At 72.4% G+C, this 55734-nt stretch carries 49 protein-coding genes, 1 tRNA gene and 2 pseudogenes (2 of these 52 running past the window's edge); 34 read left to right on the top strand and 18 right to left on the bottom strand.

All coding sequences use genetic code 11. From position 1 onward, the window contains the following. The 4 genes and pseudogenes from gpmI to HGN31_RS04590 form a co-directional block, all read left to right on the top strand. Window positions 1-585 carry the 3' end of a 2,3-bisphosphoglycerate-independent phosphoglycerate mutase gene (gpmI, locus tag HGN31_RS04605; RefSeq protein ID WP_168782471.1) on the top strand. Its footprint begins 960 nt before the window's first position, so only the last 585 of its 1545 coding nucleotides appear in the window; the start codon falls outside the window, past its left edge; its stop codon occupies window positions 583-585. Further along, entirely contained in the window at window positions 582-1925 is a 1344-nt protein-coding gene (locus tag HGN31_RS04600; protein WP_244961136.1) for a murein hydrolase activator EnvC family protein, read from the top strand. The genes gpmI and HGN31_RS04600 overlap by 4 nt, the downstream gene beginning before the upstream one ends. After that, a pseudogene (locus HGN31_RS04595) lies at window positions 1922-3259 on the top strand (S41 family peptidase); the annotation flags it as partial. The gene HGN31_RS04600 and the pseudogene HGN31_RS04595, both read left to right, overlap by 4 nt. Window positions 3260-3591: 332 nt before the next feature. Beyond that, window positions 3592-4098 (top strand): RNA pyrophosphohydrolase, encoded by a 507-nt coding sequence (locus tag HGN31_RS04590; RefSeq protein ID WP_168782470.1) that lies wholly within the window; start codon window positions 3592-3594, stop codon window positions 4096-4098. 81 nt (window positions 4099-4179) lie between these two features. On the opposite strand, the gene HGN31_RS04585 is transcribed toward HGN31_RS04590, so the two are convergent. Continuing rightward, a complete protein-coding gene (locus HGN31_RS04585) occupies window positions 4180-5406 on the bottom strand; it encodes an NAD(P)/FAD-dependent oxidoreductase (protein WP_168782469.1) in 1227 nt (408 codons plus the stop codon). 72 nt (window positions 5407-5478) lie between these two features. Between HGN31_RS04585 and HGN31_RS04580 the strand changes: the two genes are divergently transcribed. Continuing rightward, on the top strand, window positions 5479-6204 hold the full coding sequence (locus HGN31_RS04580; protein WP_168782468.1) for a DUF421 domain-containing protein: 726 nt from the start codon (window positions 5479-5481) through the stop codon (window positions 6202-6204). On the opposite strand, the gene HGN31_RS04575 is transcribed toward HGN31_RS04580, so the two are convergent. Further along, entirely contained in the window at window positions 6194-6661 is a 468-nt protein-coding gene (locus HGN31_RS04575; protein WP_168782467.1) for a YbaK/EbsC family protein, read from the bottom strand. The two genes, HGN31_RS04580 and HGN31_RS04575, sit on opposite strands and share 11 nt — an antisense overlap. A gap of 49 nt (window positions 6662-6710) precedes the next feature. On the opposite strand from HGN31_RS04575, the gene HGN31_RS04570 reads away from it, so the two are divergent. Both HGN31_RS04570 and HGN31_RS04565 read left to right on the top strand, forming a co-directional pair. Beyond that, the gene (locus tag HGN31_RS04570) at window positions 6711-7040 is read left to right on the top strand and encodes a hypothetical protein (RefSeq protein ID WP_168782466.1); all 330 of its coding nucleotides are present in this window, start codon (window positions 6711-6713) and stop codon (window positions 7038-7040) included. A 119-nt stretch (window positions 7041-7159) separates the two neighbouring features. Then, on the top strand, window positions 7160-8413 hold the full coding sequence (locus HGN31_RS04565) for a lytic murein transglycosylase (RefSeq protein WP_211096334.1): 1254 nt from the start codon (window positions 7160-7162) through the stop codon (window positions 8411-8413). A gap of 111 nt (window positions 8414-8524) precedes the next feature. Here HGN31_RS04565 and HGN31_RS04560 read toward each other — a convergent pair whose 3' ends face one another. After that, complete coding sequence (locus HGN31_RS04560) at window positions 8525-8773, bottom strand: GlsB/YeaQ/YmgE family stress response membrane protein (RefSeq protein ID WP_036704184.1); 249 nt, start codon at window positions 8771-8773, stop codon at window positions 8525-8527. A gap of 152 nt (window positions 8774-8925) precedes the next feature. Here HGN31_RS04560 and HGN31_RS04555 point away from each other — a divergent pair, with 152 nt between their 5' ends. Beyond that, window positions 8926-9288 (top strand): TM2 domain-containing protein, encoded by a 363-nt coding sequence (locus HGN31_RS04555; RefSeq protein ID WP_036712702.1) that lies wholly within the window; start codon window positions 8926-8928, stop codon window positions 9286-9288. A gap of 35 nt (window positions 9289-9323) precedes the next feature. Here the strand turns inward: HGN31_RS04555 and dapD are convergent, their stop codons facing one another. After that, window positions 9324-10178 (bottom strand): 2,3,4,5-tetrahydropyridine-2,6-dicarboxylate N-succinyltransferase, encoded by an 855-nt coding sequence (gene dapD / locus HGN31_RS04550; protein WP_168782464.1) that lies wholly within the window; start codon window positions 10176-10178, stop codon window positions 9324-9326. A gap of 107 nt (window positions 10179-10285) precedes the next feature. On the opposite strand from dapD, the gene HGN31_RS04545 reads away from it, so the two are divergent. The 16 genes and pseudogenes from HGN31_RS04545 (at window position 10286) to HGN31_RS04475 (ending at window position 24904) form a co-directional block, all read left to right on the top strand. Then, the gene (locus HGN31_RS04545; protein ID WP_168782463.1) at window positions 10286-11119 is read left to right on the top strand and encodes an LOG family protein; all 834 of its coding nucleotides are present in this window, start codon (window positions 10286-10288) and stop codon (window positions 11117-11119) included. A 723-nt stretch (window positions 11120-11842) separates the two neighbouring features. Then, window positions 11843-14128, top strand: a complete 2286-nt coding sequence (locus tag HGN31_RS04540) for a bifunctional salicylyl-CoA 5-hydroxylase/oxidoreductase (protein WP_168783804.1) — start codon at window positions 11843-11845, stop codon at window positions 14126-14128. Next, window positions 14121-14873 carry an SDR family NAD(P)-dependent oxidoreductase gene (locus tag HGN31_RS04535; RefSeq protein ID WP_168782462.1) on the top strand — a complete coding sequence of 251 codons (753 nt, stop codon included), beginning with the start codon at window positions 14121-14123 and terminating at the stop codon, window positions 14871-14873. The genes HGN31_RS04540 and HGN31_RS04535 overlap by 8 nt, the downstream gene beginning before the upstream one ends. After that, on the top strand, window positions 14870-15337 hold the full coding sequence (locus HGN31_RS04530; RefSeq protein WP_168782461.1) for a MarR family winged helix-turn-helix transcriptional regulator: 468 nt from the start codon (window positions 14870-14872) through the stop codon (window positions 15335-15337). Before HGN31_RS04535 ends, HGN31_RS04530 begins: the two co-directional genes overlap by 4 nt. After that, window positions 15334-16161, top strand: a complete 828-nt coding sequence (locus HGN31_RS04525; RefSeq protein WP_168782460.1) for an enoyl-CoA hydratase family protein — start codon at window positions 15334-15336, stop codon at window positions 16159-16161. The genes HGN31_RS04530 and HGN31_RS04525 overlap by 4 nt, the downstream gene beginning before the upstream one ends. Window positions 16162-16166: 5 nt before the next feature. Continuing rightward, on the top strand, window positions 16167-17321 hold the full coding sequence (locus HGN31_RS04520; RefSeq protein ID WP_168782459.1) for an acyl-CoA dehydrogenase family protein: 1155 nt from the start codon (window positions 16167-16169) through the stop codon (window positions 17319-17321). After that, window positions 17318-17767, top strand: a complete 450-nt coding sequence (locus HGN31_RS04515) for a cupin domain-containing protein (RefSeq protein ID WP_168782458.1) — start codon at window positions 17318-17320, stop codon at window positions 17765-17767. The genes HGN31_RS04520 and HGN31_RS04515 overlap by 4 nt, the downstream gene beginning before the upstream one ends. Further along, entirely contained in the window at window positions 17764-18180 is a 417-nt protein-coding gene (locus HGN31_RS04510) for an acyl-CoA thioesterase (RefSeq protein WP_168782457.1), read from the top strand. Before HGN31_RS04515 ends, HGN31_RS04510 begins: the two co-directional genes overlap by 4 nt. Continuing rightward, on the top strand, window positions 18173-18613 hold the full coding sequence (locus HGN31_RS04505) for a RidA family protein (RefSeq protein ID WP_168782456.1): 441 nt from the start codon (window positions 18173-18175) through the stop codon (window positions 18611-18613). Before HGN31_RS04510 ends, HGN31_RS04505 begins: the two co-directional genes overlap by 8 nt. Next, window positions 18610-20241 carry an AMP-binding protein gene (locus HGN31_RS04500; protein WP_168782455.1) on the top strand — a complete coding sequence of 544 codons (1632 nt, stop codon included), beginning with the start codon at window positions 18610-18612 and terminating at the stop codon, window positions 20239-20241. The genes HGN31_RS04505 and HGN31_RS04500 overlap by 4 nt, the downstream gene beginning before the upstream one ends. Before the next feature lie 140 nt (window positions 20242-20381). After that, on the top strand, window positions 20382-21524 hold the full coding sequence (locus HGN31_RS04495) for an ABC transporter substrate-binding protein (protein WP_036734254.1): 1143 nt from the start codon (window positions 20382-20384) through the stop codon (window positions 21522-21524). Window positions 21525-21563: 39 nt separating this feature from the next. Continuing rightward, window positions 21564-22475: a branched-chain amino acid ABC transporter permease gene (locus HGN31_RS04490; protein WP_036704645.1), complete on the top strand. Its 912-nt coding sequence runs from the start codon at window positions 21564-21566 to the stop codon at window positions 22473-22475. Continuing rightward, window positions 22472-23446, top strand: a complete 975-nt coding sequence (locus HGN31_RS04485; protein WP_168782454.1) for a branched-chain amino acid ABC transporter permease — start codon at window positions 22472-22474, stop codon at window positions 23444-23446. The genes HGN31_RS04490 and HGN31_RS04485 overlap by 4 nt, the downstream gene beginning before the upstream one ends. A gap of 94 nt (window positions 23447-23540) precedes the next feature. Further along, window positions 23541-23939: pseudogene (locus HGN31_RS16750) on the top strand (ATP-binding cassette domain-containing protein); the annotation flags it as partial. Between the two features lie 9 nt (window positions 23940-23948). Next, window positions 23949-24218 (top strand): ABC transporter ATP-binding protein C-terminal domain-containing protein, encoded by a 270-nt coding sequence (locus HGN31_RS16745; protein WP_425325332.1) that lies wholly within the window; start codon window positions 23949-23951, stop codon window positions 24216-24218. Then, complete coding sequence (locus HGN31_RS04475; RefSeq protein WP_036734258.1) at window positions 24215-24904, top strand: ABC transporter ATP-binding protein; 690 nt, start codon at window positions 24215-24217, stop codon at window positions 24902-24904. The genes HGN31_RS16745 and HGN31_RS04475 overlap by 4 nt, the downstream gene beginning before the upstream one ends. An 85-nt stretch (window positions 24905-24989) precedes the next feature. Here HGN31_RS04475 and HGN31_RS04470 read toward each other — a convergent pair. Continuing rightward, window positions 24990-25064 (bottom strand) — tRNA-Gly (locus HGN31_RS04470). A gap of 336 nt (window positions 25065-25400) precedes the next feature. Between HGN31_RS04470 and HGN31_RS04465 the strand changes: the two genes are divergently transcribed. Together HGN31_RS04465 and HGN31_RS04460 are read left to right on the top strand one after the other, a co-directional pair. Beyond that, window positions 25401-26024: a DUF5671 domain-containing protein gene (locus HGN31_RS04465; protein ID WP_168782452.1), complete on the top strand. Its 624-nt coding sequence runs from the start codon at window positions 25401-25403 to the stop codon at window positions 26022-26024. After that, the gene (locus tag HGN31_RS04460; protein ID WP_168782451.1) at window positions 26014-26487 is read left to right on the top strand and encodes a hypothetical protein; all 474 of its coding nucleotides are present in this window, start codon (window positions 26014-26016) and stop codon (window positions 26485-26487) included. Before HGN31_RS04465 ends, HGN31_RS04460 begins: the two co-directional genes overlap by 11 nt. Window positions 26488-26559: 72 nt before the next feature. Here HGN31_RS04460 and HGN31_RS04455 read toward each other — a convergent pair whose 3' ends face one another. From HGN31_RS04455 to HGN31_RS04445, 3 genes are all read right to left on the bottom strand, one after another. Further along, a complete protein-coding gene (locus tag HGN31_RS04455) occupies window positions 26560-29988 on the bottom strand; it encodes a pyruvate carboxylase (protein WP_168782450.1) in 3429 nt (1142 codons plus the stop codon). Window positions 29989-30090: 102 nt separating this feature from the next. Then, on the bottom strand, window positions 30091-30414 hold the full coding sequence (locus HGN31_RS04450) for a hypothetical protein (protein ID WP_168782449.1): 324 nt from the start codon (window positions 30412-30414) through the stop codon (window positions 30091-30093). A 15-nt stretch (window positions 30415-30429) separates the two neighbouring features. Further along, window positions 30430-30876, bottom strand: coding sequence for a nucleoside deaminase (locus HGN31_RS04445; RefSeq protein ID WP_168782448.1), 447 nt, complete (start codon window positions 30874-30876; stop codon window positions 30430-30432). Window positions 30877-30984: 108 nt separating this feature from the next. Between HGN31_RS04445 and HGN31_RS16740 the strand changes: the two genes are divergently transcribed. Then, window positions 30985-33399 (top strand): pseudouridine synthase, encoded by a 2415-nt coding sequence (locus HGN31_RS16740; RefSeq protein WP_168782447.1) that lies wholly within the window; start codon window positions 30985-30987, stop codon window positions 33397-33399. 365 nt (window positions 33400-33764) lie between these two features. Continuing rightward, window positions 33765-33992, top strand: a complete 228-nt coding sequence (locus HGN31_RS04435) for a hypothetical protein (protein ID WP_036704148.1) — start codon at window positions 33765-33767, stop codon at window positions 33990-33992. Window positions 33993-34141: 149 nt separating this feature from the next. On the opposite strand, the gene HGN31_RS04430 is transcribed toward HGN31_RS04435, so the two are convergent. From HGN31_RS04430 to HGN31_RS04415, 4 genes are all read right to left on the bottom strand, one after another. Beyond that, complete coding sequence (locus tag HGN31_RS04430) at window positions 34142-34795, bottom strand: YjbF family lipoprotein (RefSeq protein WP_036704147.1); 654 nt, start codon at window positions 34793-34795, stop codon at window positions 34142-34144. Then, complete coding sequence (locus HGN31_RS04425) at window positions 34792-37065, bottom strand: YjbH domain-containing protein (RefSeq protein WP_168782446.1); 2274 nt, start codon at window positions 37063-37065, stop codon at window positions 34792-34794. Before HGN31_RS04425 ends, HGN31_RS04430 begins: the two co-directional genes overlap by 4 nt. A 185-nt stretch (window positions 37066-37250) precedes the next feature. Further along, the gene (locus tag HGN31_RS04420; protein ID WP_168782445.1) at window positions 37251-37802 is read right to left on the bottom strand and encodes a PQQ-binding-like beta-propeller repeat protein; all 552 of its coding nucleotides are present in this window, start codon (window positions 37800-37802) and stop codon (window positions 37251-37253) included. A gap of 162 nt (window positions 37803-37964) precedes the next feature. Next, window positions 37965-39347, bottom strand: coding sequence for an L-serine ammonia-lyase (locus HGN31_RS04415; RefSeq protein WP_168782444.1), 1383 nt, complete (start codon window positions 39345-39347; stop codon window positions 37965-37967). Between the two features lie 367 nt (window positions 39348-39714). Between HGN31_RS04415 and dusB the strand changes: the two genes are divergently transcribed. The 5 genes from dusB to ntrX all read left to right on the top strand — a co-directional run bounded on the left by dusB (window position 39715) and on the right by ntrX (window position 47240). Next, complete coding sequence (gene dusB / locus HGN31_RS04410) at window positions 39715-40788, top strand: tRNA dihydrouridine synthase DusB (protein ID WP_168782443.1); 1074 nt, start codon at window positions 39715-39717, stop codon at window positions 40786-40788. Then, window positions 40788-42041, top strand: a complete 1254-nt coding sequence (locus HGN31_RS04405; RefSeq protein ID WP_168782442.1) for a two-component system sensor histidine kinase NtrB — start codon at window positions 40788-40790, stop codon at window positions 42039-42041. The genes dusB and HGN31_RS04405 overlap by 1 nt, the downstream gene beginning before the upstream one ends. After that, window positions 42041-43471 carry a response regulator gene (locus HGN31_RS04400; protein ID WP_168782441.1) on the top strand — a complete coding sequence of 477 codons (1431 nt, stop codon included), beginning with the start codon at window positions 42041-42043 and terminating at the stop codon, window positions 43469-43471. The genes HGN31_RS04405 and HGN31_RS04400 overlap by 1 nt, the downstream gene beginning before the upstream one ends. A 206-nt stretch (window positions 43472-43677) precedes the next feature. Then, entirely contained in the window at window positions 43678-45855 is a 2178-nt protein-coding gene (locus HGN31_RS04395) for a sensor histidine kinase NtrY-like (RefSeq protein WP_244961134.1), read from the top strand. Continuing rightward, window positions 45852-47240 carry a nitrogen assimilation response regulator NtrX gene (gene ntrX / locus HGN31_RS04390; protein ID WP_168782439.1) on the top strand — a complete coding sequence of 463 codons (1389 nt, stop codon included), beginning with the start codon at window positions 45852-45854 and terminating at the stop codon, window positions 47238-47240. Before HGN31_RS04395 ends, ntrX begins: the two co-directional genes overlap by 4 nt. A gap of 159 nt (window positions 47241-47399) precedes the next feature. On the opposite strand, the gene hflX is transcribed toward ntrX, so the two are convergent. Further along, a complete protein-coding gene (gene hflX / locus HGN31_RS04385) occupies window positions 47400-48812 on the bottom strand; it encodes a GTPase HflX (RefSeq protein WP_168782438.1) in 1413 nt (470 codons plus the stop codon). Beyond that, a complete protein-coding gene (gene hfq, locus HGN31_RS04380) occupies window positions 48813-49046 on the bottom strand; it encodes an RNA chaperone Hfq (protein WP_020949330.1) in 234 nt (77 codons plus the stop codon). It abuts the gene before it with no gap. Window positions 49047-49235: 189 nt separating this feature from the next. Here hfq and HGN31_RS04375 point away from each other — a divergent pair, with 189 nt between their 5' ends. Beyond that, window positions 49236-49649, top strand: a complete 414-nt coding sequence (locus tag HGN31_RS04375; RefSeq protein ID WP_168782437.1) for a VOC family protein — start codon at window positions 49236-49238, stop codon at window positions 49647-49649. Between the two features lie 23 nt (window positions 49650-49672). On the opposite strand, the gene HGN31_RS04370 is transcribed toward HGN31_RS04375, so the two are convergent. The 4 genes from HGN31_RS04370 to HGN31_RS04355 form a co-directional block, all read right to left on the bottom strand. After that, the gene (locus HGN31_RS04370) at window positions 49673-51304 is read right to left on the bottom strand and encodes a TrkH family potassium uptake protein (RefSeq protein ID WP_168782436.1); all 1632 of its coding nucleotides are present in this window, start codon (window positions 51302-51304) and stop codon (window positions 49673-49675) included. Window positions 51305-51317: 13 nt separating this feature from the next. Further along, a complete protein-coding gene (trkA, locus tag HGN31_RS04365; RefSeq protein ID WP_043134092.1) occupies window positions 51318-52691 on the bottom strand; it encodes a Trk system potassium transporter TrkA in 1374 nt (457 codons plus the stop codon). A gap of 427 nt (window positions 52692-53118) precedes the next feature. Beyond that, the gene (locus HGN31_RS16430) at window positions 53119-54363 is read right to left on the bottom strand and encodes an HlyD family type I secretion periplasmic adaptor subunit (protein ID WP_244961196.1); all 1245 of its coding nucleotides are present in this window, start codon (window positions 54361-54363) and stop codon (window positions 53119-53121) included. 800 nt (window positions 54364-55163) lie between these two features. Then, window positions 55164-55734, bottom strand: the end of a protein-coding gene (locus tag HGN31_RS04355) for a type I secretion system permease/ATPase (RefSeq protein ID WP_168782434.1). Its footprint extends 1172 nt past the window's final position; the window shows 571 of its 1743 coding nt (coding positions 1173-1743); its start codon lies beyond the right edge, outside the window — the gene reads right to left on this strand; the stop codon is at window positions 55164-55166.

The raw sequence follows: 55734 nt of genomic DNA, 5'->3' as shown, positions 1-55734 counted from the left end.
GCGCAGGGCCTGCGGCAGTTCCGGCTGGCCGAGACCGAGAAATACCCGCACGTCACCTTCTTCCTCAACGGCGGGAAAGAGGCGCCCGAGGCGGGCGAGGACCGCTTCATGCCGCAAAGCCCCAAGGTGGCGACCTACGACCTCGCCCCCGAGATGGCGGCGGCCGAGGTGACCGAGCGGCTCGTCGCCGCCATCGGCGCGGGCTACGACCTGATCGTGGTCAACTTCGCCAACCCCGACATGGTCGGCCACACCGGCAGCCTGCCCGCCGCGATCCGCGCCTGCGAGGCGGTGGACCGGGGCGTGGGCGCCATGCTTTCGGCGCTCGACGCGGTGGGCGGCGCGGCGGTGATCATCGCCGACCACGGCAACTGCGAGACGATGGTGGACCCGGTGACCGGCGGCCCGCACACGGCGCACACGACGAACCCGGTGCCGGTGATCGTCTACGGCGGGCCCGAGGGGGCCACGCTGCGGCAGGGCGGGCGGCTGGCCGACGTGGCGCCGACGGTTCTCGACCTCATAGGCCTGCCGCTGCCGCCCGAGATGACCGGGCAGAGCCTGATCGAAAAGCCGGCCCCGTGACGCGGCACCCCGACACGCCCCTTCGCCTGACTGCCGCCCTCGCGCTCTGCCTTCTCGCGCTGCCCGCGGGGGCGCTGGCGCAGGCGGTGGTGACGGAAGGGGGGCAGAGCGCGGTCACCACGGCCAGCGGCGCCGACGCCGCCGCCCTGCCCGAGGGCGAGACCCCGGCCGAGGCCGCCGCCGCCGAGGCCGCCGCCGCGGCCGATGCGCTGAGGGCCGCCATCGGCACGCTCGACGGGGCGCTGACCGCCGACGACCAGGTGATCGCGCTGGGCCAGGTGATCCGCGCCTATGAGCAGGGGCAGGCCGCGCTCAGGGACAGCCTGCGCCGCGCCAGCCTGCGCGAGCGCCAGGTCCGGGCCGAGTTCGACGCCCGCCGCGACCGGCTGTCGCGCATCCTCGGGGTGATGACCGCCATGCAGCAATCGCCCGAGACGCTGATGCTGCTGCACCCCGCGGGCGCGACGGGCACGGCGCAGTCGGGGATGGTGATCTCGGCCATCACCCCGGCGCTCAGGGCCGAGGCCGACCGGCTCAAGTCCGGCCTCGACGAGATCGCAACCGTCCGCCGGATCGAGCAATCGGCCGCCGACACGCTCGCCCAGGGGCTCGGGCAGGTGCAGGAGGCGCGGCGGCTGCTCGCCTCGGCCGTCACCGACCGCTCGTCGGTCCCGACCCGCTTCGGCGAGGACCCGGCCGAGCTGACGGCGCTGGTCAAGTCGGCCGACACGCTCGATGCCTTCGCCCAGGGCATCTCCCAGATGGAACAGGACATCGGCGCCCCGATGGCCGATTTCGAGGCCGCCGAGGGCAGCCTGCCGCTGCCCGCGCTGGGTGAGCTGGCGCGCGGCTACCGCAAAGCGGACGCGCGGGGAATCGAGCGGCCGGGGATCACGCTGACCACCGCCCCCGCGGCGCTGGTCACCGCGCCCTGGCCCGCGACCATCCGCTATCGCGGCCCGCTGCTCGATTACGGCAATGTGATGATCGTCGAGCCGGCGCGCGGCTACCTGCTGGTACTGGCCGGCATGGCGCAGGTGTTCGGGGCCACCGGCGACGTGGTGGCGGCCGGCGAACCCTTGGGGATCATGGGCGGCAACGAGGGCCCGGCGGCCGAGTTCGGGGCCGGATTCGTCGAGGCCGCGACCGGCACCCATCCGCTGCCGGCGGCGCAATCGCTCTATATCGAGCTGCGGCAGGGCAAGGAAACGCTGGACCCGGCCGAATGGTTCGTGATGAATCCGGTCATAGCGGCGGCCCCGTCGGCCGCCGAGACGACACCCGACACGCCGCCCGCGGGCGCGCCCGGAACAGAACAGCAGGTCAGGACCACGGAATGAAAAACTATCTCATGGCCGGCATCGGCGGCGCGCTCGCCGGGCTCTTGCTGACCACCACGCTGGCGGGGCCGCTGCTCGCACAGGACGAGGCCAAGTCGTCCTCGGTCTACGAACAGCTCGACCTGTTCGGCAACGTGTTCGAGCGGGTGCAGCAGGACTACGTCGAAAGCGTGGACGCCAAGACCCTGATCGAGGCGGCGATCAACGGGATGCTGACCTCGCTCGACCCGCATTCCTCGTTCCTGGCCGCCAAGGACTATCAGGACATGCAGGAACAGACCCGCGGCAGCTTCGGCGGCCTCGGGATCGAGGTCGGGCAGGAGGACGGGCTCGTCAAGGTGATCTCGCCCATGGACGGCACGCCCGCGGCCGAGGCGGGGATCAAGCCCGGCGACTTCATCAGCCACGTGAACGGCGAATCGCTGATGGGGATGTCGCTCGACGAGGCGGTCGAGAAGATGCGCGGCCCGATCGGGTCCGAGGTCACCGTGACCATCCTGCGCAAGGACGAGAAAGAGCCGTTCGACGTCAAGATGACGCGCGAGACGATCAAGCTGACCGTGGTCCGCAGCCGGGTCGAGGGCCACGCCGTCGTCCTGCGCGTCGCCACCTTCAACGACGAGACCTATGACACGCTCAAGGCGGAACTTGAGAAGCAGGTCAAGGCGGCGGGGGGGATCGACAAGGTGACGGGCTTCGTCCTCGATCTGAGGAACAACCCGGGCGGGCTGCTCGACCAGGCGGTGCGGGTGTCGGACGCCTTCCTCGACAAGGGCGAGATCACCTCGACCCGCGGCCGCAACCCCGAGGACAACGAGCGCTGGAACGCCGAGCCGGGCGATCTGGCGCAGGGCAAGCCGATGGTGGCGCTGATCAACGGCGGCTCGGCCAGCGCCTCCGAGATCGTCACCGGCGCGCTGCAGGACCACCGCCGGGCGATCGTCGTCGGCACCAAGTCCTTCGGCAAGGGCTCGGTGCAGACGGTGGTGCCGGTGACCTCGGACAGCGCGATCCGGCTGACCACGGCGCGCTACTACACCCCCTCGGGGCGCTCGATCCAGGCGATGGGGATCAACCCCGACATCATCGTGGAACAGCCCCCCGCCCAGCCCAAGGACGAGGCCGGCGCGGAAGAGACGCCGCGCAGCGCCTCGCGCTTCACCACCTCGGAAAGCGACCTGCGGGGGGCGCTGAACAACGACGCGATCAGCGACGAGGAAAAGCGGCAGATCGAGGAGGAGGCCAAGCAGGTCGAGGCCACCGCCAAGCTGCGCGAGGAGGATTACCAGCTGGCCTACGCGGTCGACATCCTCAAGGGTCTCGCGGCGGTCGATTTCTCGGCCCGCGACGTGGCCGATGCGGCCAAGCCCGCGGTGACCGGGCAGGACGCGACCTCGAACGCCGCCCGCGAGGGGGCGGCTCCGAGCGGCGAGGGTGATCCGGCCGACGGCGAGCCCGCCGCGACCGACGCCGCCGCCCCCGATGCCGGGACCGACGCGGGGACCGACGCCGGGACGACCCCCGACGCCGCGACCGACGCGGCCCCCGAGGGCGCCACAGACGGCGCGACCGACGGCGCCACGGACACCCCCGACGCGACCGCGCCGGCCGACGCCCCCGTCGAGCGTCCGGCCGACCGTCCCACCGACGCCCCGGCGCCGCGGCCATGAGCAAGACGCCCGACGGCCCGCTCGGCCCCGCGGGGCTGCCCTATCGCCCCTGCGCGGGGGTGGTGCTGATCAACGAGGCCGGCCGGGTCTTCGCCGGCCACCGCATCGACAACGCCGCCGACGCCTGGCAGATGCCGCAGGGCGGGATCGACAAGGGCGAGGACCCGCGCGAGGCTGCCCTGCGCGAGCTGCGCGAAGAGACGGGGATCTCCGCCGATCTCTGCGACGTGGTGGCCGAGACCCCGGACTGGGTGCGCTACGACCTGCCGCCCGAGCTGGTTGGCAAAATCTGGAAGGGCCGCTATGGCGGTCAGGCCCAGAAGTGGTTCCTCGTCCGCTATCACGGCACCGACGATCAGGTGAACATCGCCACCGACCACCCCGAGTTCGACGCCTGGCAGTGGATGGCGCCCGAGGAAATCTCGAGCAAGATCGTGCCGTTCAAGCGCGCCGTCTACGACCGCGTGTTCGACGCGTTCCGCGAGCATCTCGCCAAGGGCTGACCGGCCCCTAGGCGGTCAGACTTCTTCCTTGCCGAAATATCCTCGGGGGTGCGGGGGCAGACAGCCCCCGCGCGCCGCCACTCAGCGGAACGCGAACAGCCCCGCGTCCGGGTCGGGCTTGCCGGCGATCGCGGCCGCCACGATCTGCGCCGCGATCATCGAGAAGGTGATCCCGTTGCCGCCGAACCCCATGACCGAGAACACCCGCTCGTGCCCCGGCACCCGGTCGATGATCGGCAGCCCGTCGGTGGTGTTACCGAACGGCGCCGACCAGACATAGGCGGGCGTCCCGATCTCGATCCCGGTCAGCGCCCGCAGCTTTTCGGCGATGACCGCGGCCTTGCGGTCGAGCAGCGCCGGGTCGTCGTTGCGGTCCGGGCTGTCCTCGTCCTCGCCGCCCACGATCAGCCGCCCCTGCGGCGTGGTGCGGAAGTAGAGATAGGGGTCCGACGCCTCCCACACGAGGAAGTCGTCGAGCCACGCCGGGTGCGCCACCCGCGGGCGCGAGGCAAGCGCCCAGGTCGAGGTGATCTCGTGGCTCGGGCTCTCCATGTTGGGCAGGAACTCGTAGCCGGTGCAGAACACCGCGTGGGCGGCGGTGATCACGCAGCCGTCGCGGGTGGCGAGCGCCACGCCGCCGGGCAGCTCGGCCATGTCGGTGACCTCGACCCCCTCGGCGATGACGGCGCCGCGGGCGACGGCGGCGGCGAGCATCCCGGCGGCCAGCTGCGCCGGGTTGGCGCTGGCCGACGCGTCCGAGACGATCGCCGCGGTCCGGTCGATGCCGAACCGCTCGCGCAGCGCGGCCCGCGACAGGTATTCGCAGGAAATCCCCGCCGCATGGCGCGCCTCGGCCTCGGTCTTGAGCCCGCGCCCGCCCATGTCGTCGCCAACGAGATAGAGCGCCCGCTTCGGCTGCATGTCGCAGTCGATCTTCAGCCGCCGGGTCAGCGCCACCAGGTCGCCCACCGCCCGGACCGAACGCAGCCACGCTCCCTCGGCCCGCGCCCGGCCGGTCTGCCGGATCAGGCGCGACAGCGGCACATCGATCTCGTGCTGGATCATCGCCGTCGAGGCGGGCGTCGAGCCGCGCACCGCCCGGCGTCGGTCGAGCACCAGCACCTTGCGGCCCGCCCGGCTCAGCGCCTCGGCCACCAGCGCGCCGCTGATCCCGGCCCCGACCACCACCGCATCCCACCCCGACCGCGCCGGCATCGGCCCGGCCGGCGGGGTGATGCGCGGGGTGTGCAACCAGAAGCTGTCGCCGGTTCTCAGGTCGTCCTTGCGGGTCTCGGCATCCTTGGTCATCACATCCTCACGCGGGTCGCACCCGCCGAAAGCCACGCCGCGTCAGGCGGTTCCCGTGACCCGAGGTGAAACATGGACGATCCCGTCGCGCCCTTCGAACTGGGGCGGATGTTCTTCGGGGAACACCCGCCGCTCTATTACGCCGAGATCGTCGTCCGCACCGTCATCATCTACGGCTATACCCTCGCGCTGATCCGCTGGATCGGCGGGCGCTCGGTGGCGCAGCTCTCGATGGTGGACCTGCTGCTGGTCATCGCGCTCGGCTCGGCGGTCGGCGACGCCACCTTCTACGACGACGTGCCGATGCTGCAGGCGATGACCGTGGTGACGGTGATCGTGGGGCTGAACAAGCTGATCGACTCGCTCATCGAGCGGTCCGAGCGCGTCAAGCACCTGATCGACGGCCGCCCGGTCGCGGTGCTGAGCGGGGGGCGGCTGCTGCCCGAAGGCATGGCGCACCGCGACCTGAGCGCGCTCGAGGTCAAGGCGATGCTGCGGATGGCCGGGGTGCAGAACCTGGGCGAGGTCGCGGGGGCCTATCTCGAGGCCGGGGGCGGCCTGTCGGTGGTCCGGCGCGAGCGGCCCGCCCCGGGCCTCGCCATCGTCCCGCCCCTGAACCTGCTGCCGTCGTCCGAGGCCAGCGATCCCCCGCCCGCCCGGGCGGGAGAGGCCGCCTGCTGCCTCAACTGCGGGGCCATCCACGCCTCCGCGTCCGCCGCCTGCCCGGACTGCGGGTGCAGCCGGTGGACCCGCCCGTCCGACCCGCCCGACAGCCCCGGTCCCGACGTCAGGCGGTGAAGTCGGCGACCCGCGCCCCGGCGGCGCGGCAGAGCGCCGCGGGCGGGGCGGCAAAGACGTGGCGGGGCGTGCCGGCGGCGGCCCAGACGGTGTCGAACTCGGACAGACGCGGGTCCCAGTAGGCCTCGACCGGGCCGAGGTGCCCGACCGGCGCCACCCCGCCGATCGCAAACCCCGTCTCGGCCCGGATCAGCGCGGCGTCGGCCTTGCCCAGCCGTTGCCCGGCGACGGCAGAGGCCTTGGCCGGATCGACCCGGTTGCCGCCTGCGGTGAGGAACAGCACGACATGGCCCGTGTCCTCGCCGCGGAAGATGATCGACTTCGCGATCTGGTCCACCGCGCAGCCGACGGCGGCCGCGGCCTCCTCGGCGGTGCGGCAGGCGCCGGCCTCGATCACCCGGACGGGCAGGTCGGCTGCCGCCAGCGCCGCCTCGACCCTTGCCAAACTTCGGCTCATGTCCCAACCCCGTTGCCATGACGGCGGGCAACATCGCAGGGGGCGCGGGATGGCACAACAGGTCTACACGCTGCTTGTCGAGGTCGGCCGCAAGGCGGGCGACGGCCTGCCCAAGGGCGCCACGGGTGCCGCGCTGATCTGCTATGCCGCCGGCCGCGACCAGGCCGAGGCGGTGCGCGAGACGGTGGCGATCCTCAAGCAGGCCGACCTCGCGCCGCTCGAGGTGCAGGGGTACGGCAGCCTCGAGGACCGGCTGAAGGGCGGCGACGAGATCCCCGACGAAGAGCGCGCGCTGATGGCCCGGGCGCTGGACGAGAACAGCGTGATCGTCGCCCAGATGGAGCCGCTGTATCCCGAGGACGACGCCCCGCGGGGATGAGCCGAACCGGCCCGCCGCAGGGCAGGGCGCGCGCGACGGGTTGCCAGCCGCGCGGGCGCGCGGTTAGGATTCGCCCAAGCAAAACCATAACACGGCGAGGGCAGCAGATGGTGATTTCGATGACGCGAGGGGTCGCGCGGGTGGCGATGTCGGCGGCGCTGGTGGCGGCGCTGGCGTCCTGCGGCGTGCGGGTCGCGCCGGGCAGCGGCGGCGGCGCCCAGACCGTCGCCCCGATCCCCGCGACCGACCCCGGCACCGAGGCCGGTTTCCGCAAGTGGGTCAACGACTTCCGCCCCCGCGCGCTGTCGCAGGGGATCACCCCCGCGACCTATGACCGGGCCATGTCCATCGCCCGCTACAACCCCGAGGTGATCCGGCTGGACCGCAAGCAGGCCGAGTTCTCGCGCCCGGTCTGGCTCTATCTCGACGGCGCGGTCTCGGACGTGCGGGTGGCGACGGGGCGGCAGATGCTGGCCCGCCACGCCGGCACGCTCGCCGCGATCGAGGGCCGCTACGGCGTCCCGCGCGAGATCGTGCTCGCGGTCTGGGGGATGGAGTCGAACTTCGGCTCGAACCGCGGCCGGATGCAGATCATCCCGTCGCTGGCGACGCTCGCCTTCGACGGCCGCCGCGCGGGGATGTTCCAGGAACAGCTGATCGCGGCGCTCAAGATCATCCAGGCCGGCGACACCGATCCGCAGCACATGCTGGGCTCGTGGGCGGGGGCGATGGGGCACACCCAGTTCATGCCGACCTCGTACCTGAGCTACGCGGTCGATTTCACCGGCGACGGGCGGCGCGACATCTGGTCGGACGACCCGACCGACAGCCTCGCCTCGACCGCGGCCTATCTGGCCCGCAACGGCTGGGTGCGTGGCCAGGCGTGGGGGACCGAGGTCGACCTGCCGCAGGGCTTCTCGGCCGTGGGCAAGGGCACCCGGCGGTCGTCGGCCCAGTGGGCGGCGGCGGGCGTACGGCGCAAGGGCGGCGGCGCGCTGCCGCAGGGCACCGGCTCGATCATCCGCCCGGCCGGGGCGCGCGGGCCTGCGTTCCTGATCCTCGACAACTTCCGCGCGATCCTGCGCTACAACAACTCGGACAGCTATGCGCTGGGGGTGTCTTACCTCGGCGAGGCCATTGCCGGGCGGCAGGGCATCATCGGCGCCTGGCCGCGCTCGGACCGGCCGCTGAGCCAGGCCGAGCGGGTCGAGATCCAGCGCCTGCTGACCGCGCGCGGCTTCTACCGCGACGAGATCGACGGCAAGATTGGCTCGGGCACGATGGAGAGCATTTCGGCCTTCCAGCGCTCGATCGGGGTGCCGCCGGACGGCTATGCGACCTCGATCCTGCTCGGGCAGCTGCGCGGGCGCTAGGCGCGGGCCGGGGGCCGCCCCCCGGAAACCCTGGGGGATGTCAGCCAGAAAGAAGGGCCGCGGCGATGTGCTGCGGCCCTTTCGGGTGGCAAGCGGTGCTCTGCGTGGCGGTCAGGCGAGCGCCTGCACCACCCAGATCATGAACAGCGCCCCGACCAGCGCCGCGAGGCCCTGGGCAAGCCAGCTGCCGGCGCGCATGTTGATCCCGGCGAGGCCGAGCAGCCAGTTGCCGACCATGCCGCCGACGATGCCCACGACGATATTGGCGAAGATCCCGGTCCCCGTCCCCATGATGCCCGAGGCGATCCACCCCGCCATCCCGCCGACGATGATCGCGGCCAGCCAACCCAGTCCCTGCATGGCAAACTCCTGTCCCTGTGCGCGCTCAAACGCCGGTTGGCGGGCGCGGGTTTCCTGTGGGGCTCGCGGAAAGTGCTGGCGGCAGCGCGCCTTAACCGGATCTCAACGGGTCGCGGGCTATGCCGGGGGCAGTTCATTCAGGGAATCGCCTCATGCCGCTTGATACCACCCAGCAGATGCTGATCGAACAGCGCGTCGCCAATGACGCGAAATCGCCGCTCATCGCCTATCTTCTGCTGCTGTTCGTCGGCGGCTTCGGCGCGCACCGGTTCTATCTGGGCCACACGGGGTCGGCGGTGCTGATGCTGGTGCTGTGGCTCGTCGGCTGGGTGACGCTGCCGATCATGGTGGGGATCGTGCCGCTCGGCGTCGTGGGTGTCTGGGTCTTCATCGACCTGTTCCTCGTCCCGGGCATGGTCGCGCGGGACAAGGACCGGGTGCGCCGGCTCATGCGCGGGGAACTCGAGCTTGCCGCCGGCAACCCTCCGGCCGTGGCCCTGTCGCAGCCCGCCTGACCGGGCGGGCCGGGGCGCCTGTGCTGCGCGGACGTTCAGTCGCGCAGCAGCTCGTTGATCGAGGTCTTCGAGCGGGTCTTGGCGTCGACCCGCTTGACGATCACCGCGCAGTAGAGATGCACGCCGTTCTTCGACGGCATCGAGCCCGCGACCACGACCGAGCCCGCGGGTACCTCGCCATACATGACAGCGCCGGTTTCGCGGTCGACGATCTTGGTGGACTGGCCGATGAACACGCCCATCCCGAGGACCGAACCCTCGCGCACGATCACCCCCTCGACCACCTCCGAGCGGGCGCCGATGAAGCAGTCGTCCTCGATGATCGTCGGGCCCGCCTGCATCGGCTCCAGCACGCCGCCGATGCCGACGCCACCCGACAGGTGCACGCGCTTGCCGATCTGGGCGCAGCTGCCGACGGTGGCCCAGGTGTCGACCATCGTGCCCTCGTCCACGAACGCCCCGAGGTTGACGAAGCTCGGCATCAGCACCACGCCGCGGGCGATATGGGCCGAGCGGCGCACGACGCAGTTCGGCACCGCGCGGAAGCCCGCCTCGCGCCAGCGGTTCTCGCCCCAGCCGGCGAACTTGTTGTCCACCTTGTCCCACCAGGTGCCGTCCTGCGGACCGCCCGGCTGCAGCTCCATGTCCTTGAGGCGGAAGCCGAGCAGCACCGCCTTTTTCGCCCACTGGTTCACGTGCCAGTCGGCGCCGCGCCGCTCGGCCACGCGCAGCTCGCCCCGGTCGAGCGCCTCGAGCGTCGCCTCGACCGCGTCGCGGTGCGCACCGGTGGTGGCGGGGGAGATGCTGTCGCGGTCCTCCCACGCGGCCTCGATGGCGGCCTCGAGCGCGGCAGAGGCGGGGGCGGCGGCTTGGGCGGGGGGCTGGGTCATCCTCGGGTCATCCTCGGGCTGGGGGTCGGGTGGAAATCATGCCCGTTCGGCTATAAGCCGGGCGGGACCGGCCGCGCAACGCCGCGCGGCCGCAGGATGAGGTTGAGATGACGCCTGCCGACGACGACCGCGCCAACGTGTTCCGCCACAGCGAGGAGGACGCGGTGATCGCGGCACAGGACCCCGATACGCCGCAGACCCGCGCCCCGGCCTATCGCCTCGCCTTCACCGACACCGAGTTCCTGCTGCGCGAAGAGCTGCGCCCGGTGCGGCTGCAGCTCGAGTTGCTCAAGCCGCAGCTGGTGATGGACGAGCGCGGCGTCAAATCCACCGTGGTGATGTTCGGCGGCGCCCGCATCCCCGCGCCCGAGGACGCCGGGCGGGCCCGCACCCCGACGCTGGCCGGGCTGTCGCATTACTACGCCGAGGCCGAGCGCTTCGCCCGCCTCATCACCGAGCGCAGCATGGCAAGCTACGGCCGCGACTGGGTGATCTGCACCGGCGGCGGCCCCGGGGTGATGGAGGCCGGCAACAAGGGCGCCCACGAGGCCGGCGGCCAGTCGATCGGGCTGGGGATCGTTCTGCCGCACGAGCAGGCGCCGAACCTGTATGTGACGCCGGACCTGTCCTTCAACTTCCACTACTTCGCCATCCGCAAGATGCATTTCCTGATGCGGGCGCGGGCGATCACGGTGTTCCCCGGCGGCTTCGGGACGCTCGACGAGATGTTCGAGACGCTGACGCTGATCCAGACCAAGCGGATGAAGCGGGTGCCGTTCCTGATGTTCGGCCGGTCGTTCTGGGACAGCATCATCAACTGGGAGGCGCTGGCCGAATCGGGGACGATCAGCCCCGAGGATCTCGCGCTGATGACCTTCGTCGAGACCGCCGACGAGGCCATCGCGGCGATCGACGCCTTCCGCAGCGACGACTGCGACTGACGCGCGGGCGGAGGTTGGGGCGGCGGGCGGCAGGGGTCGCCTGATGGCGCCGGGCCGGCGGATAAGCCTAGCGGGGCAGCGTTTCGGGGCGGGCCGTCAGGCCGTTTTCGTCGGGCGACTGACTCGACGTCTTGCCTGAGCGCGGAGTCTCCAACCCCTGTCCTGAAAAGCTGTCTGCCAATGGCCGTTACAAAGGACGTCGCGCACAGCAGGTGCACGGGCCGCGCAGCGGGAGGCCGTGACCCGGGGCGGGGTGCGTTGGACGTCCGGTGGTCGCGGTCAGTGGCCGTAGCCGCGACAGAGACGCTCATCTTCCCGCGCGGGGTTGTTGTGAGCCGTTGAGGGTGTGCCAGCGTCGTGCAACCTTGGGAGCCGTTGGAACAGCGTAACCTCTGGACGCGGTCTGCTCGAGCAACCCTGACAGCGCGTTCGGCCGACCGCTGCCCGTTCCCCGTTCCCCGTTCCCCGGACCCCGATGCCCGCTTCTTTCCTGCCCAAATATCCCGGGGGGTCCGGGGGGCCGGCCCCCCGGTGGCGCGCCGATCCTGCCCCTGTATCGCTCAAACCGGCAGGTCAGAAGGGCATCCATCGGGGCCTGAGGCCGCCCCCAGCATCAGCCACCCCCATCCCCACAATCTCTTTCCAACTTGAAACTTAAAGCTTGAAATACATCCGGCCGCGCCGCAGGATCACCTCACTTCGGCGATGTGGGGAGGCGTGGCCGTGAAGATACTCTGCCTCGGGGGCGGCCCTGCTGGGCTCTATTTCGCCATCTCGATGAAGCTGCGCGACCCCGCGCACCAGGTCACCGTGCTCGAGCGGAACCGGGCACGGGACACCTTCGGCTGGGGCGTGGTGCTGTCGGACGACGCGCTGGGGCGGATGCAGAAGAATGACCCGGCCTCGACCGAGGCGATCCGCAGCCATTTCGCCTATTGGGACGACATCGCCGTGATCAAGGACGGCGTCCGCACCGTCTCGGGCGGGCACGGCTTCGCCGGCATCGGGCGGCGGCAGATGCTGATCCTGCTGCAGGACCGGGCCCGCGAACTCGGCGTCGACCTGCGCTTCGAGACCGAGTTCACCAGCGTCGAGGCGCTGCGGGGCGATTACGACCTCGTGGTCGGCTGCGACGGCATCAACTCGGTCGTGCGGCGCGAATACGCCGAACATTTCCGGCCCGACATCGACACGCGGCTCTGCAAGTTCGTCTGGCTCGGCACGCACCAGAAGTTCGACGACGCCTTCACCTTCATCTTCGAGCGCACCCCGGCGGGCTGGATCTGGGCCCATGTCTACCAGTTCGACGACACCACAGCGACCTTCATCGTCGAGACCACGCCCGACGTCTGGGACGCGCTCGGCTTTGCCGACATGAGCAAGGAAGAGACGGTCGAGACCTGCCGGCGCATCTTCGAGCGCCATCTCGGCGGGCACGAGCTGATGTCGAACGCCGCCCATCTGCGCGGCTCGGCGGTGTGGATGCAGTTCCCTCGGGTGATCTGCGAGACCTGGCACCACGAGAACGTCGTGCTGATGGGCGACGCCGCGGCGACGGGGCATTTCTCGATCGGCTCGGGCTCGCGGCTCGCCTTCGACAGCGCCATCGCGCTGGCCGAATACCTGCACTCGGAACCGACGATGGAGGCCGCCTTCCAGCGCTATCAGGACGAGCGGCGGCTCGAGGTGTTGCGGCTGCAGTCGGCGGCCCGCAATAGCCTCGAGTGGTTCGAGCAGGTCGGCCGCTACCTCGACTTCGAGCCGGTGCAGTTCGCCTATTCGCTGCTCACCCGCAGCCAGCGGATCAGCCACGAGAACCTGCGCCTGCGCGACCCGGAATGGCTGGGCGCGGCCGAGGACTGGTTCCAGTCGCGGGCCGGGGGCACGCCGGGCCGGGCGCCCATGTTCGCCCCGTTCCGGCTGGGGGACATGACACTCAAGAACCGCGTCGTCGTCTCGCCCATGGCGCAGTACCGGGCCGAGAACGGCAGCCCGACCGACTGGCACCTCGTCCATCTGGGCGAGCGCGCCAAGGGCGGTGCCGGGCTCGTTTACACCGAGATGACCTGCGTCTCGCCCGAGGGCCGGATCACCCCCGGCTGCCCCGGCCTCTACGCGCCCGAACACGAGGCCGCCTGGCGCCGGATCGTCGACTTCATCCATGCCGAGACGGACGCGAGGATCTGCTGCCAGATCGGCCACGCCGGGCGGAAGGGCTCGACCCGGCTGGGGTGGGAGGGGATGGACCAGCCCCTCGAGACCGGCAACTGGCCGCTGATGTCGGCAAGCCCGATCCCCTGGGCCGAGGGCAGCGCGACGCCGGCCGAGATGACCCGCGCCGACATGGACCTGGTGCGCGACCAGTTCGTCGCGGCGACCGAGATGGCCGCCCGCGCCGGCTTCGACATGGTCGAGCTGCACGCGGCGCACGGCTATCTCGTCTCGTCCTTCATCTCGCCCGCCTCGAACCGGCGGACGGACGAGTATGGCGGCAGCCTCGAGAACCGGCTGCGCTGGCCGCTCGAGGTGTTCCGGGCGATGCGCGCGGCGTGGCCCGCGGGCAAGCCGATCGCGGTTCGCATCAGCGCCACCGACTGGCTCGACGCCGAGGGCGTGACGCCGGAAGAGGCGGTCGAGATCGCGCGGGCCTTCCACGACGCGGGCGCGGACCTGATCGACGTGTCGGCCGGGCAGACTTCGACCGCGGCGCGGCCGGTCTATGGGCGGATGTTCCAGACGCCGTTTTCGGACCGCATCCGCAACGAGCTGTCGATCCCGACGATGGCGGTGGGCAACATCACCGAGCCGGACCACGTCAACTCGATCCTGATGGCCGGGCGCGCCGATCTGGTGGCGATTGCGCGGCCGCATCTGGCCGACCCCTACTGGACGCTGCACGCCGCCGTGACGCTGGGCGACGAGGCCGAGCCGTGGCCGAAGCCCTATCTCGCCGGCCGCGATCAGGCCTATCGGCTGCGCGCCCGCGAGCAGGAGGCGATCCGTGCCTGACGCGGCCCGCCCTCTCGCCGGCCGCCTCGCCCTGATCACCGGGGGTGGCACCGGCGTGGGCGCCGACCTCGCCCGCGGGTTCGCAAGCGCGGGGGCCGAGGTGGTGGTGGCGGGGCGCCGCCGCGATCCGCTCGATCGGGTCGCGGCCGAGACAGGGGCGCGGGCGCTCACCTGCGACGTGACGGACGAGGCGAGCGTCGCGGCGCTGTTTGAGGCCGCCGGGCCCTGCGACATCGTGATCGCCAACGCCGGCGCGGCCGACAGCGCGCCCTTTGCCAGGCTCTCGCGCGACCAGTTCGACGCGGTGCTCGCGGTGAACCTGACCGGCACGTTCCTCACCCTGCGCGAGGGGCTGCGGCGGATGGAGGGCTGGGGGCGGCTGATCGCGGTCGCCTCGACCGCCGGGCTCAAGGGCTATCCCTATGTCGCCCATTACACCGCCGCCAAGCACGGGGTGGTGGGGCTGGTGCGGGCGCTCGCGCAAGAGCTGGGGCCGCGGGGGATCACCGCCAACGCGCTCTGCCCCGGGTTCCTCGACACCGAGATGACCGAGCGGACGCTCGACACCATCACCCGCACGACCGGCCGCGACCGCGAGGCGGCGCAGGCCGCGCTGGTCCGCGCCAATCCCCAGCGCCGGCTGGTGGCGCCGTCCGAGGTCACCGCCGCCGCGCTGTGGCTGTGCAGCGACGGCGCCCGCGGCGTCAACGGCCAGGCCATCGCCATCGACGGGGGCGAGACATGAGCGCCCGCCCCGATGCGCCCACGCTGGCCACCGATCCGCTGTCCAAGCGGCGGCTGAGGCTCTGGATCCGGCTGCTCGGCGTCACCCGCCGGGCCGAGGGCGAGCTGCGCGACTTCCTGCGCCGCGACCACGCCACGACGCTGCCCCGCTTCGACGTGATGGCGGCGCTCTGGCGGCAGGAGCAGCCGATGACGATGACCGAGATCAGCCGTTGGCTGCTCGTCTCGAACGGCAACGTGACCGCGGTGGTGGACCGGCTCGAGGCCGAGGGGCTGGCGGTGCGGCTGCCCTGCGACGCCGACCGGCGCGCGGTGCGGGTCGCGCTGACCGAGGCGGGCCGGGCGCGGTTCGACGCCATGGCGCGCGCCCACGGGCAGGAGATCTCGCGCATCTTCGCCCCGCTCGACGAGGCCGATCTGGCCGAGATGCGCCGCATCCTGCGCAAACTGGAGCCTGCCGCATGACCCACGACCTTCTGCCCCGCACCGAGATGGCCGGCCTTCGCCCGACGCACTTCCAGTGGGAGATGCGCGGCCGGGTGGCGGTGATCCGTCTGGCCCGCCCCGAGCGCAAGAACCCGCTGACCTTCGCGAGCTACGCCGAACTGCGGGACACCTTCCGCGCGCTCGCGGTGGCGACCGACGTGGATGTGGTGGTGCTCGCCTCGAACGGTGGCAATTTCTGCTCGGGTGGCGACGTGCACGAGATCATCGGCCCGCTGGTCGGGATGGAGATGACGGACCTTCTCGCCTTCACCCGCCTCACCGGCGATCTGGTCCGGGCGATGCTGCACTGCAACCGCCCGGTGATCGCGGCGGTCGAGGGCGTCTGCGTCGGCGCCGGCGCGATCATGGCGATGGCCGCGGACCTGCGGCTCGCCGCGCCGGACGCGAAGGCCGCGTTCCTCTTCTCCCGCGTGGGCCTCGCCGGCTGCGACATGGGCGCCTGCGCGATGCTGCCGCGGATCATCGGGCAGGGGCGGGCGGCCGAGCTGCTCTACACCGGCCGGTCGATGTCGGCGGACGAAGGCGCGCGCTGGGGTTTCTGGAACGCGGTCCACGAGGATGTCGAGGCCGCCGCGCTGGCGCTGGCCGAGCGGATCGCCGCGGGGCCGGTCTGGGCGCACGGGATCACCAAGACGCAGCTTAACCAGGAATGGAACATGGGGCTGGACCAGGCCATCGAGGCCGAGGCGCAGGCCCAGGCGATCTGCATGCAGACCCGCGACTTCGCCCGCGCCTACCACGCCTTCGTGGCGCGCGAGACGCCGGTGTTCGAGGGGGACTGAGGGGCATGGCGGACCGCAGCTTTCTCGACTGGCCGTTCTTCGAGGACCGCCACCGCGACCTGGCCGGGGCGCTCGACGACTGGGCGGGGCGCGAGCTCGGCGCCGTCGACCACGCCGACACCGACGCCGCCTGCCGCGATCTGGTGGCGCGGCTGGGGGCGGGCGGGTGGCTCACCCACTCGGGCGGCGAGGCGATCGACCTGCGCAGCCTCTGCCTGATCCGCGAGACGCTGGCGCGCCACGACGGGCTCGCCGATTTCGCCTTTGCCATGCAGGGGCTGGGGATGGGGGCGGTGAGCCTGTTCGGCACGCCCGAGCAGCGCCGCTGGCTTGAGCGGACGCGGGCGGGCGCGGCGATCTCGGCCTTTGCGCTGACCGAGCCGGGGGCGGGGTCGGACGTGGCCCAGACCGCCACCACCGCGCGGCGCGACGGCGACGACTGGGTGCTCGACGGCGAAAAGACCTACATCTCGAACGGCGGCATCGCCGATGTCTATGTGATCCTCGCGCGCAGCGGCGAGGCGCCCGGCGCGCGGGGCCTCTCGGCGTTCCTGATGCCCGCCGACACCCCCGGCCTGAGCATAGCCGAGCGGATCGAGGTGATCGCGCCGCATCCGCTCGCCCGCCTCAGGCTCGACGGCGTGCGCCTGCCCGCGGGCGCGCTGATCGGCGAGGCGGGGGCGGGGTTCAAGGTCGTGATGGCCGTCCTCGACCTCTTCCGCGCGACCGTGGGCGCAGCGGCGCTGGGGTTTGCGCGCCGGGCGCTCGACGAGGCGCTGGCGCGGGTCCACCGGCCGCGGCCCGGCGGCGGGCGGCTGGTCGACCACCAGATCGTCGAGGGGCATCTGGCCGACATGGCGCTGGAAATCGACGCCGCCGCGCTGCTGATCTACCGCGCCGCCTGGACCCGCGACGTGCTGCGGCCCGCCCGCATCACCCGCGAGGCGGCGATGGCCAAGCTTTACGCGACCGAGGCCGCCCAGCGGGTCATCGACACGGCCGTCCAGCTTCACGGCGGCGACGGGGTGCGCCACGGCGAGACCGTCGAGCGGCTTTACCGCGAGATCCGCGCCCTCAGGATCTATGAGGGCGCCAGCGACGTCCAGCGCATCATCATCGCCCGCGCGGTCGCGGGCGGCTTTCAGGGAGGGGAGAGATGAGCGACCTGCAAGGCGGGATCACCCGCAACGGCGAGGCCTATCACGGGCGCGAGCTGAACATCCTCGGCCAGCGCTATTTTCCCAAGGCGAGCTGCGACGCGAGCTTCGCGTTCGAGACGAACAGCGAGCCGGGGCAGTTCGTCCCCGTCCACATCCACCCCACGCAGGATGAGTTCATCCTGGTGCAGGAGGGACAGCTCGAGCTGAAGCTGGACGGCCAGTGGACCACCGCCAAGGCGGGCGATCTGGTGCGGATGCCGCGCGGCGTGCCGCACGGCTATTTCAACAAGTCCGACACGCCGGCGCGGGCACTCTTCTGGGTCTCGCCCGCGGGCCGGCTCGAGGCGCTGTTCGAGGTCCTGCACGACATGACCGACGTGGACGAGGTGGTGCGCGTCAGCGCCGCCCACGAGGTCGATTTCCTGCCGCCCGAGGCCAACGAATGAGCTACCGGCGGACGATCCCGGTCGAGTTCAACCACTGCGATCCGGCCGGGATCGTGTTCTACGCGCGCTATTTCGAGATGACCAACTCGGTGTGCGAAAACTTCTTCGCCGAGGTGGTGGGCCGCAGCTACGCCGAGGTGATGGCGGCGGGCGAGGGCGTCCCGACCGCCCGGCTCGAGGCCGATTTCCGGCTGCCGTCGCGGCTCGGCGACCGGCTTGACTGGACGCTGACGGTGCTGCGGGTCGGGCGGTCGAGCCTCGATCTGGCGCTGACCGCGCGGGTGGGGACGGGCGACACGCGGCTCGAGGTGCGCAAGACGCTGGTGTGGATCGGCCGGGGCGGCAAGCCTGCCGCCTGGCCCCGAGAGATGCGGGCCCGGCTCGAGGCCGCAAGGGAGCATGGCGATGAGTGAAAGTCCGCACGAGTTCCTGAACCCCGAGGGCTGGAAACCCGCCCAGGGCTACGCCAACGCGGTCGTCTCGCGCCCCGGCAGGACGATCTGGCTGGGCGGGCTGGTCGGCTGGGACGACCAGCAGGTCTGGCACAGCGACGATTTCATCGAGCAGACCGACCGCATCCTCGGCGCCATCGTGGCGCTTCTGGCCGAGGCGGGGGCGGGGCCCGAGCACCTGACCCGGATGACCTGGTTCGTGGTGGACAAGCAGGAATACATGAGCCGCCTGCGCGACCTCGGCGCCGTCTACCGCAAGCACCTGGGCCGGCATTACCCGGCGATGGCGCTGGTGCAGGTGGTGGCGCTGGTCGAGGACCGCGCCCGGCTTGAGATCGAGGCGACGGCGGTGGTGCCCGACGCGGGCCCCGCAGCGGGGGAGGGCGCGCGATGAACGAACCCCTCGGCCCCTCGGGCCACGAGGACAGCTTTACCCGCGACAACCTGCCCCCGGCCGCGCTCTGGCCGAAGATCGACCTCGGCCCGTTCCGCTATCCGGAATGGCTGAACATCGGCCACGAGCTGACCGACCGGATGGTCCAGCACGGCCACGGCGACCGCGTGGCGCTGATCGGCAATGGCCGCCAGCGCACCTACAAGGAGCTGTCGGACTGGACCAACCGCATCGCCCGCACGCTGGTCGAGGATTACGGCGTCAAGCCCGGCAACCGGGTGCTGATCCGCTCGGCCAACAACCCGGCGATGGTGGCCTGCTGGCTGGCCGCGACCAAGGCGGGCGCGGTCGTGGTCAACACCATGCCGATGCTGCGCGCGGGCGAGCTGGCCAAGATCGTGGACAAGGCGCAGGTCAAGTTCGCCCTCTGCGACACGCGCCTGATGGAGGAGATGATCGCCGCCAAGGCGCTGGCCCCGGTGCTCGAGACGGTGGTCGGCTTCGACGGCAGCGCCAACCACGACGCCGAGCTGGACCGCGCGGCGCTGGGCAAGCCGGTGCGCTTCGACTGCGTGCAGACCGGGCGCGACGACGTGGCGCTGCTCGGCTTCACCTCGGGGACGACCGGGGCGCCCAAGGCCACGATGCACTTCCACCGCGACATCCTGATCATCGCCGACGGCTACGCGCGCGAGGTGCTGCAGGTCACGCCCGAGGACGTGTTCGTGGGCTCGCCGCCGCTGGCCTTCACCTTCGGCCTCGGCGGGCTCGCGGTGTTCCCGCTGCGCTTCGGCGCGGCGGCGGCGCTGCTGGAACAGGCGAGCCCGCCCAACATGGTCGAGATCATCGAGCGCTACCGGGCCACGATCTGCTTCACCGCCCCCACCGCCTATCGCGCCATGCTGTCGGCGATGGACGCGGGCGCGGACCTGTCGAGCCTGCGCGCCGCCGTCTCGGCCGGCGAGACGCTGCCCGCGCCGGTCTATGAGGAGTGGAAGGCCCGCACCGGCAAGCCGATGCTGGACGGGATCGGCTCGACCGAGATGCTGCACATCTTCCTGACCAACCGCTTCGACGACCACCGCCCCGGCTGCACCGGGCGGCCGGTCAGCACCTACCGGGCGATGATCGTGGACGACGAGGGGCGCGAGGTGCCGCGCGGCACGCTCGGCCGGCTGGCGGTGCAGGGGCCGCTGGGGTGCCGCTACCTCGCCGACCCCGACCGGCAGCGCGACTATGTGAAGGGCGGCTGGAACCTGACCGGCGACAGCTTCACCCAGGACGACGAGGGGCGGTTCCACTTCGCCGCCCGCAACGACGGGATCATCCTCTCGGCCGGCTACAACATCGCCGGCCCCGAGGTCGAGGCGGCTCTGCTCTCGCACCCCGCCGTCGCCGAATGCGCCGTGATCGGCGCGCCCGACCCCGAGCGCGGCGAGATCGTCGAGGCCCATGTCGTCCTTCGCGAGGGGTTCGAGGCCGACCGGCTGATGGTCCGTGACCTGCAGGATCACGTCAAGCGCAGCATCGCGCCCTACAAATACCCCCGCAGCGTGGTGTTCTGCGCCGCCCTGCCCAAGACCGAAAGCGGCAAGATCCAGCGTTTCCGCCTCAAGGAGGGGGGCTGAACGCGGCGCCCGCCGGGGTGTCCGGGCTTTACAGCGGGGCGCGCGCCCGTCCTTCTACACGCGCGGGGCGGCGGCGCACGGGCCGCCGGAATGTCACAAGGCGGGGCAACGTCCCCGCGCACACAGGAGAGGAAAAGACCATGAAACTCATCACCACCCTGGGCGTCCTTGCGGCGCTGAGCGCGGGCACGGCGATGGCCGGCCCGGTCAAGATCGGCATGATCACCACGCTGTCGGGCGGCGGCGCGGGCCTCGGGATCGACACCCGCGACGGCTTCGACCTCGCCCTCAAGCTGGCGGGGGACAAGGCCAGGGACATCACCGTCGTCACCGAGGACGACCAGCAGAAGCCCGACGTGGCGGTGCAGATCGCCGACAAGATGATCCAGCAGGACGGCGTGGACCTGCTGACCGGGATCGTCTGGTCGAACCTCGCGATGGCGGTGGTCCCGGCGGCGGTTCAGCAGGGCAAGTTCTACGTCTCGACCAACGCCGCGCCCTCGGCGCTGGCGGGCGCCCAGTGCAACAAGGACTACTTCGCCGTCAGCTACCAGAACGACAACTTCCACGAGGCCGCGGGCCAGGCGGCGACCGACGCCGGCTACAAGAAGGTGTTCGTGATGGCGCCGAACTACCCGGCGGGCAAGGACTCGCTTTCGGGCTTCAAGCGCTTCTACAAGGGTGAGCTGGCAGGCGAGGTCTACACCCAGGTCGGGCAGACCGACTACGCCGGCGAGATCGCCCAGATCCGCGATTCCGGGGCGGATGCGGTGTTCTTCTTCCTGCCCGGCGGCATGGGCATCTCGTTCATGAAGCAATACGCCACGAGCGGCGTCAAAACCCCGCTGATCGGCCCGGCCTTCAGCTTCGACCAGGACATCCTGCCCGCGGTCGGCGACGCCGCGCTGGGGGTCAAGAACACCGCAAGCTGGTCCCCCGACCTCGACAACGAGGCCAACAAGACCTTCGTCGCCGAGTTCCAGAAGGCCTACAACCGCCTGCCCTCGGTCTATGCGGCGCAGGGGTATGACACCGCGAACCTGATCCTGTCGGCGGCCGCCAAGGCCGAGGTCAGCGACCACGACGCCTTCCGCACCGCGCTGAAGGCGGCCGAGTTCCCGAGCGTGCGGGGCAAGTTCAGCTTCGGCCCGAACCAGCACCCCATTCAGGACCTCTATGTCCGCGAGGTCATCAAGAACGACCAGGGCGTGCTGACCAACAAGATCGTGGGCACCGCCCTGACCGACCACGCCGACGCCTACGCGGCCGAGTGCAAGATGTAGGACGGTTGCGCGCGCCGGGGCCGGGGTGGGGATGATCTAATGCTGATCGTCGAACAGCTTCTCAACGGGCTGCAATACGGGATGACGCTGTTCCTGATGGCGGCGGGCCTGACGCTGGTGTTCGGCGTCATGGGGCTCATCAACCTCGCGCATGGCTCGCTCTACATGATCGGCGCCTTCGCCTGCGCGGTGGTGGCGCGCGAGACGGGCAGCTTCGCCCTCGGCGTCGCGGCGAGCCTTGCCGCCGCGGCGGCCGCGGGCGCACTGGTCGAGGCGGTGGTGATCCGCCGCCTCTACGCCCGCGACCACCTCGACCAGGTGCTCGCGACCTTCGCGCTGATCCTGATCGCGTCCGAGGGGATGCGCTGGATGTTCGGCTCGTTCCCGCTTTACCTCACGCTGCCGCCGGCCCTGTCGGGGACGGTGACGCTGCCGGGGGGGCTGGTCTATCCGGTGTTCCGGCTCGGCGTGATCGGGGTCGGGGCGCTGATCGCCGCGGGGCTGTTCCTTCTGATGACCCGCACCCGGCTGGGCGCCCGCATCCGCGCGGGCGAGGCCGACCGCGAGATGATCGGCGCGCTCGGCGTAGACATCGCCCGGCTCTACACCGTGGTCTTCGCGCTCGGCGCCGCGCTCGCGGGGCTGGCCGGCGCGCTGGTCGGCGCCGTGCAGTCGGTGCAGGTCGGGATGGGCGAGCCGGTGCTGATCCTCGCCTTCGTCGTGGTGGTGATCGGCGGCATCGGCTCGATCGGCGGGGCGCTGGTCGCGGCGATCCTCGTCGGCATGACCGAGAGCCTCGGCCGCGCGCTGCTGCCCGGGCTGCTCGCCCGCATCATGCCGACGGCCGAGGCCAACACGCTGGGCGCGAGCCTCGCCTCGATGTCGATCTATCTGCTGATGGCGGCGGTGCTGCTGTGGCGCCCCGCGGGCCTCTTCGGGGTGCGGGCGTGAACCGGGCGTCCCTCGTCAACGCCGGCCTGCTGGCGCTGCTGATCGGCGGCGGGCTGGTCGCGCACTGGACCGGCCACGGCTTCTGGGTGACGCTCGCCACCAAGGCCGCGATCCTGGCGCTCGCCGGGGTCGGGCTGAACCTCGTGCTCGGCTACGGCGGGCTGGTCAGCTTCGGCCATGCCGCCTTCTTCGGCATCGGCGGCTACGTGACCGGGGTGCTGGCCAGCCACGCCATGTCGGGCGAGCCGATCCTCGGCAGCCTGCCCGGCACCACCGACCTGCTGGTGATCTGGCCCGCGGCGATGGCCGCGGGGGCACTCGCCGCGCTGGTGATCGGGGCGCTGAGCCTCAGGACCTCGGGCGTCTATTTCATCATGGTGACGCTCGCCTTCGCGCAGATGATCTACTGGTTCGCCATCGGCTGGCCGGCCTATGGCGGCGAGGACGGGTTGTCGTTCTATGTCAGGAACCGCCTGCCGGGGCTGGCGACGATGAACCCGCTGACCTGGTTCGGGGTCTGTGTCACGCTGCTCTTGCTCGCACTGGGGCTCGTCGCGGTGATGATGCGGGCGCGCTTTGGCCTTGCGCTGCAGGCGGCGCGGCGGAACCCGCAGCGGGTCACCGCGGTCGGCATCCGCCCCTTCGGCATCCGCCTGACCGCCTTCGTCATCTCGGCGGCGATCACGGCGCTGGCGGGCTCGCTCTATGCCGATCTCAACCGCTTCATCTCGCCAGCCGCGCTCAGCTGGCACATGTCGGGCGAGATCATGGTGTTCGTCATCCTCGGCGGGGTGGGGCGGCTGATGGGGCCGCTGGCGGGGGCCATGACCTATGTGATCCTCGAGCATCTGGTCGGCGGCGTCAGCGAATACTGGCAGGCGCTTCTCGGGCTCGCGCTGCTCGGCATCGTGATGTTCGCGCCGGGCGGCATCGTCGGCATCCTGAGCGGGCGGGGGCGCAGCCATGACTGAGCCGGTCCCCCAGCCCGTGCCGCTGGCCGAGCCGATCCTCGACATCCGCGGGCTGCGCAAGTCCTTCGGCGCCCTGACCGCCACCGACGACGTCTCGCTGACCCTGCGGGCCGGAGAGATCCACGCCCTGATCGGCCCCAACGGCGCCGGCAAGTCCACCCTCATCAAGCAGATCACCGGCGAGCTGCGTCCCGACGCGGGCACGGTGCGGTTCCGCGGCCGGTCCATCGACGGGGTGGATGCGGCGGGACGCGCGCGCCTCGGCCTCGCCCGCAGCTTCCAGGTCAGCCAGGTGATCGCGGATTTCACCGTGCTGCAGAACGTCGTGCTGGCCGAGCAGGGGGCCAGCGGGCACAGCTTCCGCTTTCTGCGCCCGGTGCTGGGCGACCCCGCGCTGACCGGACCGGCCAGGCGCCACATCGCCGCCGCCGGGCTGGCGGGGCGCGAGGCGGTGCCGGCCGCGGTCCTTAGCCACGGCGAACGCCGCAAGCTCGAGATCGCGATGGCGCTGGCGCTGCACCCGCAGCTTTTCCTGCTGGACGAGCCGATGGCGGGGATGGGCGGCGAGGGGGCGGGGCAGCTCGTGGCGCTGCTCTCGGCACTCAAGGCCGAGGCGCCGATCCTGCTCGTCGAGCACGACATGGACGCGGTCTTCGCGCTGGCCGACCGCGTCTCGGTCCTCGTCGCCGGGCGAATCATCGCCAGCGGCGCGGTCGAGGCGATCCGCCGCGACCCCGAGGTGCGCCGCTCGTATCTGGGAGAGGACGAGTGAGCGCGCTTCTGGAAACCGCGGGGCTCGAGGCCGGCTACGGCCCGGTGCAGGCGCTGTTCGGCGTCGACCTGGCGCTGGCACCCGGCGAGGTGCTGGCGCTGATGGGGCGCAACGGCATGGGCAAGACGACGACGATCCGCGCGATCTGCGGCCTGACACCCCCCACCGCGGGGCGCGTCAGCCTGGACGGGCGGCCGCTCGGGGGGCTCGCCCCGCACCGCATCGCCCGGCTGGGCGTCGGCCTCGTCCCCGAGGGGCGGCGCTGCTTCGCGCCGCTCACCGTGGCCGAGAACCTGGGCGTGGCCGCCCGTCCCGGCCCGTGGGACCGGGCGCGGGTCGAGGCGCTGTTCCCGCGCCTCGCCGAGCGGCGCGGCCAGCGCGCGGCGACGCTGTCGGGGGGTGAGCAGCAGATGCTCGCCATCGGCCGGGCGCTGATGACCAACCCGCGGCTCCTGATCCTCGACGAGGCGACCGAGGGCCTCGCCCCCGTCGTCCGGCAGGAGATCTGGGCCGCCATCGTCCGGCTCAAGCAGGACGGGCAGTCGATCCTGCTGGTGGACAAGAGCCTGCGCGAACTGCGCCAGATCGCCGACCACGCGGTGATCCTCGAACGCGGGCGCAGCATCTGGCACGGGCGGCTCGAGGCGCTGACCGAGGATCAGGCGAACGACTGGCTGGGGGTGTAGCGGCGGGTGCAGCGCCGGTTGGAGCGACCGGCACGCGCCCGGCGAACGCAAAGGGCCGGCCCCGAAGGACCGGCCCTTTTGACGTTGGAGCGGGCGATGAGATTCGAACTCACGACCCTAACCTTGGCAAGGTTATGCTCTACCCCTGAGCTACGCCCGCGCTCCGTTCCCGGCGGCGTCCGCTGCCGGTGACGGGTGATGTAGAGAAGCCCGCGGGGGGCTGCAAGAGGAAATTTGGTGCGTGACGCAGAGGCGCGTGATCGGCGTCGAAAGGTGCCGGGGTCTGCGCGGCGAAACCCGCCCCAAGACGCGGGCATGTGCGACGTCATCCGGCAGCGCACGGGAAGAGCATCGGCCGCTCCCCACCCGAAGGCCCCAATACGCCACCCGATCCCCGGTCACGTCTCCGCGCGGCCCGCCGCCCGTCCGCTTGACACCGTCCTCCGCACCCGCCCCTATGGCCGCGCATCACCGCCCTGAGCCCCGAGGAAACGCCATGTCCGGCCGCGACGAGATCGCCGACTTCGTCCGCACCGGCCTGAGCGCCGGGCAACCGGCCGACGCGCTCGCCGCGGCGCTCGGCTCGGCCGGGTGGTCGCCGACCGAGGTCGCCGCGGCGCTTGACGCCTGGGCGCCCGGCCCCGCGGGGCTGCCGCCGGTGCCGCGCCCGCGGGCCTATGTCTCGGCGCGCGAGGGGTTCGTCTACGGGCTGCTGTTCCTCATTCTGGGGTGCATCTGCTGGCACCTCGCCATGCTCGGCTTCAAGATCGTCGACCAGCTCATGCCCGACCCGGCCGACCGCTACGGCCTGCTCGTCCGGTCGATGCGCTGGAACATCGCGGTCCTGATCCCGACCGTGCCGCTATTTTTGTGGCTTAACCGCCGGGTGGCCCGGCAGAGCGCGGGCGATCCCGGCCGCCGCCGCTCGCTGGTGCGCAAGTGGTTCGCGGCGATCACGCTGCTGCTCGCCTCGCTGGCGCTGCTCGGCGATCTGGTCGCGGTCGTGAACGCCCTGCTCGAGGGCGAGCTGACCGGCCGATTCGCCGCCAAGGCGCTGTTGATCGCGGTGATCGGTGGGCTGGCCTTCGCCTATTACCGGGACGAACTCGATGACCGCTGATCCGCGCCGCTCGCCCCAGGGCTGGGCCAGCCTCGCCATCGCCGGGTTGGCGCTGGTCCTCGTCATCGCCGGGCTGGCTCTCGGCGGCGGCCCGTCGCAGGCGCGCAAGGAACGCCGCGACTCGGCGCGGCTCGACGACCTGAATCGCCTGGCCCTGCACGTCGAATGCCTCTCGCGCGAGGGCAATAGCCGGGTCATGCCCGCGGCGCTGACCGAGACCGAGGCCTGCCCCGGGCCGCTGCCGCTGACCGACACGGCCACGGGCGCCGCCTATCGGTTCGAGCGGGTGGACGACGTCCACTACCGCCTCTGCGCCGACTTCGAGCTGCAGCCCCAGGCGATCCCCTTTCGCTACAGCTTCGGGCGCGAGCGCGACGGCGACTGCATCGCTCGCGAACTGCCGCCGGTGCCCGAGACGCGGCCCGACGCTGGTGTCCAGGCCGACGTGCAACCGGCCAACTGACCCCCGCGCGCTCCCGCTTCTTTCTTGCCCATATATCCCCGCCGGAGGCCACGGCCCGTCAGGGCCGTCCCCTCACTCCAGCTCGATCAGCAGGTCCTTGGCGTCGATCTGTTGCGCGGGCGCGACGTGCACCGCCTTGACCACCGCCGCGCGGTCGGCGTGGATCCCGGTCTCCATCTTCATCGCCTCGATGGTCAACAGCAGGTCGCCCGGCTTGACCGAGGCCCCCGGGTGGACTGCCACGCTCGCCACCACGCCGGGCATCGGCGCGCCGATGTGGGCGGGGTTGGCCGGGTCGGCCTTCACCCGCGCCGCCGCCCGCGCCTTGACCGAGCGGTTCGGCACCCGGACGCTGCGCGGCTGGCCGTTGAGTTCGAAGAACACCTTGGCCTCGCCCGCGTCGTCGGTCTCGCCCACCGTCAGCAGGCGAATCTCCAGCGTCTTGCCGGGGTCGATCTCGGCCACGATCTCCTCGCCCGGTTCCATCCCGTAGAAGAAGGCGAGCGTCGGCAGCGTGCGCACCGGGCCATAGAGGCGGTGGCGCTCGGCGTAGTCCTGAAACACCTTGGGATACATCAGCCAGCCGTTCAGGTCCTCGTCGTCGATCTCGGCGTCGAGCCTTTCGGCCAGCCCCGCCCGCGCCGCCTCGAGGTCCACCGGCGGCAGATGCGCGCCGGGCCGGTCGGTGATCGGCGCCTCGCCCTTCAGCACCTTGGCCTGCAAGGCCGCGGGCCACCCGCCCGGCGGCTGGCCGAGGTTGCCGCGCATCATGTCCACGACCGAGTCGGGGAAGGCGACCTCGACGGCCGGGTCCTCGACCTCGGCGCGGGTCAGCCCCTGGGCCACCATCATCAGCGCCATGTCGCCCACCACCTTGGAGGACGGGGTGACCTTGACGATGTCGCCGAACATCTGGTTGGCGTCGGCATAGGCCTGCGCCACCTCGTGCCAGCGCTCTTCGAGCCCGAGGCTGCGGGCCTGCGCCTTGAGATTGGTGAACTGGCCCCCCGGCATCTCGTGCAGCCAGACCTCGGACGCGGGCGCCCGGCCGCCGGCCTCGAAGGCCGCGTACTGGTCGCGCACCCGCTCCCAATAGTTGGAAATCTCGCGGATCGCGGCGATGTCGAGCCCGGTGTCGCGCGGCGTGTGCGCCAGCGCCTCGACGATCGAGCCGAGGCAGGGCTGCGAGGTGCCGCCCGAGAACGCGTCCATCGCCGCGTCCACGCAGGCGACCCCGGCCTCGGCCGCGGCCAGCACCGTCGCCCCGGCAAGGCCCGAGGTGTCGTGGGTGTGGAAGTGGATCGGCAGCCCCACCTCGTCCCGCAGCGCGGCGAAGAGCGCCGTGGCGGCGGCGGGCTTCAAGAGCCCGGCCATGTCCTTGACGCCCAGCGCATGGGCGCCCGCATCGCGCAGCGCGGTTGCCGTCTCGACATAATAGCGCAGGTCATACTTGGCCCGGTCGGGGTCGAGGATGTCGCCGGTATAGCAGACCGCCCCCTCGCACAGCTTGCCCGAGTCGAGCACCGCGTCCATCGCCACCCGCATGTTCTCGACCCAGTTCAGCGAATCGAAGACGCGGAACACGTCGACGCCCGAGGCGGCGGCCTGGCGCACGAACTCTTGCACGACGTTGTCGGGGTAGTTGGTGTAGCCGACCCCGTTCGAGGCCCGCAGCAGCATCTGCGTCATCACGTTCGGCATCGCCGCGCGGATGTCGCGCAGCCGCTGCCACGGGCATTCCTGCAGGAAGCGATAGGCCACGTCGAAGGTCGCCCCGCCCCAGCATTCGACGCTGAAGAGGCCCGAGAGGTTCGCCGCATAGGCCGGCGCCACCCGGATCATGTCGATCGAGCGCATCCGTGTGGCCAGCAGCGACTGGTGCCCGTCGCGCATGGTGGTGTCGGTGACGAGCAGCCGCGTCTGCCGCCCCATCCAGTCGGCCACCGCCTGCGGCCCCTCGCGCTCGAGCATCTGGCGCGTCCCGTCCGGCACCGCGCCCCGCGGGGCCGGGGGGACCGGCGGGCGGGCGAGTGCCGGGCGCGGGCGGCCCGCCGTCTCGGGGTGGCCGTTTACGGTGATGTCGGCGAGATAGGTGAGGATCCGCGTCGCCCGGTCCTTGCGGGGGGTGAAGTCGAACAGCTCGGGCGTCGTGTCGATGAACTTGGTGGTCGCCGCATCGGCCAGAAACACCGGGTGTTTCAGCAGGTTGATCACGAAGTCGATGTTGGTCGAGACGCCGCGGACGCGGAACTCGCGCAGCGCCCGGTCCATCCGCCGGATCGCCGCCTCGGGGGTCTGCGCCCAGGCGGTGACCTTGACCAGGAGCGAATCGTAGAAGCGGGTGATGACCGCGCCGGCATAGGCCGTGCCGCCGTCCAGCCGGATGCCGTTGCCGGTGGCGCTGCGATAGGCGCTGATCCGGCCGTAGTCGGGGATGAAGTTGTTCTGCGGGTCCTCGGTCGTGACCCGGCACTGGATCGCGTGACCCGACAGCGCGATGTCCTCTTGCCGGGCATGGCCGGTCGCCTCGGCGAGCGTCGCGCCCTCGGCGATGCGGATCTGGGCCTGCACGATGTCGATGCCGGTGACCTCTTCGGTCACGGTGTGCTCGACCTGGACGCGCGGGTTCACCTCGATGAAGTAGAACTGCTGCGAGTCCATATCCATCAGGAACTCGACGGTGCCGGCGTTGCGATAGCCGACCGCGCGGCCGATCCGCAGCGCCAGGTCGCAGACCTCGGCCCGCTGCGCATCGGTCAGATAGGGGGCCGGGGCGCGCTCGACCACCTTCTGGTTGCGGCGCTGCACGGTGCAGTCACGCTCATAGAGGTGATAGAGTCCGCCGTGGCTGTCGCCCAGAAGCTGCACCTCGACGTGGCGCGCGCGCTGGATCATCTTTTCCAGATAGCCCTCGCCGTTGCCGAACGCGGCCTCGGCCTCGCGCCGCCCCTCGCGCACCTTTTCGGCCAGCTCGGCCTCGGCCGCGATGGGGCGCATCCCGCGCCCGCCGCCGCCCCAGCTGGCCTTGAGCATCAGCGGATAGCCGATCTCGGCGGCCTGACGGCGGACCGCTTCCATGTCGTCGCCCAGCACTTCGGTCGCGGGGATCACGGGAACGCCCGCCGCAATGGCCACCCGCCGGGCGCTGGCCTTGTCGCCAAGCGCGCGCATCGTCTCGGCCGTCGGGCCGATGAAGGCGATGCCTGCGGCGGTGCAGGCGTCGACGAACTCGGGGTTCTCGGACAGAAGCCCGTAGCCCGGGTGGATGGCGTCGCAGCTCGCCTCGCGCGCGACGCGGATGATCTCGGGGATCGAGAGATAGGCCGCGACCGGCCCCAGCCCCGCGCCGATGCGGTAGGCCTCGTCGGCCTTGAAGCGGTGCAGGCCGAGCTTGTCCTCTTCGGCGTAGACGGCGACGGTGCGCTTGCCCAGCTCGGTTGCGGCGCGCATCACCCGGATGGCGATCTCGCCGCGGTTGGCGATCAGGATCTTCTCGAACATCGGGCGGCACCTCGCTGGGAACCCGGCCGACCTTAAGCGGCGGCGGCGCCGGGGCAACCCCCGCCGCGGAGGTCCGGGGGGGGGGGCGGGGGGGTGCAGGGGTCAGCCCGGCAGCTCGTCCAGCGGCGCGAAGCCCGCGGCACGCGCGCGGGCGAGGTCGCCGGCGGCGATCCCGATCACCCAGACCCGACCGTCCCCGCCGCCGCAGACCGCCGGGCGCATCATCCCGTCCTGGCCTGCGCGCGCCGGCCCCGCCGGGGTGACGCCCGCCGCGACCAGCCGGGCGGCGGCCTCAGCCGCGCTGATCCCGGAGCCCGGCTCGCACTGGACCGAGCCCGCGGAGGTCCAGACCTCGACGCGCTCGCCGGAGGGCGCACCCGGGGTGCACCCGGCGATCAGCGCGGTGAGCAGGGCGAGGCGGATCATGGCGGTCTCCTTTCCTCAGCGCCGGGCGGCAAAGAACCCGCGCAGCAGCGATTGCGCGGCGTCGGCGGCGATGCCCTCGTAGACCTCGGGCCGGTGGTGGCACTGCGGGTGGTCGAACACCCGCGCCCCGTGCGCCACCCCCCCCATCCGCGGGTCCGGCGCCCCATAGTAGAGCACGGCGATCCGCGCCGCCGCAATCGCGGCGGCGCACATGGGGCAGGGCTCGAGCGTCACCCACAGGCGGTAGCCGGGCAGCCGCTCGGACCCCGCGGCCGCGCAGGCGGCGCGGATCACGAGGATCTCGGCGTGGGCGGTCGGATCGGACAGCTCGCGCGTGCGGTTGCCGTCGGCCGCCACCACCCGGCCCGCGGGATCGCAGAGCACCGCGCCCACCGGCACCTCGCCGCGGGTCGCGGCGGCGCGGGCCTCGGTCAGGGCGTCATCCATGCGGCTGGTGAACATGGCCTCGGCATGGCCCGTCCGCGGCTGCGGCGCAAGAACCGCTTTCGCCCCCCGGGCGTTCGGCCTAAGACAGCCGCTTGCCACCGCAGCGATGCGCAGGAGATCGCCATGACCGAAGACCCCCGCAACCCCGACGACACCGCGTCCCCCGACGCCCCCCGCCCCGAGCGCGAGGGCGAGCCCGAGACCGGCGCGCCCGGCCCCGACCCGAGCCCGGCCGATCTGCCCGAGGCCGACGAGCCGGACCTGGGCGCCGATCCCGAGCCGGCCGAGTCGCTCGACGACCCGGTCGCGCCCGAGGGGCAGGCCGACCCCGAGTCCGGCCCCGAGTCCGACGACGAATACGCCGAGATCTACGGCGACGACCCGGACGACGCCGAGGGGCTTGCCACCGACGACGACGGCGAGGACGCCTCCGACGACGACGACGACGACGACGACGACGACGACGACGACGACGACGACGACGACGACGACGACGACGACGACGACGACGACGACGACGACGACGACGAGGGCGACAAGGACGACGAGGAAGACAGCGCCGAGGGCGACGACGACGCCGAGGACTCGGACTCCGCCACCACGGGCCGCGCATCCAAACCGAAGGCGCCCCAGGCGGACGCCGCGGCCGCCGGCGCGGGCGAGCGCATCGCCAAGGTCATGGCCCGCGCCGGGATCGCCAGCCGCCGCGAGGCGGAGCGCATGATCCTCGAGGGCCGCGTGTCGGTGAACGGCGCCACGATCTCGAGCCCCGCGCTCGACGTGCGGCGCAGCGACAAGGTGCGGGTGGACGGCAAGCCGCTCGAGGCGCCGCAGGAAACCCGGCTCTGGATGTATTACAAGCCGGTCGGGCTGGTGACCTCGGACGCGGACGAGAAGGGGCGGCAGACGATCTACGACGCGCTGCCCCGCGACCTGCCGCGGGTGATGAGCATCGGCCGGCTCGACCTCAACTCGGAAGGTCTGCTGCTGCTGACCAACGACGGTGAGCTCAAGCGGCGGCTGGAGCTGCCCGCGACCGGCTGGCTCAGGCGCTACCGGGTGCGGGTGAACGGCCAGCCGACCGAGCTGACCTTCGACCCGCTGCGCCGCGGCGCGGTGATCGACGGCGAGGCGTTCCAGCCGATGGAGGTCAAGCTCGACAGCCAGAAGGGCGCCAACGCCTGGCTGACGGTCGGCATCCGCGAGGGCAAGAACCGCGAGATCCGCCGCGCGATGGCCCATGTCGGGCTGGTGGTGAACCGGCTGATTCGGGTCAGCTACGGCCCCTTCCGCCTGACGGGGATGGAGGCGAACGAGGTCCGCGAGGTGAAGCGGCGGATGCTGCGCGACCAGCTCGGCGGTCTGCTGACCGGCGAAAGCGACGACGCCGCACCCGCACCGCGCAGCGAGGGCGCCCGTGGCGGCGCCCGCCCCGACCGGCCCCGCGCCGACCGATCCGCGCCGCGCGGCGCCCCCGGCGACCGCCCGCGCCCCCCGCGCGAGGGGTTTGGCGACCGCAAACCGCGCCCGGCGCGCGACGGCGAGGGCTACGGTGATCGCCCCCGCGCGCCGCGCGAGGGGTTCGGGGACCGCAAGCCGCGTCCGCCGCGCGACGGCGAGGGCTACGGTGATCGCCCCCGCGCGCCGCGCGAGGGGTTCGGGGACCGCAAGCCGCGTCCGCCGCGCGACGGCGAAGGCTACGGTGACCGTCCGCGCGCCCCGCGCGAGGGCTACGCCGACCGCAAGCCGCGTCCGACGCGTGACGGTGAGGGCTACGGCGACCGTCCGCGCCCGCCGCGCGAGGGGTTCGGGGACCGCAAGCCGCGTCCTCCGCGGGATGGTGAGGGTTACGGCGACCGCCCGCGTGCACCCCGCGAGGGCTACGCCGACCGCAAGCCGCGTCCGCCGCGGGATGGTGAGGGCTACGGCGACCGCAAGCCGCGCCCGCCGCGCGACGGCGAGGGCTACGGCGACCGCCCGCGCGCGCCGCGTGAGGGTTACGGCGACCGGAAGCCCCGCCCGCCGCGCGATGGCGAGGGTTACGGCGACCGCCCGCGCCCGCCGCGCGAGGGTTATGGCGACCGCCCGCGCGCCCCGCGTGAGGGCTACGCCGACCGCAAACCCCGTCCCGTCCGCGAGGGCGAGGGCTTTGGTGACCGGAAGTCCCGTCCTCCGCGGGAGGGCGACGGGCCGACGGCGCGCAAGCCGCGCTGGGGGGCGGCGGATCGGCCCGAGGGCGGCAGCCGGCCGGCAGGCAGCGGCGCAGGGGCGCCGGGGGCAGGGGCTCGCGGGCCTCGGGCCGACGGCGGCAAGCCGGGCGGACCCCGGCCGTTCGCCGGCAAGCCGGCCGGGGGCAAACCCGGGGGCAAGCCCTTCGGCGGCAAACCGTCGGGTCCGCGTCCGTCCGGGGGCAAGCCCACGGGTGGAAAGCCGGGCGGGCCGCGCGGTGCCGCGCCGGGAGGGCGCCCGGGTCCGGGCGGCCCGCGTCCAGGCGGTCCCCGGCCGGGTGGTCCGGGCAAGCCGCGCGGGCGGGGATGACACACGAGAAAGACGAGGGGGCGCCGCAAGGCGCCCCTGTCGATTCGGGGCGAGTGACGGGGGCGTCGGCGCGGGCGAAAAGCGTTATGCCGCTCGCGCGTCGATGGTTCCGCACGGGCGGCCTGTTTTACCCCCGTTCGTGGTCAAGTTTTCGGCACGACGCCGCGCAGGCGGCGGGACTCCAATCATTTCCAGCGGCTTCGCCGACGCGGGAACCCGGTGCCCCGCAAGGTGTTGGCGAATATGCAACAGTGGCGCCTGACCCGACCGATTGCCGGACTCATCGGCTTTCCAACATCGGGCAGTTATGCGACTGTCGCTTCGATGCTGTCGGGCAACCGGCAGACTTCAAAAAAGTACGGAGCATGATCATGACCAAATTCGCTACCTTCGCCCTGGCCCTGGGCCTGTCCGCTTCGACCGCTCTGGCCGGTGGCTATGTCGCCCCCGTCGTGGACGTCGAGCCCGTCGTCGTCGACACCAAGCCGGCGTCGACCAACGCTGGCCTGGTTGTCCCGGCGCTGCTGCTGCTGGGCGTTATCGCCGCCGTTGCTTCGGACAGCGACGACGACGACGACGAGACCACCGACTGATCTCTGTCGGAATCGGAATGATTGGGGCCAGTCGCAAGACTGGCCCTTTTCCGTTTCAGGCGTCGCTGGCAACGCCACTGCAATCGCCCACATGAAAAAGGCCCGGTCGCCGCAGCGCCGGGCCTTTTCGCGTCGCCGTCGAGCGATCGTCAGTTCCGCAGCACCTGGATGGTGACATAGCCGAGCGCCGGCCCGATCCACTGGCGCGAGACGCCCGCGGCCGGGGCATAGCTGTTCTCGAACCGCAGGCCGTGGCCCGCGCAGGCCTCGACCATCACGCCGGCTTTGGGGCCGGGGCGGACTTCGCAGGTAAAGTCGATCGGGCGCTCTTTCCCGTCGCCGGAATAGTAGCGCATCACCCGCCGGGTGGTGCCCGACTGCCGCGCGGCGATCAGCGCCGGGGCCTGACCCGGCTCGGCTACCGACAGGTCGTTGCCGAGGCCACGGGTGCCGCTCAGCATCTGGCCCCGCAGGATGACCGCCTGTTCGTTGCGGGTCATGAAGGTGCGCATCCCGGCATTCTCGCCGGTCATCGCCAGCACCTGGGTGGTCCCCATCCCCTCAAGCCCGACGAGGATCAGCGGCCCCTTGTTCACGGCCAGCGCTTCGGCCGCCATCGCGGCCGGATCGGCGGGCGCGGCCGGCTGGGCGGGGGCGCGGCGCGCTGCCATCACCTGCGCCAGCGCACCGCGGGCGAGGGACAGATTCGTCGGCCCTTCCTCGGCGGTGTTGCGGCTCGAACAGCCCGCGGCCAGCGCCACCAGCGCGAGGCCCGCGGCCGCGTTGCGGATATGCCTGCTCATCGCCAGAACCTCCCCCAGCCGTCGTACATCTTGGTGGAATGGCTGTCGCGGATCGTGTCGTACAGCCGACCGTCCACGCGCACCCGCTGCCCGCCGTCACGGTTGAGCGAGCTGATCGTGCCGCCCACCGTGCGCTGCGAGGGCGTGCCGAGCGCCCAGGCGACCGGCGCGCGGATGATGATGCCCTTGTCGAACGAGCCCTCGCCGAACTCTTCGGCGCTGAGGTCGGTCTTGGTGGCGTAGGCGCCGATCTTCCAGCCGTTGGCGAACTCGCGGGTCAGCGTCACCGTCGCGCCGTTGTCGCCGGCGAGATAGCGGCCCACGTCGAGCTGCCCGACGAAGCCGCCGCCGAACTCGTAATAGGCCGAGACATGGCCGGTAGTCACCTCGTAGTCGAGGAACTCGAAGTTGTCGCGGTAGTCGCGCTTCTTGACCTGGTTCACCTCGGCCCCGACCGCGAGGCGCGAGTTGACCGGCTTCCACAGCACCTCGGCCGAGGCGCCGCCGTACATGTTCTCGAGCAGACCGACCGTCACCCGGCTGTAGACCTGCGGGGTGAGCTTGGCGTTCCAGTTCAGCGTCAGGTCGGTGATCCGCGGCTGCGAATTGCCCGAATACATCCGCCCGTCCGAACGGACGCGGTAGACGCCGTTGTTCTGGGCGGTGATCTCGTCATCCGACATGGCGAGATACTGGTCCACGGTCATGTCGCCCGGCGCATCCTGGTCGGCGTTGCCGAACACGCGCTGCCGGACCGATCCCTTGACCGACAGGCCGGGGGTCAGGACGTAGCTGGCGCTCGCCGCGGCGCCGACCTCGTAGCGCAGCGGCTGGTCGGGATCGAAGAGGCCGGTGGAGAGATAGGGCCGGATGCTCCAGCTGAAGCGCGGCGCGATGCCCGGCGACTGGACCAGCCCGGCGGGGCGCGGCTCGGCGTCGGTCAGCGCCGCGGCGGCGGCGATCTGCCCGGCCTCGGTGTTCTCCAGCCGCTCGACGTCGGCGCGCCGCATGGTCACGGACGAGGTCGGCATCCCGCCCTCGACCGAGGTCACGACGAGCGTCTCGACCGACGGGGGCAGGGCCCGGGTCATCAGCCGCGCGGTGCGGCCCACGGCCTCGGCCTGCTGGATGTAGCGGCTGTTGCGGATGCGGACCTCGGCGCGGTTGGCGGTCAGCACCATCGACTCGAGCGTCTGGCCTTCCTTGGCCAGCGCGTCGCCGAGCGCCTTCTGGATCGCCGGCTGCGCGGTGGGATCGCCGGCCCAGACGCCCGACCAGCCCTCGGGATCGGCCGCGGGGGCAGGGCGCAGGCGCACCGGCGCCGGGCCCTTTTCCAGCCCCGACGGGTGCGGCGCGCGGCGCGGGTTCAGCGTCATGCTGGCCTGGATGCCGAAGTGCTTGCCGCCCAGCACGTAGCCGCCGACCTGATAGTTCTCGCCGGCCTGGTAGCTGAACCCGAGGTTGATGTTGTTCTTCAGCGGCTCCTTGTCCGAGAGCCACGGCCTGCGGGCGCAGTTCTCGACGTCGCCGGTCTCGCAGGCGTAGTCGTCGCCCGAGTATTCGGCCAGCAGGGTCAGCTTGTCGGTCGCCCGGAACGAGACGCCGAGGAAGGGCGCGGCCTCGCCCTTGAACCACTGGTCGGTGTTGAGCGTGCCGCCGGTCCCCTCGTCCGGGGCGCCCCGGTCGCCGAAGGGCGCGCCGATCCCGCCGGTCGAGGCGAGGCGGCCCCAGCCGAGACCCGCCGAGACGCGCAGCCGCGGGGTGACGGTCTTGGTCGCCACGACATATTCCGAGGCGTAGAAGCCGGTGCCGATGAAATCCTGCAGGCCGACCGCGACCGAGGGCTGCCAGCTTCCCTCGCGCTCGTCGAGCAGCAGCAGGCGGACGTCGAACGAGCGGTCGCGGACATAGCCGCGGTCCTCTTCGGTGCTGTCGAAGCGTCCGTAGCGCAGCGTCGCGGACACCCGCGGCAGCACCTGGAAGCCCAGCCCCGTGCGGCTGCCGAGTTCGTTCCACGACAGCACCGCCGACAGCGTGGCGTCGGGCAGCGCCTCGGCGGTGGGCGTGTCGATGATGCCGGGCATCCCGTAGCGGTTCAGCACGGTGCCGATCATCGGGTCGGCCTGCGCGGGGGCGACCCCGGCGGCGACCGGCACGACCAGCACCAGCGCCACCGCCGGCAGGGCCGAGGCGAGCAGGCGGCGGCGGGCCGGCGAGCGGTGCCCGGGCAGGGTGGGGGGTGGGTCGGCGAGGGGGCGGCGCGGCGTCATGCGGTCGGTCCTTCTGAGCGGGCTGGCCGGTCCGCCCCGTCCGGCGCGCGTGGCACCAAGGGGCGGTCAGGATCTTCGGCAGCGGATGGGCGGCAGCGCGCCGCCCGCCCGAGTGGTCGTGGCCGGTCGGTCCCGGCGAAACTGTCGCACCGGCGCGCCCCGAGGGGGGACGCCGGCGGGTCGGGTCAGGCGCCGGGCTTCGTCGCCGGCTTGGCTGACGCGGCCGCCTTGGCGGCGGTGGGCGAGGCGCAGCCGGTGAAGGTCCGGCCGTTCGCGCGCAGCGTCGCGGTCATCGGCTGGCCGCCGCAATCCTCGCTGCGGATGTTCAGCGCAAAGGCGGTGTCGTTCAGCGTGCCCACGTACTCCACGCCCTTGGCATAGGCGAGGCGCTGGACGCTGACCGTCGCGGCCTTGGCGCCCGGCCGCTCGAACTTGACCGACTTGCCGCTGACCGTGGCGCTCCATCCCTCGCCGCCGGCGGTGAAGCTGTTGATGTCCAGCGTCTCGGCGTCGGCGGTGGCGACGCGGGTGCGGTCGCCCGCGACCTCGAGCGGCTGCTGCGTCGGCGAGGCGCCGGTCGGCTCGGGGATCGAGGGCTTGGGCGGCGCGGCCGGGGCGGCGGGCGCCGCGACCACCGGCTCGGGCTTGTCCCACGGCATCCGGAAGTCCTTCATGGCCTGGTCGTCGCAGGCCGCCAGCGCCAGCGGCGCGGCCAGAATGATGAGGCGAAGTCGCATCGGTTCGGTTCCTGTCCCGTGCAGGCCCGCAGGACCTGCCTTGTTTTGCTGACAGCCTTACGTCACGCCGGGCCGCCAAGACAAGCGCAAGCGCCCGCCACCGGCAGGATCGCGCCCGGCTGTGGCATCAACACTTCGCGGGGTCGTGACCGCGCCCACGGGTCAGCAGTTCGGCACGTTCACCGCCAGCCCGCCGAGCGAGGTCTCCTTGTACTTCTCGCTCATGTCGCGGCCGGTCTGGCGCATCGTCTCGATCACCGCGTCGAGCGGCACGAGATGCGCCCCGTCGCCCCTGAGCGCAAGGCTTGCCGCCGACACCGCCTTGATCGCGCCCAGGCCATTCCGCTCGATGCAGGGCACCTGCACCAGCCCGCGCACCGGGTCGCAGGTCATGCCCAGGTGATGCTCAAGCGCGATCTCGGCGGCGTTCTCGACCTGTTCGGGCGTGCCGCCCAGCACCGCGGCCAGCCCCGCCGCGGCCATCGCGCTGGCGCTGCCGACCTCGGCCTGGCAGCCCGCCTCGGCCCCCGAGATCGAGGCGTTGTGCTTGACCAGCCCGCCCACCGCCGCCGCGGTCAGCAGGAAATCCCCAAGCTGCGCCCGGCTGGCCCCCGGCACATGATCGAGCCAGTAGCGGATCACCGCCGGCACCACGCCCGCGGCCCCGTTGGTGGGGGCGGTGACGACCTGCCCGCCGGCCGCGTTCTCCTCGTTCACCGCCATCGCATAGGCCGACAGCCAGTCGTTGACGACATGGGGCGGGGCGAGGTTCATCCCCCGCTCGGCCAGCAGCGACTGGTGGACGCCATGCGCCCGACGGCGGACGTTGAGGCCGCCGGGCAGGGTGCCCGTCGCCGCGAGGCCGCGGTCCATGCAGTCCGCCATCACCTGCCAGATCCGGTCGAGCCCGGCGTCGATCTCGGCCGCGCTGCGGCGGGTACGCTCATTGGCGCGCTTCATCGCGGCGATGGTGAGGCCCGAGGACCCGGCCATGGCCAGCATCTCGGCCGCGGTGGCGAAGGGATAGGGGACCGACGCCGCCGCGTCGCTGCGCCGGTCGCCCGCGCGCTCGGCCAGTTCCGCCTCGGTCAGCACGAAGCCGCCGCCGATCGAGTAGTAGGTCTCGCGCAGGATCACGTCGCCCTGCGCGTCGGTGGCCATCAGGATCATCCCGTTCGGATGCCCCGGCAGCGGCCGGTCGAAGTCGAAGATCAGATCGCGGGCCGGGTCGAAGGCGAGCTGCCCCAACCCCTCGGGGCTGACCGCGCGCTGGCTTTCCAGCGCGGCAAGGGCTGCCGCGGCGGCCTCGGCGTCCATCGTCTCGGGGGTCAGCCCGGCGAGGCCCAGCATCACCGCCCGGTCGGTGGCGTGGCCCTTGCCGGTAAAGGCGAGGCTGCCGTGCAGGCTCGCCCGCAGCCCGTGGGCGTGGAAGGGCGCGGCCCTGAGCGCCTCGAGGAACCGCGCCGCCGCCACCATCGGCCCCATCGTGTGCGAGGAGGAGGGGCCGATGCCGACCTTGAAGAGGTCGAAGACGGACAGGAACATCGCGTGGGCCTCATGGATCAGGGGGCGGGGCGGGGTGGTCAGGGCGACGATAGGCCGCAGCCCGACGGTCGCCAAGTGGCGCGAAAGGGGGAGGCTTGGGGGCGCGGCGGAGGCGGCTGCGCGGCGGCGGGTGCGCCGGTTTGCTGGCGAGCCGCGGGGTCTGCACCCGATCCGACCTCCCCGGCTGCACACGGAGCGGCTGCCCGGACCGAGCCGCCATCCTCGCCCAGCGAGTGGTTTGCAGAGTGCCCGGAAAATGGGCATATGGCTGCAAACTGCGGCAGGCCGCGCATCCGCGTCCGCCGCGCCACCCGCGCCGCCGCGTCACCGCTACCCCCCGCCGCCCCGACAGGTCCAAGTGCCACCCATGACCACCCGCCCGACGCCTTCGCCCGCAACCCCCGCGCCCGAGCCGCCGATCCGGCTTGGCGGGATCACGCTCGGGGCGCCGGTGTTCCTTGCCCCGATGGCGGGGATCACCGACCTGCCGTTCCGCCGCGCTGTGGCCCGCCACGGCGCCGGGCTGGTGGTGAGCGAGATGGTCGCCTCGACCGAGATGGTGACGCCGCGTCCCTCGACCCGCGCCGCCGTCCGCGCCAAGGCGATGGTCGAGGAGAACGGCGTCCCGGTCAGCGTCCAGATCGCCGGGCGCGAGCCGGGGCCGATGGCCGAGACGGCGCGCATCGTCGAGGGCATGGGCGCCGCGATCATCGACATCAACATGGGCTGCCCGGCCCGCAAGGTCACCGGCGGTCTGTCGGGGGCGGCGCTGATGCGCGAGCCCGACCGGGCGCTGAGCCTGATCGAGGCGGTCGTGGCGGCGGTCCCCGACGTGCCGGTGACGCTGAAGATGCGGCTCGGGTGGGATGCCGATTGCCTGAACGCCCCCGACCTCGCCGCCCGGGCGCGGGACGCGGGCGTGCGGATGATCGTCGTGCACGGCCGCACCCGGGCGCAGTTCTATGACGGCGCGGCCGACTGGACGGCGATCCGCGCCGTCCGCGCGGCGGTCCCGGACCTGCCGCTGGTCGCCAACGGCGACGTGGTGGATGCGGCGAGCGCCAGCGCCGCGCAGACGGCGGCGGGGGCGGACGCGGTGATGGTCGGGCGCGGCGCGCAGGGCGCGCCGTGGCGGCTGGCCCAGATCGCCCATGCGCTGCACGGCACCGCGGCGCCCCGCGTGCCGGTCGGCGCCGCGCTCGCCGACGCGGTTGCGGCCCACCACGACGACATTCTGGAGCACTACGGCGCGGCGCTGGGGATGCGCGTCGCCCGCAAGCACCTCGGCTGGTATCTGGCGGCGGCCGGGCTGCCCGACGCCGACCGGGCGCGCCGTGCGCTGATGGCGGCGGATACACCCGCCGCGGCGCAGGCGGCGATCCGAGCGGTCTTCGCCGGCGCCCCGGGCGAGCCCGGCCCCGCCGGGCGGCAGGCCGCCTGATGGCGCGCCGCGGGCCGTCCCGCGCGGCGCCGGCGGCGGCCCCCGCGCGCGCCCCGGCGCCCGATCATGCGCCCGATCCGGCGGCGCTTCTGGCCGCGCTGCCCGCCCCGGTGGCCAGCTTCGACGCCGAGGGGCGCTGGACCGGTCTCAACGAGGCCGCCGAGCTGTGGCTGAACCTCTCGACCCGCTCGGTCGCGGGGCTTCGCGCCGACGATCCGGCGCTGGCCGCGCGGCTGCGGGTCAGCCCGCCGCTCGGGCCGCTGATTGCCGCGGCCGCGCAGTCCGAGGACCCGACCCTGCACCCGCGCCTGCGGTTCGAGATCTCGGACCGCGCCGGCGGCTGGACCCTGCGCCGGGCGGCGCTGCAGCTCGGCGCGCTGCCGGGCGGCGGGGTGGTGGCGCTGATCCGGCCCGAGGGGAACGGCGTCACGCCCCCCCGCCACGCCGCCCGCTCGGCCATCGGCATGGCCGAGATGCTGGCGCACGAGATCAAGAACCCGGTCGCCGGCATCCGCGGCGCGGCGCAGCTGCTGGCCGAGGGGCTCTCGCCCGAGGACCGCGAGCTGACCGACCTGATCGTGGCCGAGAGCCGCCGGATCGTCGCGCTGCTCGAACAGGTCGAGCGCTTCGGCGACACCACCGCGCCGCAGCGCCGGGCGGTGAACATCCACGACATCCTCGACCGCGCCCGCCGCAGCGTGCGGCTGAGCAGCGCGGCGCTGTCGGGCGGCACGCCGCGGATGGTGACCGAATACGACCCGTCGCTGCCCGAGGCGCTGGTCGATCCCGACCGGCTGATGCAGCTGGTCCTGAACCTCTTGCGCAACGCCGCCGAAGCGCTCGACCGCGAGGCGCGGGCGCCGGGCGACCCGCGCGGGGCGCCGCTGATCCGGCTGCGCACCCACTACGACGGTGCGGTGCGCGGCGAGGACGGCACCCCCCTGCCGCTGCAGCTCGAGATCGAGGACGACGGCCCCGGCATCCCCGAAGCCATCGCCGAGCAGATCTTCGAGCCCTTCGTCTCGGGCCGCGAGAACGGCACCGGGCTGGGGCTGGCGCTGGTCAGCAAGATCGTGACCGAGCACGGCGGCCGCATCCAGGTGGACAGCCGCCCCGGCCGCACCCTGTTCCGGCTGTCGCTGCCGATGGCCCGCGGGACCGGCAAGGCGGCCGACCCCGGCCCCGCGCCCGAGACGACCCGAGAGACGACGAATGAAACGGCCGGACTCCCCGGCCGGGAAGGAGCATCCTGATGGACGGAACCGTCCTGGTCGCCGACGACGACCGCACCATCCGCACCGTTCTGACCCAGGCGCTGACCCGCGCCGGGTGCCGCGTCCACGCGACGGGCAGCCTCGGCCAGCTCATGCGCTGGGTGGAAGAGGGGCGCGGCGATGTGGTGGTGACGGACGTGATGATGCCGGACGGCAACGGGCTGGACCTCGTGCCGTCGATCGCCCGCGCCCGGCCCGGCCTGCCGGTGATCGTGATCTCGGCCCAGAACACCATCGTGACGGCGATCCGCGCGACCGAGGCCTCGGTCTTCGACTACCTGCCCAAGCCCTTCGACCTGCCCGAGCTGATGGCCCGGGTGCGGGCCGGGCTGGGGCGCCACCCGCGCCGGCCCGCCCCGCCGCCCGCGCCGCAGCCGGGCGCGCCGGCCGCCGCCGCCGCCCCGTCCGCGCCGCCCCCGCCCCCGGCCGCCGCCGACGACCCCGCCGCGCTGCTCATCGGCCACGCGCCGGTGATGCAGGCGCTGTTCCGCACCGTCGCGCGGGTGGTCAACACCGACCTTGCCGTGATCGTCGCGGGCGAGCCGGGGACCGGGCGCAGCACGCTCGCCCAGGCGATCCACGCCCTGGGCGACCGCCGCGCCGAGCCGCTGGTCCGCCTGACCGCCGCCGACCCCGCCGACAGCCTCGCCGCGCGGCTTGAGGCGGCGCAGGGCGGCACGCTGATCCTCGAGGACCCGGCGGGGTGGGAGCCCGCGGCCCAGACCCGCATCGCCGGGCTGATCGAAGCCGCCGAGACCGGCCCCGAGCGTCACCGCGCCCCCCGCCTCGTCGCCACCACCGGCCCCGACCCCGAAGCCGACTCGACCGAGGGGCGGCTGCGCCCCGACCTCTATTACCGGCTGGCCGGGCTGGTGCTGACCGCCCCGCCGCTCAGGGCGCGGCTCGACGACCTGCCGGCGCTCGCCCGCCAGCTCATCGCCCGCTCCGGCACCCAGCCCGCGCCCGAGCTGAGCGACGGCGCACTCGAGGCGCTGCGGGCGCACCCGTTCCCGGGCAACCTGCGCGAGCTCGACAACCTGCTGCGGCGGCTGGCGCTGACCGCCTCGGGGCAGGGCGCGATCGAGGCCGCCGACGTGACCGCCGCCCTCGCCGGCCCCGCGACACCGCGGGGCGGAGAGCTGCGCTGCGCCCGCGACGGGCGTCTGACCGACGCGGTCGAGCTGCATCTGCAGCGCTATTTCGACCTGCACGGCGACCAGCTGCCGCCGCCCGGCCTATATGACCGGATCATGCGCGAGGTCGAGCGGCCGCTGATCCAGATCGCGCTCGATGCCTGCGCCGGCAACCAGCTGCGCTGCGCCGAACTGCTGGGGATCAACCGCAATACGCTTCGCAAGAAGGTGAGCGACCTGAATATCGAGGTGACACGCCGCCGCCGCGTGATGTAAAACGGTCACAGGGACACGGGCAATCGTTACGCCCGTGCCACATGAACGCCGCGGTGACAGCGGCGGACCGAGGGCGAGTGCAGGCGGTGACGCGGGCAGCGGCAAGAGCAGGCGGGGCGCAAGCTGCCGCCTTTGCGGGGCGACCCTGGGACCGTCTGGCCCGGCTGCGCCGGCAACGCCGCATTCAGACCGCCGCCATCGCCTTCATGGTCGTGCTGGGCCCGGTGCTGGCGCTGGCGACCTATGGCGTGATGGGCCCGCTGAGCGAGCGGACCGCCAGCCGCGGCTTGCGGCTGATCCTGCTCGCCGATCTCATCTATATCTTGTTGCTTGTCGGCCTCGTTGCGGCGCGCATGGTGGGGATGCTGGCCGCGCGCCGCACCGCCGCGGGCTCGCGGCTGCACATGCGCCTCGTCGGCGTCTTCACCGCGCTGGCGCTGGTGCCGACGGTGCTGGTCGCGCTCTTCGCCGGGCTGACCGTCAACATCGGCCTCGAGGGGTGGTTCTCGGACCGGGTGCAGCAGGTGGTCTCGACCTCGCTGTCGGCGGCCGAGGCCTATCAGGACGAACACCGCCGCGACCTCAGCGCCGACGCGCAGCTGCTGGCGCGGGTGCTGAACGATGCCTCGCGCGGCGCGCCGGTGCTGGACGACGGCACGATCCGCACGGTGCTGACCGACGGGCAGGCGCTGATCCAGCGCGGCCTGCGCGAGGCCTATGTCATCGACGCCTCGGGCGCGATCCGGGCGCGCGGCGACCGCAGCTATCGCTTCTGGTACGAGCAGCCGACCGAGGCCCAGTTCCGCAGCGCCGACCGCGACGGGATCGTGCTGATCGAGGACTGGCAGAACAACGAGTTCCGCGCCCTCGTCCACCTCGACCGGCTGTCGAACCGCTATCTCTACGTCACCCGCGACGTGGACGGCAGCCTGCTGGGGCTTCTGGACGACACCCGCGCCACCGTCGGCGAGTATCAGGAGCTTGAGCGCACCCGCAGCCGCGTGCTGGCCGAGTTCTCGCTGCTCTACCTTGGCTTTGCGCTGCTGCTGGTGGCGGCGGCGATCTGGCTGGGGCTGTGGTTCGCCGAGCGGCTGTCCCGGCCCATCGGGCGGCTGGCCGAGGCGTCCGAGCAGGTGGGCGAGGGGAACCTCGACGTGCAGGTTCCCGAGCCGGACACCGGCGACGAGATCCAGGTGCTCGGGCAGAGCTTCAACCGCATGACCCGCCAGCTCAAGACCCAGCGTGAGGAGCTGGTGGAAAGCTACCGCGCCGCCGACGAGCAGCGGCGGCTGTTTGACTCCGTGTTGGCCTCGGTCACGGCCGGGGTGATCGGGCTGGACGAGGCGGGGCAGATCGACTTCGTGAACCGCTCGGCCACGCGGCTGCTGGGCCTCGACCCCGAGGCCGACCACGACCGCCCGCTGGCCGAGGCGGTGCCCGAGTTCGCGCCGCTGTTCCAGCGCCTCGGCGCCTCGGTCGCCGACAGCGTGCAGGACGAGGTGCGGCTGAACCGCGAGGGCCGGATCGAGAGCCTGCTCGTCCGCATCGCCGCCCGGCTGGCGGAGGACGGGTCGGTGGCGGGCTACGTGATCGCCTTTGACGACGTGACCGAGCTGGTCTCGGCGCAGCGCATGGCCGCCTGGGGCGACGTGGCACGGCGCGTCGCGCACGAGATCAAGAACCCGCTCACCCCGATCCAGTTGTCGGCCGAGCGCATCCGCCGCAAGTTCGGCCGCCTCGCCACCGCCGACGAGGACCGCGAGGCGCTGACCCAGTACACCGAGGTCATCATCCGCCAGACCGGCGACCTGCGCCGCATCGTGGACGAGTTCAGCCGCTTCGCCCGGATGCCCGAGCCGGACCGGCGCGAGACCGACCTCGCGCGGCTGTTGCGCGAGGCGGTGGTGCTGCAGCAGGACGCCATCGAGGGCGGGGTGGCGACCGCCATCCCCGACGCCCCGGTGATCGTCGATTGCGACGCCGGCATGATGGGGCAGGTGTTCACCAACCTGCTGAAGAACGCGGGCGAGGCGCTGCGCGACCGCCCGGCGGGCGACTGGCAGCCCGCCGTCACGGTCGAGATGCTGGCCCGCCCCGACGCGGTCACCATCCGCATCTGCGACAACGGCGTGGGCCTGCCCGAGGACCGGGGGCGGCTTTTCGAGCCCTACGTCACCCTCAAGCCCGGCGGCACCGGGCTGGGCCTGCCCATCGTCAAGAAGATCGTCGAGGAACACGGCGGCACCCTGACCCTCACCGACGCGCCCCCCGACCCCACCGGCCACCGGGGCGCGCTGGCCGAGATCCGCATCCCCCGCGAACGCCAGCCGGTCCGCATGGCCGCGTCGCGCAAGCAGAAACTGGAAGAGGCGAACGGCACATGAGCGACATTCTGATCGTTGACGACGAACGGGACATCCGCGAGCTGATCGCGGACATCCTCGGCGACGAGGGGTTTCCGACCCGCACCGCGGCGAACTCGGACGAGGCGATCGCGGCGCTGAATGCCGAAGAGCCGGCGCTGATGATCCTCGACATCTGGCTCAAGGACAGCCGGATGGACGGCATCGACATCCTCAAGCAGGTCAAGCGCAACAACCCCTCGGTGCCGGTGGTCATCATCTCGGGGCACGGCAACATCGAGATCGCGGTCGCGGCGATCAAGCAGGGCGCCTATGACTTCATCGAGAAGCCCTTCAACATCGACCAGCTGATGGTGGTCATCACCCGGGCGATGGAGACCAGCCGTCTGCGGCGCGAAAACGTGCAGCTGCGCCGGAAAGAGGTCACGGCGGCCGAGATGCTGGGCCACTCGGCCCCGTTCCGGCGGCTGCGCGACAACCTCGACAAGGTCGCCAAGTCGAACGGCCGGGTGATGCTCTCGGGCGAGCCGGGCTCGGGCAAGGAGCTCGCGGCGCGCTACATCCATGCCCATTCGCCGCGCGCCGACGCGCCCTTCGTCACCGTGCCCTGCGCCACCATCGAGCCCGAGCGGATGGAGGAGGTGCTGTTCGGCCGCGAAAGCCCCGAGCGCGGGATCGAGCCGGGGCTCTTGGAACAGGCCCACGGCGGGGTGATCTACTTCGACGAGGTGGCCGACATGCCGCTCGGCACCCAGCCCAAGATCCTGCGGGTGCTGACCGAACAGCAGTTCCAGCGCGCCGGCGGCTCCGACCGGGTGCGGGTCGACCTGCGGGTGATCTCGTCCACCAACCGCGACCTCGGGTCCGAGATCGCCGCCGGCCGCTTCCGGCAGGAGCTGTTCGACCGGCTGAACGTGGTCCCGGTACCGGTGCCCTGCCTCGCCGAGCGGCGCGACGACATCGCCGAGCTCGCGCGTCACTTCATCGCCCAGTTCCACGCCACCCAGGGCCTGCCCGAGCGCGAGCTGCCCGACGAGACCGTGGCCGCGCTGCAGGCGATGCGCTGGCCGGGCAACATCCGGCAACTGCGCAACGTGATCGAGCGGGTGCTGATCCTCGGCGACGGCACCGGCCCGATCCAGCCCGGCGAGCTCGACACGCAAGGCGCGACGCCCGACAACGGCGAGGCGCTGGCGCTCGGGCCGCAGATCACCGCGCTGGCGCTGCGCGAGGCGCGCGAGCTGTTCGAGCGGGAATACCTTCTGGCGCAGATCAACCGCTTCGGCGGCAACATCAGCCGCACCGCGCAGTTCGTGGGGATGGAGCGCAGCGCGCTGCACCGCAAGCTCAAGTCGCTGGGCGTCGTGGGCGGGATGCGGGTGGACGACGATATCATGGCGAAGTAGCGCCCCCGCCGCCCCCCCTTGCGCGGGGGCGAGCCCGGACGCCTTCGGCGAGGGTGTTCGGGCCAGAAAGAAGCAGCGGGGCGCACGCCCTTTTCTTTCTTGTCCGAATATCCCGGGGGTCCGGGGGCTGGCCCCCCTGTCCGGCGGTCGGGGCCAGCGTCAGTCGCGGGCCAACGGGTCCCAGCCGCCCGGGGTGCGCTCGACGGTATCGTCGTCCTCGGGCGCGTCCTCGGGGGGCGCGCCGTCCAGCGCCGCAAAGGCGATGCGCTGGCGGTCGGTCCAGAGCACGCGGATGCGGTGGCCGTCCTCGCCGGCCGTCTCGCCCTCGACCACGCCGGCGGCGTGCAGCCAGGCCCGGCGGCGGCCGTCCTCGAACGGGACGGTGACCTCGGCCGCGACCCTCGGCTCGTCGAGCACCCCGGCCAGCGCCGCGTCGATGGCGGCGACGAGGTCCTCGATCCCCTCGCCCGACAGGGCGCTGACTGCCTGCACCCCCTCGCGCCGCGCGTCGGTGCGGCGCAGCGCGGCGCGCGTCTCGGGCGAAAGCGCGTCGATCTTGTTCCAGACCTCGATCAGCGCCACGTCCTCGTCCACCCCCAGCCCGTCGAGGATGTCGCCGACGTCCGCCGCCTGCTCCTCGGTCTCGGGGTGCGAGATGTCGCGGACGTGCAGGATCAGGTCGGCCTCGAGCACCTCTTCCAGCGTGGCGCGGAAGGCCGCGACCAGCTCGTGCGGCAGGTCCGAGATGAAGCCCACGGTGTCCGACAGGATCACCCGCCGCCCCTTGGCCTCACCGTCCGCGCCGGGCAGGTTCACCGCCCGCATGGTCGGGTCGAGCGTGGCGAAGAGCATGTCCTTGGCCACCACCTCGGCCCCGGTCAGGCGGTTGAAGAGCGTCGATTTCCCGGCGTTGGTGTAACCCACCAGCGCGACGATCGGATAGGGCACCTTGGCGCGCGCCGCGCGGTGCAGCGTGCGGGTGCGGACCACGCGCTCGAGCTGACGGCGCAGGCGGATCATCTGGTCGTCGATGGCGCGCCGGTCGGCCTCGATCTGCGTCTCGCCGGGGCCGCCGACGAAGCCGAAGCCGCCGCGCTGGCGTTCGAGGTGGGTCCAGGCGCGGACCAGCCGGGTGCGCTGATAGCTGAGCGCGGCCAGTTCCACCTGCAGCACGCCTTCGCGCGTGCGGGCGCGGTCGGCGAAGATCTCGAGGATCAGCCCGGTGCGGTCGAGGATCTTGACGTCCCAGTGCTTTTCCAGGTTGCGCTGCTGCACGGGCGTCACCGGCCCGTCGATCAGCACCAGCTCGGCCCCCTCGCCGTCGGCGGCGGCGGCGATCTCGGCCCCCACCTCGTCGAGCTTGCCGGACGAGAACAGCATCCCCGGCGCCGGGTTGCGCAGCCGCACGACGCTCGCCCCCACCACCTCGATGGCGGGCAGGGCGCGGGCCAGCGCCACCGCCTCCTCAAGCGCCAGCTCGGGCGAGCGGCGCTGCCCCCGGCGGTCGCCGAGGTCGGGGTGGATGACGTAGGCGCGGGTCGGGCGGGTGGCGGTCGAGTGCGGCTCGGCCACTCAGTCCTCGCCTTCGTACAGGCTGATCGGCTGGCCCGGCATGATGGTCGAGATCGCGTGCTTGTAGACGAGCTGCGACTGGCCGTCGCGGCGCAGCAGCACGCAGAAATTGTCGAACCAGGTGATGACGCCCTGCAATTTGACGCCGTTGATGAGGAAGATCGTCACCGGAACCTTGGCCTTGCGGACGTGGTTCAGAAACGCATCCTGAAGGTTCTGCTTGTCGCCGGCCATGCGGGACACCTTTTCTTGTTATTGGGCAGGATCAATACGTCGGGCAGACAGTTCACATCTAGGCGAGCGTCCCAAATGTGACAAGCCGACCCGTGCGGGCGGCACGGGATGCCGGGGCAGGGTGTTTCCCTTTCGCAACGGCACGCTATGCTCCCTGCGCCTGATCCCCGCGTTGAGGAGCGCCCGTCGATGCAGTCCGTCTTTCACCTTGCCTATCACGTCACCGATCTCGACGCGGCGCGGGCGTTCTATGGCGGGGTGCTCGGCTGCGCCGAGGGCCGTTCCACCGACACCTGGGTCGATTTCGACTTCTTCGGCCACCAGATCAGCCTGCACCGGGGGCAGCCCTTCGCCACCACGAACACCGGCAAGGTCGGCGACCACATGGTGCCGATGCCGCATCTGGGGGTGGTGCTGGCGATCGAGGACTGGCGCACCCTCGCCGACCGCCTGACCGCCGCGGGCGTGCGCTTCGAGCTTGAGCCCCACATCCGCTTTCAAGGCGAGCCGGGCGAGCAGGGGACGATGTTCTTCCGCGACCCGTCGGGCAACCCGATCGAGGTCAAGGGCTTCGCCGAAACCGCCGGGATCTTCGCCCGCTAGCGCTAGCCCCCATAGTCGGTGCCCTAGCGCCGCCACGCCCCGGGCGAGAGCAGCGCGAGGATCGCCAGCATCTCGAGCCGGCCGGCGACCATCGCCGCGGCCAGGATCGCCTTGTTGACCGTCGACAGCCCCGCCCAGCCGGCCCACGGGCTGCCGGCGATGCCGGCGCTGCCTTCGAACACCGGGATCAGCGGGATCGCCTCGGCGAGTTGCCCGGTGTTGGTCAGCGCCGCGACGCTGAGGATCGTCGCCGTCTCGAACGCCACGGGCCTCAGCGAGACGAGCGCGACGGTCACCACGATCGAGAGCGCGAAGACCATGAAGAAGACGAAGGCCAGATAGGCGCCGCTGCCCCGCAGCCGCCGCGTGATCGGCCCGCCCCCCGCCACCGAGGCGGGGTGGACGATCTTGTCCAGCTCGCGCCGCGCGTGCAGCCCCAGCGCAAAGACCCGCAGCAGCTTGACCCCGCCCGCGGTGGTGGCGACGCCGCCGCCCATGATGGCAAGGCCCGCGAGCATCAGCCCCGGCGCCGAGAGCCCGGCCCAGGCGCGCGCGCCCTCCCAGTGAACCGAGGTCCAGCCGGTGGTGGTCAGGAACGACAGCGCCGTGAACCCCGCCCCCCAGGCCGCCGCCGCGGCGCGGGCGAGCCCGCCGGCGAGGCTGTCGGCAGCAGGCTCGGGCGTCGAGACCGGCTGCACGCCGTCGTCGAAGGCGCCGATGAAGGGGCGCAGGAACAGGACCAGCGTGACCAGCAGCACCAGCCCCACGGCCATCCGCAGCTCGGGGTCGTTGCGCAGCCGGCGGCTGGCCTTCAGCTCGCCACCCCCCGGCCAGCCGCGGCGGGTCAGCGCGGTCAGCATGAAGGCCGCGATGAGCGCCTCGGCCGCGACGCCGCCACTGGCGCCCACCGGCTGGCCGGTCAGCCCGACCCCGCTGGTCGAGAGCGTGCCCATCGCCCGGATCAGCGAATCGAGGCTGCCCGCGCCGGTCATCATCAGCAGCAGCCACAGAAGCCCCGTGGCGCCCGCATACATCGGCACGATGGACTGCCCCCAGCGGATCATCCGCAGCGCCGGGTCGGCGAGATGGGCGGCATAGTCGCGCCCCGGCCGCAGTTGCGAGCGGGTCGGCCCCTCGATCCGGCCGAAGCGGTCGTCGGCCCCGGCCGAGCGGTCCATCACCTCGAACCCGCCCAGCCGCAGCGGCGCCATCATGGCGATGGCCGCGACGAGGATGAACATCCCCCCCAGCCACCCCAGCGTCGCCCGCCACAGATGCAGCGTCGGCGGCAGCTTCTCGGCGACGTAGAGCGAGGCGCCGGTGGTGGTGAGGCAAGACAGCATCTCCCACCAGGCGTTGAAGAGGCCGGTGTCGGGGATCACCGCGGCGAAGGGCACGGCGGCCAGCAGCGGCAGCCCGGCGAAGACGCCCAGCAGCGTCGCCAGCACCTGCGGGGCGGGCGCGGTGGCCGGGGCGCTCGCCGTGGCGAGCCCGGCGATCACGCCGAGGACGAGAAGCCCCGCGGCGCTTCCGGCAAAGATCGCGGCGATGTCGGGGGCGCCGGTCGCGGCGGCGTGGGCGGCGGGGATCAGCATCGCCAGCGCCAGCACCAGCGCGGCGATCACCAGAACCGGCAGCCGTCCGAGGCGATCCACCCGCGCCGCCCCCTCAGAACCAGTCGGCCGAGATCTGCAGCAGCTGCTCGACCTCGGCGATGTCGCCCGAGAGCGCGAAGATCAGCACCAGGTCGCCGGCCTCGAGCCGCGTGTCGGGGCGCGGCTTGATGACCTCGCCCTGCTTTTCCACCGCCGCCACCAGCGCCCCCCGCGGCAGGTCGAGGTCGCGCAGCACCGCCCCGGCCAGGGGCGAGCCGGGCAGCACCTGCGCCTCGATCAGCTCGGCCTCGGCGTCGCCCATCGCATAGACGTCGCGCACGAGGCCGCGGCGGATGTGGCGCAGGATCGAGCTGACGGTGACGGCGCGCGGGCTGATCTGGGCGTCGATTCCGAGGCTCGCGGCCAGCGGCAGCAGCGTCGGGTCGTTGATCAGCGCGATCACCATCCGCGCCCCCGCCTGCCGCGCCCGCACCGCGGCGAGGATGTTGGTGCGGTCATCCTCGGTCAGCGTCACCACCGCGTCGGCCTGGCGCACGCCCGCCTCGGCCATCACCTCGGGGGCCATGCCGTCGCCGTGCAGGACGATGGTGCGCTTGAGCCCCTCGGCCGCGGCCTCGGCGCGGTCGCGGTTGCGCTCGATCAGCTTGACGTTCATCCCCGCCCGGGTGTCGAGCGTCTGCGCCACGGCCAGCCCGATGTTGCCGCCGCCGATCAGCACCACCCGGCCGATCCGCTCGGCCGGCATCCCGAAGATGTCGAGCGTGCGGGCGATGTCGGCCTCGGGCGCCACCACATAGGCCTTGTCGCCCGCGTGCAGCTGGTCGCCCGGCTCGGGGGCGAAGAACCGCTCGCCCCGGCGGATTCCGACGACGATGGCGCGCAGGCCGAAGAAGGTCTGGTCGAGCTGGCGCAGCGGCGCGTGCAGGATCTGGCATTCGTTGTCGAGCGACAGCGCCACCATCCGCACCTTGCCGTCCATGAAGGTCTCGGTGTCGAAGGTGCTGGGCGCGTCAAGCCGCGCGAGCGCCGCCTGCGCGACCTCGCGCTCGGGGCTGATGACCACGTCGATGGACAGGCTGTCGGCCTGGTAGAGGTCGGCGTATTCGGGCTTGAGATAGCCGCGGCCGCGGATCCGCGCGATCCGGCGCGGCACGGTGAAGAGCGCGTGGGCGACCTCGCAGGCGACGATGTTGACCTCGTCCGAGGCGGTCGCGGCGATCAGCAGGTCGGCGTCGCCCGCGCCTGCGCTGTCGAGCACCTCGGGGTGGCTGGCGTGGCCCACGACGCCCTGGACGTCGAGCGCGTCGTTGGCCTGCTGGATCAGGCGGTGGTCGTGGTCGATGAGCACGATGTCGTGGCGCTCGCCCGAGAGCTGCCGGGCGATCTGCCAGCCGACCTGTCCCGCGCCGCAGATGATGATCCTCATGCCGCCCCTCGCCGCGATGCTGGCTTGGGGATAGGCGCTCAGGGGCGGGGGGGCAATGGGGTGGGGCGTTTGGGGGGGGGTGGGCGGAGGTGGGTGCGCGTCCTACGGTTGGCCGGGCGACGGTTGCATGCGGTGGTGGCGGAGGTGGCTCCGGCCCCACGGATAGTCGGGCAACGGCCGTTCCAGCGATGCGGCGGTCGCTCCGCGCCCTAGGGTTGGCCGGGCGACGGTTGTATCCGGGGTGAGGTGGCACTGTGTCCCGCAGTTGGCCGGGCGACGGTCAGCCCGGCGGCCTCGGCAGCGGAGGCTCCGCGCCCCATGGCTGTGGCGCCACGGCCGTTTCTGGCAGTAGCGAAGGTGGCCGCGCGATGTACGGATGGCCGGGCCATCCAGCGCACCGCGCTCCAAGGACCGCCCACTTCACGCCCTACTGCTCGCGGAACGCCCGCACGAAATAGTCGCTCAGCGGCTTGACCAGATAGGCGAGCGGGCTGCGTTCGCCGGTCTGGATGTAGACCTCGACCGGCATCCCGGGGATCAGCGCGAGGTCGCCCAGCTTGTCGCGCTCGGATTGCGGCAGCGTGACCTCGGCGCGGTAGAACTGCATCCGGGACGCCTCGTCCACCACCGCGTCGGCAGAGACGCGGGCGAGCGTGCCGTCGATCTCGGGCGTGGTGCGACTCGAGAAGGCCGAGAACCGCAGCACGACCTGCTGCCCGACATGCACCTCATCCACGTTGATCGGGGCGATGCGGGCGGCGATCACCAGCGGGCGGTCCTGCGGGATCAGGTACATCACCGGCTCGGCCGGGCGGATGACCGAGCGCGGCGTCGTGACCTGCAGCTGGTGGATGATCCCCGAGACCGGGGCGCGGATGTCGAGCCGGGCGATCTGCTCGGTCAGGCCGCGTCGACGCTCGGCCAGCTCGAGCTCGCGGTAGCCGAGGTCGCGCAGCTCGGTCTCGGCCTGCTCGCGCCGCGTCGCGGCGAGGCGCAGCTTGCTGATCCCGATCTCGGTGATCTGGGTCTGCCCCTGCGCGCGGCCCGCCTTGAGCTCGCCCAGCTGCCCGTCGAGCCGCGCCGCCTCGCGCTCTAGCGCCAGCACCCGCGGCGCCTGCGCGAGGCCCTTGTCGAGCAGGCTCTGTGCGTCCTTCAGCTCGCGCCCGATCAGCACCCGCTGCTGGTCGAGCGCCGCGGACTGCGCGTCGATCCCCTCGATCTGCTGGCCGACCTGCTCGGCCTGGGCGTCGAGCTGCTCGGTGGACTGGTGCAGCGTGTCGAGGCGCGAGCGGAAGAGGCTCGTCTGCCCGTCGATCATCGCCTGAAGGTCGGGACGGGAGGGTGCCAGCTCGGTCAGCTCGGTCGGAAAGTTGATCTCGGGCTGGTCCACGCGCTCGGCCTCGAGCCGGCCGCGGCGGGCCAGCACCTCGAAATACTGCCCTTCGACGATGGCGAGCTCGGTCCGGAGCAGCGTGCCGTCGAGGCGGATCAGCAGGTCGCCCGCGGCGACCGTCTGGCCCTCGCGCACGGCGATCTGCTCGACCACCCCGCCCTCGGGGTGCTGGACGACCTGGCGGTGCTGCTCGACCTCGACCTGGCCGGGGGCGACGACGGCCCCGGCGATGCGCGAGAAGACGGCCCAGCCGCCGAACCCGCCGATGAGCAGCAGCAGCCCGAAGACCCCGAGCAGGACCGCGCCGCGTGCCGACCAGCGGGCGGCGGGCGGGGTCTGGGGCGGGGTGAGCGGCGCCCCGGTTGCCGGGGGGCCGCCGCGCCCGCTGCGGCGTGGAGGCCGGGGCGGGCTGCCGCCGGTGTCCGCGAGCGAGGCCACCGCCGCGGTGCCGAGCGGGTTGGCCGCGCCCGGCTGCGGCGCGGGGTCCTGGGCCCTCCGCGGGGGCGCGGCACTGCGCGTGGGCGCCGGGGTGTCAGGGCCGGGAGGCGAGGCGGTCGTGGTTGCGCGCGGCGTTGGGACGCCGGCCGCGGGGGGCGCGGTGCCACCGGGCGGCGTACCGAGGTGGTTCGTGCTGGGGGGGCTGGCGGACGACGGTCCCCAGCCGAGCGCGGGGAGCGTTGCGCCGGGGCGGGCTGCGGGGGTGGGTGTGGTGACCCCGCCCGTACTGGCCCCCGCGTTGGTCGAGGAGGTACCCCTGCCAGAGCCAGAGCCAGAGCCAGAGCCAGAGCCAGAGCCAGAGCCAGAGCCGGAGCCGGAGTCGGGGCCCGGACCGGGGGCCGCAGAGGGGCTGGTGATGCGGCCTGGATTCGACCCAGCGGCTGCTTGGGACGCGGGCTCGGTTGGCGCGTGGACCGGCCGAGCCGGCTGAGCGGCTTTGCCGGTCGTCGGGGACACCGTGCCCAAGCCACCCACCTTCGAATCAGCACCCGCGGCGGCAGGCGCCTCACCAACAGCCGGCACGGCCTCGTCCGACTGACCGGAGGGGAACGACGCATCACGGTGTCCGGGGGAGCTTGCGGTCATGTCACGCCTCCGCCCGCACCCTTGGCGCGGTTGATCGTCTCGGCGTTGCGGACGGTCGAGCGCAGCACCTCGTCGCGGGGCCCGAAGGCCTGGCGGGTGCCCTGGCTCATCACCAGCAGCAGCTCGCACTCGGCAATAGCCGCCGGGCGGTGGGCCATGATGATCACCGCGCCGCCCCGTGCCTTGATGGCGCGGATGGCGAGGTTCAGCGCCTCGGACCCCTCGTTGTCGAGGTTCGAGTTCGGCTCGTCGAGGACGAACAGCACCGGGTCGAGATAGAGCGCGCGGGCCAGCCCAACGCGCTGGATCTGCCCGCCCGAGAGCCGTGCGCCGGCCTGAGCGATCGGCGTGTCGTAGCCCTGCGGCAGGTCGAGGATCATCCGGTGCGCCGCCGCGGCGGTCGCCGCGCGGACCACGGCGTCGGGGTCTGGCGAGGGCGAGAGCCGGGCGATGTTCTCGGCGATGGTGCCGTCGAACAGCGTCACCTGCTGGGGCAGATAGCCCATCAGCCCGCCCAGCACGTCCGGGTCATACTGCTCGAGCGTCGCGCCATCGAGGCGGATCGCG

It is taken from the genome of Paracoccus sanguinis (assembly GCF_012689545.1).
GTDB classification, from domain to species: domain Bacteria; phylum Pseudomonadota; class Alphaproteobacteria; order Rhodobacterales; family Rhodobacteraceae; genus Paracoccus; species Paracoccus panacisoli.
This window is presented reverse-complemented; position numbering and strand designations above follow the sequence as displayed.

What these genes read in the sequence shown, in the direction of transcription:
- hfq (WP_020949330.1), bottom strand. Translation starts at nt 49,046, where the DNA reads ATGGCCGGCGACAAGCAGAACCTTCAGGATGCGTTTCTGAACCACGTC.
- HGN31_RS04520 (WP_168782459.1), top strand. Translation starts at nt 16,167, where the DNA reads ATGGCGGACCGCAGCTTTCTCGACTGGCCGTTCTTCGAGGACCGCCAC.
- HGN31_RS04580 (WP_168782468.1), top strand. Translation starts at nt 5,479, where the DNA reads ATGGACGATCCCGTCGCGCCCTTCGAACTGGGGCGGATGTTCTTCGGG.
- HGN31_RS04585 (WP_168782469.1), bottom strand. Translation starts at nt 5,406, where the DNA reads ATGACCAAGGATGCCGAGACCCGCAAGGACGACCTGAGAACCGGCGAC.
- HGN31_RS04590 (WP_168782470.1), top strand. Translation starts at nt 3,592, where the DNA reads ATGAGCAAGACGCCCGACGGCCCGCTCGGCCCCGCGGGGCTGCCCTAT.
- HGN31_RS04465 (WP_168782452.1), top strand. Translation starts at nt 25,401, where the DNA reads ATGTCCGGCCGCGACGAGATCGCCGACTTCGTCCGCACCGGCCTGAGC.
- HGN31_RS04570 (WP_168782466.1), top strand. Translation starts at nt 6,711, where the DNA reads ATGGCACAACAGGTCTACACGCTGCTTGTCGAGGTCGGCCGCAAGGCG.
- HGN31_RS04525 (WP_168782460.1), top strand. Translation starts at nt 15,334, where the DNA reads ATGACCCACGACCTTCTGCCCCGCACCGAGATGGCCGGCCTTCGCCCG.
- HGN31_RS04425 (WP_168782446.1), bottom strand. Translation starts at nt 37,065, where the DNA reads ATGACGCCGCGCCGCCCCCTCGCCGACCCACCCCCCACCCTGCCCGGG.
- HGN31_RS04565 (WP_211096334.1), top strand. Translation starts at nt 7,160, where the DNA reads ATGACGCGAGGGGTCGCGCGGGTGGCGATGTCGGCGGCGCTGGTGGCG.
- HGN31_RS04405 (WP_168782442.1), top strand. Translation starts at nt 40,788, where the DNA reads ATGGCGCGCCGCGGGCCGTCCCGCGCGGCGCCGGCGGCGGCCCCCGCG.
- ntrX (WP_168782439.1), top strand. Translation starts at nt 45,852, where the DNA reads ATGAGCGACATTCTGATCGTTGACGACGAACGGGACATCCGCGAGCTG.
- HGN31_RS04415 (WP_168782444.1), bottom strand. Translation starts at nt 39,347, where the DNA reads ATGTTCCTGTCCGTCTTCGACCTCTTCAAGGTCGGCATCGGCCCCTCC.
- HGN31_RS04395 (WP_244961134.1), top strand. Translation starts at nt 43,678, where the DNA reads ATGGTCGTGCTGGGCCCGGTGCTGGCGCTGGCGACCTATGGCGTGATG.
- HGN31_RS04510 (WP_168782457.1), top strand. Translation starts at nt 17,764, where the DNA reads ATGAGCTACCGGCGGACGATCCCGGTCGAGTTCAACCACTGCGATCCG.
- HGN31_RS16745 (WP_425325332.1), top strand. Translation starts at nt 23,949, where the DNA reads ATGGCGCTGGCGCTGCACCCGCAGCTTTTCCTGCTGGACGAGCCGATG.
- dapD (WP_168782464.1), bottom strand. Translation starts at nt 10,178, where the DNA reads ATGACCCAGCCCCCCGCCCAAGCCGCCGCCCCCGCCTCTGCCGCGCTC.
- HGN31_RS04545 (WP_168782463.1), top strand. Translation starts at nt 10,286, where the DNA reads ATGACGCCTGCCGACGACGACCGCGCCAACGTGTTCCGCCACAGCGAG.
- dusB (WP_168782443.1), top strand. Translation starts at nt 39,715, where the DNA reads ATGACCACCCGCCCGACGCCTTCGCCCGCAACCCCCGCGCCCGAGCCG.
- HGN31_RS04400 (WP_168782441.1), top strand. Translation starts at nt 42,041, where the DNA reads ATGGACGGAACCGTCCTGGTCGCCGACGACGACCGCACCATCCGCACC.
- HGN31_RS04530 (WP_168782461.1), top strand. Translation starts at nt 14,870, where the DNA reads ATGAGCGCCCGCCCCGATGCGCCCACGCTGGCCACCGATCCGCTGTCC.
- HGN31_RS04555 (WP_036712702.1), top strand. Translation starts at nt 8,926, where the DNA reads ATGCCGCTTGATACCACCCAGCAGATGCTGATCGAACAGCGCGTCGCC.
- HGN31_RS04495 (WP_036734254.1), top strand. Translation starts at nt 20,382, where the DNA reads ATGAAACTCATCACCACCCTGGGCGTCCTTGCGGCGCTGAGCGCGGGC.
- HGN31_RS04505 (WP_168782456.1), top strand. Translation starts at nt 18,173, where the DNA reads ATGAGTGAAAGTCCGCACGAGTTCCTGAACCCCGAGGGCTGGAAACCC.
- HGN31_RS04445 (WP_168782448.1), bottom strand. Translation starts at nt 30,876, where the DNA reads ATGTTCACCAGCCGCATGGATGACGCCCTGACCGAGGCCCGCGCCGCC.
- HGN31_RS04430 (WP_036704147.1), bottom strand. Translation starts at nt 34,795, where the DNA reads ATGAGCAGGCATATCCGCAACGCGGCCGCGGGCCTCGCGCTGGTGGCG.
- HGN31_RS04420 (WP_168782445.1), bottom strand. Translation starts at nt 37,802, where the DNA reads ATGCGACTTCGCCTCATCATTCTGGCCGCGCCGCTGGCGCTGGCGGCC.
- HGN31_RS04450 (WP_168782449.1), bottom strand. Translation starts at nt 30,414, where the DNA reads ATGATCCGCCTCGCCCTGCTCACCGCGCTGATCGCCGGGTGCACCCCG.
- HGN31_RS04375 (WP_168782437.1), top strand. Translation starts at nt 49,236, where the DNA reads ATGCAGTCCGTCTTTCACCTTGCCTATCACGTCACCGATCTCGACGCG.
- HGN31_RS04435 (WP_036704148.1), top strand. Translation starts at nt 33,765, where the DNA reads ATGATCATGACCAAATTCGCTACCTTCGCCCTGGCCCTGGGCCTGTCC.
- HGN31_RS04560 (WP_036704184.1), bottom strand. Translation starts at nt 8,773, where the DNA reads ATGCAGGGACTGGGTTGGCTGGCCGCGATCATCGTCGGCGGGATGGCG.
- HGN31_RS04515 (WP_168782458.1), top strand. Translation starts at nt 17,318, where the DNA reads ATGAGCGACCTGCAAGGCGGGATCACCCGCAACGGCGAGGCCTATCAC.
- HGN31_RS04455 (WP_168782450.1), bottom strand. Translation starts at nt 29,988, where the DNA reads ATGTTCGAGAAGATCCTGATCGCCAACCGCGGCGAGATCGCCATCCGG.
- HGN31_RS04500 (WP_168782455.1), top strand. Translation starts at nt 18,610, where the DNA reads ATGAACGAACCCCTCGGCCCCTCGGGCCACGAGGACAGCTTTACCCGC.
- HGN31_RS04575 (WP_168782467.1), bottom strand. Translation starts at nt 6,661, where the DNA reads ATGAGCCGAAGTTTGGCAAGGGTCGAGGCGGCGCTGGCGGCAGCCGAC.
- HGN31_RS04460 (WP_168782451.1), top strand. Translation starts at nt 26,014, where the DNA reads ATGACCGCTGATCCGCGCCGCTCGCCCCAGGGCTGGGCCAGCCTCGCC.
- HGN31_RS16740 (WP_168782447.1), top strand. Translation starts at nt 30,985, where the DNA reads ATGACCGAAGACCCCCGCAACCCCGACGACACCGCGTCCCCCGACGCC.
- trkA (WP_043134092.1), bottom strand. Translation starts at nt 52,691, where the DNA reads ATGAGGATCATCATCTGCGGCGCGGGACAGGTCGGCTGGCAGATCGCC.
- HGN31_RS04490 (WP_036704645.1), top strand. Translation starts at nt 21,564, where the DNA reads ATGCTGATCGTCGAACAGCTTCTCAACGGGCTGCAATACGGGATGACG.